Below are 55,639 nucleotides of genomic sequence, written 5' to 3'. Positions count from 1 at the left end.
GTTGCCGTCACCGTGGTCCACCGCGTGCTCGAAGGCCAGGCTCATGCGTGAACCGCCCGGCGTCGGGATCGACAGGCGACCTCCGCTCGTCATCGCGGCCCGGGCCCGTTTTTCATCGATGCGAACGGGATACCAGGTGAATACGCCCTCGCGACGCGGCGGCTCGGAGCCCGTCAGGGCCAGCAAGGGCAGCGCGGCATCGCCTGCGCTCGACGTGGCGCCCCGGCCGTGCACGGCCTTGTCGACGGAGATGCGCGCGCCGTCCGGCGCGTCTGGCCCGGCCACGGAAGGACCGGACCCGGCATCGGCGGCTACCGCCGGCGCCTGGACCCGATCGCGGTCTCGCCACACGGCCGAACCGGCCGCCACGCAGGCCAACGAGGCCGCCAGGGCGACCCAACCACGTTGTTTCATTCGACCGTCCCAAGCCCGTGAGGCGCCGATCGACGCCCGTTCGCGCGATTGGAGCCCTTGTCATGAACGACCGCAACGACGGCCCCGCGAAAAGGCCGACTTCGTCACAAGAAAAAGGCGCCGACGAAGCGGCGCCTTTTTCGCTCTAGACGGCGAAAACCGCCGGTCGCTTACTTTTTCTTCCAGTTACCCTGCGCGGCGAGGCTGTTCTCCTTCGCCCGCTCGACCACCGTCTTCTGCGCGGCGTCGTAGTTGGCGCTCTGGTCCTTCGCCCAGGTTTCGAGGGCCTTGGAGACCAGCGCGCGGCCGTACGAGAAGCTGATAGGCCAGGGGTGCGGGCCGAGCTTGTTGATCTCGTTGAGGTTTTCGGTCGCCTGCTGATCTTCCTGGCCGCCCGAGAGGAACACGATGCCCGCCACGGCGGCCGGCACGGCGTACTGGAAGACGCTGACGGTGGCGTTGGCCACGTCCTCGGCATCCACCTGGTCTTCCTTCGGTGCGTACTTGCCGGGGATGACCATGCTGACCTTCAGGATCAGCGCCTTGAGCTCGACGTTGTTGAGTTCGAGCTGGGCGAACAGGCTCTGCAACACCTCTTTGTGCACGGCGAAGCTGGTGTCGATATCGTGCACGCTGTCCTTGTCGTCCATCAGGATTTCGGGTTCCACCATCGGAACCAGGCCGGCCTCCTGGCAGAGCGCGGCGTAACGGGCCAGGGCGTGCGTGTTGGCCTCGACGGCGGCCGAGGTCGGCGTGTCGTCGGTGATCTTGATGACGGCGCGCCACTTGGCGAACTGCGCACCGAGCTTGGCGTACTCCTGGAGGCGCTCGCGCAGGCCATCGAGGCCTTCGGTGACCACTTCGTTCGGGAAGCCGGCCAGCGGGTGCGTGCCCTTGTCGACCTTGATGCCCGGGATGATGCCGGCCGCCTTCATGGCATCGACCATCGTGCGACCGTCGTCGGTCTTCTGACGGATGGTTTCGTCGAACAGGATGGCGCCGGAGATGTACTCGCCCAGGCCAGGAGCCGTCAGCAGCAGCTGGCGGTACTTGCGGCGGTTTTCCTCGGTGTTCTCCAGGCCGACGGCCTCGATGCGCTTCTTGATGGTCGAGGCCGACTCGTCGACGGCGATGATGCCCTTGCCCGGGGCGACCATCGCCTGCGCGATCTGTTCGAGGTTTTCGATGCTCATGCGAACTCCGTGGAAGTAGTGGTATGCCCCCGACGGGAGCGGGGCGATGACGAAAAAAGCGAAGTATAGGGGAGCTTGGAGCGAAAGCCGTTGTGCGGCGCGATCAAGTGGTCTGGTAATTCGACAAGACGCATTCCTTCAGGATCTCGGCTTTTCGTGCGGGATCTTCCGGCAGGTTGAAGCCGGTCACGTAATAGGTCTGCACCGGAACGGCCGTGCCGTTTTGAGCGCCCTTCACGTAGACGAGCTGGTTGACGATGCTCACGCCGACCTGGCCGAGGTCGCCCGCGGGCACCACTTTTTCGATTTTCGCGTTATGGGTGCGCCCATCGGACCCGATCATGTAGGACACCGCGACACATGTCGGCTGGTTGAGATTGTGGCCGGTATTGGGGATGTCGGGGCTGACCGTTTTGTTGGTCAGGAACCAGTACCCGGTCAGGTTCTCCGGGGCGACGCGGCGGAGGTTCTGTGCCTCGGCGGCACCGGCGACGAGGAAAAGAGTGATGGCAGCGGCGATGGCGCCGGTACGGAGAGGATTGCGGTTCATGACGCCCTCGGTGGTTTTACCTGGACGTGCAGTTTAACGCCGTGGCCGCATGCGGTGCGTGTGAATTCGTGCCTTCGTGCGGTGTCGCACCTGGGTTTCGCCGATACGATCGGCTCCCACCCCCGTCGGTAGCAAGGGGGCTACCGACGGGGGTGGGAGCCGATCGTATCGGCGAACCGGGAGCTTACAGGTCGCGCAGGCTGTCCGCGATGCCGTCGTCGCCGATGACCAGCAGCTTCAGCGTGTTGGTGCCGCCATGGCTGCCGATGTGGTCGCCGTGGGTGAGGATCACGCGGTCGCCCTTGGCCAGCTTGCCCAGCGCGAACAGGTGCTGGAGCGCGGCGCGGGCGGTGTGGGCCGGGTCGAGCTTGCCGGTCTCGAACGCCACCGGCTGCACGTCGCGCAGCATCAGCATGCGGCGGCGGGCCACGTCGGACGGCGACATCGCGTAGATGGGCACGGCGAAGCGGTAGCGCGACAGCCACTGCGCGGTGGCGCCCGACTCGGTGAGCGAGACGATGGCGCGCACGCCCACCTGCGAGGCCAGCAGCATCGCCGCGAGGGCGATGGCCTGGTCGGAGCGGTCGAGTGAATGCGTGCCCGGACGCAGGTCGTCGCGCGGCTCGAACTGGCGCTCGGCACCGAGACAGATGCGGCGCATGGCGGCCACGGCCTTGTCCGGGTGGGCGCCGGCGGCGCTTTCTTCCGAGAGCATCACCGCGTCGGTGCCGTCGATGACGGCGTTGGCCACGTCGAGCACTTCGGCACGGGTCGGGATCGGCGCACGCACCATCGACTGCAGCATCTGCGTGGCGGTGATCACCGAGCGGTTACGCAGCACCGACTCGCGGATGATCTTCTTTTGCAGGCCCGGCAGCTCGGCGTCGCCGATTTCCACGCCCAGGTCGCCGCGGGCCACCATCACCACGTCGGAGGCGTCGATGATCTCGCCCAGCACGGGGATGGCGTCGGCGCGCTCGATCTTCGACACGATGGCGGCGTCGCCGCCGGCCTCGCGCAGCAGGCGGCGGGCCTCGTGGAGGTCCTGGGCCGAGCGCACGAAGGACACGGCGAGGAAGTCGGCGCCCATCTCGGCGGCGAGCTTGATGTCGTTGCGGTCCTTGTCGGACAGCGCGGACACGCTGAGGCCGCCACCCTGGCGGTTCAGGCCCTTGCGGTTGGACAGGCGGCCGCCGATCGCGACGCGGGTGTGGATCTCGCTGCCGACCACGTCCACCACGGCCAGGGCCACGAGGCCATCGTCGAGGAGCAGGATGTCGCCGGCCACGACGTCGCGCGGCAGGTCGTAGTAGCTCACGCCCACGCGGGTCTGGTCGCCGGCCGGGGCATCCGGACGGCAGTCGAGCGTGAAGCTGTCGCCCGGCATGAGGTCGATGGGGCCATCGGTGAACTTCTCGATGCGGATCTTCGGACCCTGCAGGTCGGCCAGGATGCCGACCTCACGGCCCACGGCGTCGGCCGCGGCGCGCACGGCGTTGGCGCGGGCGCGGTGGTCGTCGGGCGTGCCGTGCGAGAGGTTGAGGCGCACGATGTCCACGCCCTCCTCCAGGATTTTCTCGAGCATGCCCGGCACGTCGGTGGCGGGGCCGAGGGTGGCGACGATCTTGGTGCGGCGTACCTGGATTTCGGTCATCGGTGCTTACCTTGAGGGTGCGAATTCATGGGGAGACGTGCGATCAGTCGAGCGTCTTGTTGAGCAGGTCGGCCAGGCGCTTGCCCGCCTCGCGCAGGCGGGTTTCCGCCACGGGCAGGTACTTGGCGACGTAGGCGTCGTCGATCTTGTGTCCATTGGGGTAGAAACCGGGCCTGGCGACGATCGAGCAGGATTCCTCCGCCCATTGGACGTAGGCGTTGCCCTTGGCGCGGGGAAGCTTCACGGGGCCTTCGGCGGCGAGCTTGTCGGCGTAGGCATTCCACTTCAAGTCAGCGGTGTAGAGCATCTGCGAATCCCACACGCGGTGCAGGTTGGTGCCCTTGCCGTCGAACTGGACCTGGTAGTCGTTGCCGCCCTTGTCGTCACGGTTGCCCGCGTGCAGCGGCTGGTGCACGTCGCCGACGAAGTGCACCACGAATTTCAGCGCCTCGGCGCGTTCGGCGTTCGACCGGTGACGATCGCCCAGGATGGCGACGTACTTTTCCAGGCCGCCCACGACGTTGCGTGCCGAGGCGTCGGCCGGGCCGTCATAACGGCAGTTCGTGGCGAAGTTGATGTAGTGCAGCGGCCCGGTGGCCTTGCCCAAGGCCTCGTGCTCCGGGTCGTTGCGCAGGTGGTCGGGCCAGCTGGCGATATCGGCAAGGGAATCGTCCCCGTCGGCCGTGAGAAGGCGCTGCACCTCGGCCTTCGCGGCCGGATCGAGCTGACGCCAGGCCAGGTCGGCGACGATGCGGTGACCGATGTCGCCCCAGGCCTGCACGGAGCCCGCGGCGGCGGTGATGGCGAGGACCAGCAGGGTGGCGATGGCGCGGCGCTTGGGACGAGGTTTCATGGGACGGTAAACGTTTCCGGGCGGGCAAGCGGCCAAGTGTGCCACAGCCCGGCTGAGGCACGAATGACAAATCGCGGCGATGCAGCAAGCCGGGCCCTGCGACGTTCCGTTACCATGGAGGTTTAGGCCCCTGGCCTTATCTTCAGTCGTGTCATTCCCCATCCGGAGGCAGCTCATGACCATCAAGGTCGCCATCAACGGTTACGGTCGCATCGGTCGCAATGTCTTGCGCGCGCTCTACGAAGCCAAGCAGAACGGCAAGGACATCCAGATCGTGGCCGTCAACGACCTCGGCAACGCCGAGACCAACGCCCACCTGACCCAGTACGACACCGCCCACGGCCGGTTCCCCGGCGAGGTGTCGGTGGACGGCGGCGACCTCATCGTCAACGGCGACCGCATCAAGGTGTTCGCCGAGCGCGATCCCGCCAAGCTGCCCTGGGGCGAGCACGGCGTCGACGTGGTGCTGGAGTCCACCGGTTTCTTCACCTCCAAGGCCAAGGCCAGCGCGCACATCGCCGGCGGCGCCAAGAAGGTGATCATCTCGGCCCCGGGCGACAAGGACGTGGACGGCACCTTCGTGATGGGCGTGAACGACGACAAGCTCACCTCCAAGCTCGAAGTCATCTCCAACGCCTCGTGCACCACCAACTGCCTGGCCCCGCTGGCCAAGGTGCTGCACGAGAAGATCGGCATCGTGCACGGCCTGATGACCACCATCCACGCCTACACCAACGACCAGGTGCTGACCGACGTCTACCATTCGGACCTGCGCCGCGCCCGTAGCGCCACGCACAGCCAGATCCCGACCAAGACCGGTGCAGCCGCCGCGGTGGGCCTGGTACTGCCGGAACTCAACGGCAAGCTCGACGGCTTCGCCATGCGCGTGCCCACGATCAACGTCTCGGTGGTCGACCTCACCTTCACCGCCTCGCGCGAAACCACGAAGGAAGAAATCGACGCCGCCATCAACGAAGCCGCCAACGGCAAGCTGAAGGGCATCCTGGCGGTGAACACCAAGCCGCTGGTGTCGATCGACTTCAACCACAACCCGCATTCGTCGATCTACGACTCGACCCAGACCCGCGTCATGGGCGGCACGCTGGTAAAGGTGCTTTCCTGGTACGACAACGAGTGGGGTTTCTCCAACCGCATGCTCGACATGGCGAAGGCGTTGATGGCCGCGAAGTAAGGATCGGACGGGCGTCACCCGCCCGCCTCACTGAAGTGGCATGATCGCGAAGGCCCGCACGCGGTGTGTGGGCCTTCTTCGTTTCAGGATGACTCGAATGACGCGACGCCTGCTCGTCCTCGCCTGCCTGGCCTTCGGTGCCTCGTGGGCCCATGCTTCGGATTGCACCGCCACCAACCCGCCCGCCGGCGCGCTGGTCGGCCAGGGACTTCTCGACCCGGACACCTCCGACGCCGAACGGCGACGCCTCGGCGCCGCACTGCTCTGCTCGGCGCTCGCCGGCAACGGCATCAGCCAGGAAATCGCCGGCTCGCTCTATCGCTGGGGGCCTCGCCACCCTGCTCATGTCTTCCCCGAGGACCATGACAAGGCGCGCGACCTGCTGACCGCCGCCGCCGGCCAGGGACGCCTGAGCGCCATGCTCAAACTGGCCGAACTCGAGCTCGACGACGGCCATGCGCGCGAGGCGATGATCTGGGTCCAGATCGAAGGGCAGTTTTACCGGCGCCAGCAGGGCAAGGCCGATGTCGCCGCCGATACGCCGGTCGCCAGCTACTACGTCATGCTGCTCAAGCGTGCCGCCGATGCGCTCGGCCCGTCGGATGCCGCGGAACTGGAAAAACAGATCGATGCCCGCATCACCATGCTGGACGGGCAGATCGCGGCGCTGCCCAAACGCACGCCGAACTCGCCCCCGCTATCGGGGGGCAAGTTGCCGTCGCAGCAACATGTGCAGGGCGCATCCCCCGAAGACTTCCAGGAGGGCGCGTACAGCCAGTACTTTGCGGAAATCGGGCCCGACGGGCGCGTGTCCCGAAGCTGGCTGATCGATGCCTACCCCAATCCCGGCAGCGGCCTTCGCCTCTCCCGCATGCTGCGGCAGGTGCGCTGGAACGCGCTACCGGCGGGCGAGAACACGATGCGTTACGCCCTGGTCCCACTGACGATGGCCAGCCTTCACCGGGACATCCGCCTCAAATCGTAGCGTCGGGCGATGTTCGTCAGAGCCTGCGGATCACCTGCTCGATCGCCCCGAAGATCGATGCGCCGCTTGCGTCGGTCACCTCGATGCGCACGGTATCGCCGAACGACAGGAACGGCGTCGACGGCTTGCCGTCGCGCAGGGTTTCCACCGTGCGCTGCTCGGCGAGGCAGGAGGCGCCTTTCGCCGTATCCTCGTTGGCGATGGTGCCCGAGCCCACGAGGGTGCCGGCCGTGAGCGGACGCGTCTTCGCCGCGTGGGCCACGAGCTGCGAGAAGTCGAATTGCATGTCGACGCCGCATTCGGCCTCGCCGAACCACCGGCCGTTGATCCAGGTGCGCATCGGCAGATGCAGCTTGTCGTCCCGCCAGGCATCGCCCAGTTCGTCGGGCGTAACGAACACCGGCGACAACGCCGAGCGCGGCTTGGACTGCAGGAAACCGAAGCCCTTCGCCAGCTCGCCGGGAATGAGCCCGCGCAGCGATACGTCGTTGACCAGGCCCACCAGCTGGATGTGACCCGAGGCCTGCGCCGGGCTGGACGCCATCGGCACGTCGTCGGTGATCACCACCACCTCGGCTTCGAGGTCGATGCCGTAGTCTTCGCTCGGCACCACCACGGGGTCGCGCGGACCGAGGAAGCCGGCGCTGGTGGCCTGGTACATCAGCGGGTCGGTGTAGAACGACTCGGGCACTTCCGCGCCGCGCGCGCGACGCACGCGCTCCACGTGCGGCAGGTAGGCGCTGCCGTCGACGAACTCGAAGGCGCGCGGCAACGGGGCGGCCAGCAGGTTCATGTCGAGATCGAAGGCCCCGTGGGCGCGACCGTCGTTGAGGTCTTCCGACAAGGCATTGAGGCGCGGCGCCACGGCGTGCCAATCGTCCAGCGCGGCCTGCATCGTCACGGCGATGCCCGTGGCCTTCACGGCGCGGGCGAGATCGCGGCTGACGACCACCAGGGTGCCGTCGCGACCGCCTTCCTTCAGCGAAGCGAGTTTCATGTGTGTCCTTTGGCGATCAGGCGTGGGGATCGAAGTGTTTCTTCAGATCGCGCCAGCATTCGTAATAGTTGCCTTGCAGGGCGGGTGAGGCCAGCGCCTGGCGGCTGGGCCGGATGACCTTGCGTGTTTCGAACATGAAGGCCATGGTACCCACGATGTGGTCGGCCTTGCTGACGTCGGCGTTCGAGGCCTTTTCGAAACTCGCCGCATCGGGCCCATGCCCGCTCATGCAGTTGTGCAGGCTCGAGCCGCCCGGCACGAAACCGCCGGCCTTGGCGTCGTAGGCGCCGTGGATCAGTCCCATGAACTCGCTCGCCACGTTGCGATGGAAATACGGCGGACGGAACGTATGCTCGGCCACCAGCCAGCGCGGCGGGAAGATCACGAAGTCCATGTTCGCCACGCCTGGCGTGTCGCTGGCCGAGGTGAGCACGGTGAAGATCGACGGGTCCGGATGGTCCACCGCGATGGAGCCGATGGTGTTGTAGCGGCGCAGGTCGTATTTGTAGGGAGCGTAGTTGCCGTGCCAGGCCACCACGTCGAGCGGCGAGTGGCCGATGCGGGCCTGCCAGAGCGAGCCCTGGAACTTGGCGACCAGCGCGAAATCGCCGTCGAGGTCTTCGTAGGCCGCCACGGGCGTGAGGAAATCGCGCGGATGCGCGAGCCCGTTCGCACCGATGGGGCCGAGGTCGGGCAGGTGCATGGGCATGCCGAAGTTCTCCGCGACGTAACCCCGCGCGTGCCCGTCGGGCAATTCGACGAGGAAACGCACGCCGCGCGGGATCACCGCGATCTCCAGCGGCTCGACCTCGACCACGCCCAGTTCCGTGCGGATGCGCAGGCGGCCCTGCTGCGGAACGATCAGCAGCTCGCCGTCGGCATCGTAGAAATAACGGCCTTCCATCGAGCGGTTGGCGAGGTATTGGTGGATACCGACGCCCGCCTGCTCGGCCGGGCCGCCGTTGCCGCCCATCGTGTAGAGACCATCGACGAAATCCGTCCCGGCCTCGGGCATCGGCAACGGATCCCAGCGCAGCTGGTTGGGCGTGGCCGGCGCCTCGTCGAAACGGTTGTGGAACGTGGCATGCGCCAGCTCGTCGAACGGCGAGTGCTGCGCGGCGGGGCGGATGCGATACAGCCAGCTGCGCAGGTTGCGATGGCGCGGCGCGGTGAACGCGCTGCCGGTGAGCTGTTCCGCGTAGAGGCCCTTCGCCACGCGTTGCGGCGAGTTCTGCCCGATGGGCAGCACGCCCTCCACCGCCTCGGTGGCGAACTGGTTGCCGAAACCGGGCTGGTATCCGCGGGTGTCGTCGGTGTGGCTCATCGTGGTGATCCCTTGGGATGAACGCATCGCGGCGCGGCTCCCCAGGGAGACCGCGCCGCGCACATCTTACTGTCGCCGGCCGCCCGGGTCAGAGTACGCCGCGACGCATCTGGTCGCGCTCGATCGACTCGAACAGGGCCTGGAAATTGCCGTTGCCGAAGCCTTCGTTGCCCTTGCGCTGGATGATCTCGAAGAAGATCGGGCCGATGTTGTTCTGCGTGAAGATCTGCAGCAGCAGCTTCTGCTTGGTCTCCGGATCGGCGTCGATCAGGAGCTTGTTCTTCTGCAGGCGCGGCACGTCCTCGCCGTGGTTCGGGATACGCTCGTCGATCACTTCGAAATACGTATCCGGGGTATCGAGGAACGCCACGCCCTTCTCGCGCATCGCTTCCACGGTGTCGTAGATCGTGTCGGTGAACAGGGCGATGTGCTGGATGCCCTCGCCGTTGTACTCACGGATGTATTCGTTGATCTGCGACTTCTCGTCGGACGATTCGTTGAGCGGGATGCGCACGAGGCCATCCGGCGCGGTCATGGCCTTGGAGACCAGGCCGGTCTTCGCGCCCTTGATGTCGAAGTAGCGGATCTCGCGGAAGTTGAACAGGCGCTCGTAGTAATCCGACCACTTCTGCATGTTGCCGAAGTGGAGGTTGTGCGTGAGGTGGTCGATGAAGGTGAGGCCGAAACCCTTCGGGTGGCGGTCCACGCCCGGCAGGAAGTCGTACTCGCCCTCGAAGCAGTCGCCCTTGGCGCCGTAGGTGTCGATGAGGTACAGGCAGGCATCGCCGATGCCCTTGATCGTGGGCACGTTCAGCGCCAGCGTCTCGGTGCGCTCGGCGAGCAGTTCCGCGCCGTTCGACAGCGCGGTTTTCTGCACGTCGGCGGCCGGACGGTTGAAGCGGATGGCGAAGCCGCAGGCGCACGGGCCGTGCTTGGCGACGAAATCGGCGGCGAAGGAATTCGGCTCTTCGTTGACCAGGAAATTGCAGTCGCCCTGGCGATAGAGGGTGATGTTCTTCGTCTTGTGCTTCGCCACGGCGGTGAAGCCCAGGCGGGGGAACAGGTCGTGCAGCAGGTTCGCGTCGGGCGCGGCGAATTCCACGAATTCGAAACCGTCGACCCCCTGGGGGTTTTCGAAGGTCGTGACATTCATACCGATGTTGGGCTGGGCGCTCATGGGCGATACTCCTGGCAGGCGTGGGCGCGGCTTGCGCCATCTACCGCCGATTTATAGTTTCACCTGTAACCAATTGCAAGGACTGGCGCAGCAATGTCCACCGAAACCATCACCTCCCACGCCCCGCTCGATCTCGAACGGTTCCTGCCCTACCGGCTGTCGATCCTGTCCAACACGGTCAGCCAGTCGATCGCGGCGGATTACCAGGACCGATTCGAACTCAGCATGACGGAATGGCGCGTGATGGTGATCCTGGCCCGTTTCCCCGAAATCTCGGCGCGCGAGGTGGTCGACCGCTCGCGGATGGACAAGGTGGCCGTAAGCCGCGCCGTGGCGCGGCTGGTGGAAGCCGGCCGGGTCGACCGGGGTATCCACGGGGAGGACAAGCGGCGCTCGGTGCTGAAGCTGTCCGAGGCGGGCTGGGCCATCCACGACGAGGTGGCACCGCGGGCCCGCGAGCACGAGCAGGAAGTGCTGGCGAAGCTCGATGAGGACGAGAAGGCCTGGCTGAACCGGATTCTCGACAAGCTGATGGCCTGAGGCCAGCGTGCATTCGCCGATACGATCGGCTCCCACCCCTTCGGTAGGGACTTTCTACCGAAGGGGTGGGAGCCGATCGTATCGGCGAATGCCACGGAGCGTTATTTGATCCCGTGCATCAGCTTGTTGATGAGCGGCGCGATCAGGAACAGCACGATCCCCGCCCCCACCAGCAACTCGAAGCTGAAGCTGAAGCCCGACAGCGCCGAGGCCACGGTCATGCCGCTCTCGCCGCTGATGTGCCCGGCGAGCAGCCCCGACAGGTTGTTGCCGATGGCCGTGGAGAGGAACCAGCCGCCCATCGCCAGGCCCACCACGCGCAGCGGCGCCAGCTTGGTCACCATCGACAGGCCGATCGGCGACAGGCACAGCTCGCCGATGGTCTGCGCCACGTAGCAGGCCGCCAGCGGCCAGAACGGAATCAGGCCGCGGCCGTCGACGAGGCTCTTCAGCGCGTACATCAGCACCAGGAAGCCCAGCGCGTTGAAGATCAGGCCCAGGCCGAACTTGCGCGGGATCGACGGTTCCTTGCGGAACTTCGCCAGGAACGCCCAGGCCAGCGCCACCGGCGGCGCGAAGATGAGGATGGCGGCCGAATTCACCGACTGGAACCAGCCAGTGGGGAATTCCCAGCCGAACATCTGGCGATCGACGATGTTCTGGGCGAGGAAGTTGAACGAGCTGCCCGCCTGCTCGAAGAACATCCAGAACAGCACGTTGAAGGCGAACAGCAGCAGCATCGCGATGACGCGGTGGATCTGGATGCGGTCGTGACGCACGGCCTCGACCACCAGCATCGCCGCCACGCCGATGAACAGGATGCCCAGCAGCCAGGCGATGAAGATCGCGCCGGCCTTGGCCATCAGCAGGTAAACGAGCGGAATGGCGACGAGGATGCCCACCAGCACCGCGATGAAGCTCTTGGTGCCGTTACGCTCCGGCGGCGGCACGCCCACGCCCTGGAGCTGTTTGCGGCCGATCAGGAACCAGACGAAGCAGATCGCCATGCCGATGCCGGTGGAAAGGAACACGGCGCGGTAATTCTGCTGCAAGGGCGTATCGGTGAGCACCGAAGCGACCCAGCCGGTGAGCAGCGGGGCGAGGAAGCCGCCCATGTTGATGCCCATGTAGAAGATGGTGAAACCGCGGTCGCGACGGTCGTCGCCCACGGGATAGATCTGGCCCACCAGCGAAGAGATGTTCGGCTTGAACAGGCCGTTGCCGACGATCACCGTGGCCAGGCCGGCGAGAAAGACGTCCTGGTTGGGCACCATCACCATGAACAGGCCCAGGCCCATCACCACCGCGCCGAGCAGGATCGAGCGCTGATAGCCGAGGACACGGTCGGCCACATAGCCGCCGAAGATCGCCGAGGCGTAGACCAGCGCCAGGTAGGCGCCGTAGGTGCGGCTGGCGTAGCCCTGCCCGGACGGATCGCCGGAGAAAAACTCCGCCACGATGTACAGCGTGAGCGCCCAACGCATGCCGTAAAAGGCGAAACGCTCCCAGAACTCGGTCATGAAGAGCATCCACAGGGGGCGCGGATGCCCCAGGGTCTGCGGATAATCGGGCACGGCCCGGGCGTCGGCTGGGGCGGTCGCTGTCATGGATTCCCTCGGGTGCGTGAAAACGGCGTCGAGGTGCGTGTGTAACCGCCCCAGCCGTTTGCGTCAAATCTTACGTACCCAGGATCGTGCGCACTTCGATCAATTCCGGGAAGAAACTCTGCTCCAGCGCCTTGCGCAGGAAGGCCACGCCGGACGATCCGCCCGTGCCGGCACGAAACCCGATGATCCGCTCCACCGTCTTCATGTGGCGGAATCGCCACAGCTGGAAGGATTCCTCGATGTCCACCAGCAACTCGCTCAGGTGGTACTCCGGCCAGTACGAGGCCGTATTTTCGTAGATGCGCCGCAACAACGGCAGCAGCGCGGGCTGCGGCTCCCACGGACGAGCCACGTCGCGCACCAGGATGTCCGCGGGCACGGCATGGCCGCGGCGCGCGAGGAAACGCAGGTATTCGTCGTAGAGCCCCGGGGCTTCGTAAACGGCGCGCAGCCGGGCGTGGCCCGGCGGATCGTGCTCGAACACGCGCAGCATGTCGGCGTGCTTGTTGCCGAGCATGAATTCGACGATGCGGTACTGCAGCGACTGGAATCCCGACGAGGGACCGAGCACGTCGCGGAACTGCAGGTATTCGGCCGGTGTCAACGTCTCCAGCACGCCCCATTGCTCGTAGAGCTGGCGCTGGATCTGCTTCACCCGCGCCAGCACCTTCTGCGTGTTCTGCAGATCGTCGCGGCGAAGGAAGGCCAGCGCGGCGTCGAGCTCGTGGATCATCAGCTTCAGCCACAGCTCGGAGGTCTGGTGCTGGATGATGAACAGCATCTCGTCGTGGTGCGCCGGCTCGCTCAGCGGCACCTGGGCCGTGAGCAGCTGGTCGAGCTTGAGATACCCGCCATAGGTGATCCGGCCGTCGAGGTCGGTGCGGATGCCGGGTTCGAGGTCACGCTGCGGATGGGCCATGGGGCATTTTTGCACAAACGGGGTTGACACCCCCGGAACCCGCGCCAGAGCGCCATTTCCGAGCCCTGGAGAAAAACCTCATGCTGCGCCGTGCCTTGCCGGGTGATAATACCCCTGATATCTAGTCCGGCTCGCAAGACCCCAAAGCCGTGTCGCGCCCCGCTGGATGGGCCCGGCCGCTTCCCCACTCGTGCGTGTCGTTTCTAACCAATCCCCTGGGAGCGAGTCGTGTCCATCGCCGCCAAGTTCGAAATCGAATACCTGCAGTACCTTGACCAGGACGGCAAGGAAACCGGCAAGGAATTGCCCGCCTTCGCCAAGGATCTCGACCACATGGTCGAGCTCTACAAGCTCATGGTGTCCACCCGCGTGTTCGACACCAAGTCGATCGCGCTCCAGCGCACCGGCAAGCTCGGCACCTACGCCTCCTGCCTCGGCCACGAAGCCGCGCACGTGGGCATCGGCAGCGCCATGCGCCGTGAAGATTCCCTGGCCGTGTCCTACCGCGAGTACGGCGCGCAGCTGTACCGCGGCGTGAAGCCGCGCGAGGTCTACACCTACTGGGGTGGCGACGAGCGCGGCAACGACTTCGCCGACGCGCCCGCACACGACTTCGCCTGGTGCGTGCCCATCGGCACGCAGTGCCTGCACGCCGCCGGTTCGGCGCTGGCCTTCAAGATCCGCAACGAGCCGCGCGTGGCCGTGTGCACCATCGGCGACGGCGGTTCGTCCAAGGGCGACTTCTACGGCGCCATCAACGTCGCCGGCGCGCAGAACCTGCCGCTGGTCGCCGTGATCGTGAACAACCAGTGGGCCATCTCGGTGCCGCGCCGCATCCAGACCGGTTCGGGCACGCTCGCCCAGAAGGGCATCGCGGCGGGCCTGTACTGCATCCAGGTCGACGGCAACGACATCATCGCCGTGCGCAAGGCCATGGAAGACGCGCTCGAGCGCGCCCGCTCCGGCCAGGGCGGCTCGGTGATCGAAGCGGTCACCTACCGCCTCGGCGACCACACCACCGCCGACGACGCCCGCCGCTATCGCGGCGAGCAGGAAGTGAAGGACGCCTGGGAACGCGACCCCGTGCCGCGCCTGCGCAAGTGGCTCGAAGCCAAGGGCAAGTGGGACGACGCGAAGGAAGAAGCCTGGAAGGCCGAGTGCGACGACTGGATGGACAACGAAGTCAACGCCTACCTGGAATCGAAGGTGCAGCCGGCCACGGCCATGTTCGATTACCTGTATGCCGAACTGCCGGCCGACCTCGAAAAGCAGCGCGAACTCGTCGCCTCGCTCGATCGCAAGTAAGGATCCCATCCCATGGCACAGATCACTCTTATCGAAGCGGTGACCCAGGCGCTCGCCTACGAAATGCGCAACGACGACAGCGTCGTGGTGCTGGGCGAGGACGTCGGCGTGAACGGCGGCGTCTTCCGCGCCACCCAGGGCCTGCAGGAACAGTTCGGCGAGATGCGCGTCATCGACACGCCGCTGGACGAAGGCACCATCGCCGGCCTCACCGTGGGCCTCGCCGCCCAGGGCATGAAACCGGTGGCCGAAGCCCAGTTCGAGGGCTTCATCTACCCGATGATGGAACACATCGCCTGCCACGCCGCGCGCATGCGCAACCGCACCCGCGGCCGCATCACCGTGCCGGCCGTATGGCGCGCCCCCTGGGGCGGCGGCATCCGCGCGCCGGAGCACCACTCCGAGGCCAACGAGCACCTGTTCACCAACATCCCCGGCCTGCGCGTGGTGATGCCTTCGTCCCCGGCCCGCGCCTATGGCCTGCTGCTGGCCGCCATCCGCGATCCGGATCCGGTCATCTTCTTCGAGCCCAAGCGCATCTACCGCCAGTACAAGGAAGAAGTGCCCGACGACGGCGAGGCCCTGCCGCTCGACGTGTGCTTCGTGCTGCGCGACGGCACCGACGTCACCCTGGTCACCTGGGGCGCCCAGGTGAAGGAATGCCTCGAGGCCGCCGACGAGCTGGCCCAGAAGGGCATCAGCGCCGAGGTGATCGACGTGGCCACGCTCACGCCGCTCGACTTCGACACCATCGCCGAGTCGGTCACCAAGACCGGCCGCTGCGTCATCGTGCACGAAGCGCCGAAGACCGCCGGCTTCGGCGCCGAGATCGCCGCGCGCCTGTCGGAGGAGTGCCTCTACAGCCTGCTCGCGCCGGTCGAACGCGTCACCGGTTTCGATACCCACATCCCGCTGTTCCGCCTGGAAATGAAGTACCTGCCCAGCGTCGAACGCATCGTCGAAGCCGCCGAGCGCACGCTCGCGGCATCCTGAGGATCCAGCATGGCCGACATCAAGACTTTCTACCTGCCCGACCTCGGTGAGGGCCTTCCCGACGCCACGGTCGTGGAATGGCACGTCAAGGAAGGCGACACCATCAAGCTCGACGCCCCGCTGGTGTCGATGGAAACCGCGAAGGCCGTCGTCGACGTGCCCTCGCCGTACTCCGGCACCGTGAAGAAGCTGCACGGCGCCACCGGCGACATCATCGAGACCGGCGCCGCCCTGGCCGACTTCGAAATCGACCCGAACGCGCGCCAGCGCGCCGAGGCCGAGTCCACCGGCCACCACCACGGCCCGAAGAAGGGCGTGGGCAGCCCCGCGCCGGACGACGCATCCAAGGTGGTCGCCTCCGACGACGGCGGCGAGATCGATCCGCCCAAGGCCGACCGCGAAGACGAAGGCACCGTCGTGGGCGCCATGGTCAGCGGCAATGCCGTGCACACCGAGCAGGTTTCCAGCGCCGGTGGCGTGAAGGCCGTGCCGGCCGTGCGCGCCGCCGCCAAGAAGCTCAAGGTCGACCTCACCCGCGTGCAGCCGACCGGCGCCGGTGGCGTCATCACCATGCAGGACGTCAAGAACGCCGCCGCCAACGGCAGCGCGCGGGCGGGCGCGGCCCCGGCCCGCCCGGCGTCCGCGCAGCACCTGGCCCCCACCCTGCCCGAGCCGGGCCCGGCGCCGCAGCGCACGGCCGTCTCGCTGGCGGGCAAGCCCGTCCGCACCGCACCGCCGGGCGCGGAAGCCATGGGCCAGCCGGAGCAGCTCAAGGGCGTGCGTCGCAACATGGCGCGCGTGATGGCCGAGGCCCACGCCAACGTGGTGCCCACCACCATCGTCGACGACGCCGACCTCCACGCCTGGATCGGCAAGCAGGACATCACCGCCCGCCTGATCCGCGCCATCGTGGCCGCGTGCAAGGCCGTGCCGGCGCTCAACGCCTGGTTCGACGGCAAGAACCTCACCCGCACGCTGCATCCGCACGTGGACATCGGCATCGCGGTGGATACCGACGACGGCCTGTTCGTGCCGGCCCTGCGCAACGCCGACGTGCTCGACGGCGCCGGCATCCGCGCCGCGATCAAGCGCCTGCGCAGCTCGGTCGAAGACCGCAGCATCCCGGCCTCGGAGCTCTCCGGCTACACCATCAGCCTGAGCAACTTCGGCATGTTCGCCGGCCGTTACGCCACGCCCGTCGTGGTGCCGCCCACCGTCGCCATCATCGGCGCCGGCAAGCTCAGCCACGACGTGGTCGCCGTGATGGGCGGCATCGAGGTACACCGCCGCATGCCGCTGTCGCTCACCTTCGATCACCGTGCCGCCACCGGTGGCGAGGCCGCGCGCTTCCTGAAGGCGATGATCGACGACCTGGGACTGCCGAACTGAGGCAGCCTCGCTCCCACCCCGTTGGTAGCTACGCCGCTACCGAGGGGTGGGAGCGGATCGTATCCGCGAATCATGCTCGCGGTATCCTTGCGGGCATGCAGAACAACGACACCCTCCGCAGCATCCGCTACATGCTCGACCTCGGCGACGTGCACGTCGTCGACATACTCGCCCTCACCGGCTACGAGGCCACCCGCGACGACGTCGACACCTGGCTCACGAAGGAAGACGAGCCCGGCTTCACGGCGATGCCCGACGTCGCCATGGCGCACTTCCTCGACGGCCTCATCGTGCATCGCCGCGGCCGTGACGAAAGCCAGCCGCCCCGTCCCGTCGATCCGAAGGTGAACAACAACGTGGTGCTGAAGAAGCTCCGCGTCGCCTTCGAACTGAAGGAGGACGACATCCTCGCCATCATGGGCGAAGTCGGTTTCACGGCGTCCCGGGGCGAAATCAACGCCCTCTTCCGCCAACCGAAGCACAGCAATTTCCGCCTGTGCGGCGACCAGTTCCTGCGCAACTTCCTCAAGGGCCTCACGGCGCGTCTGCGCGGGCGGTGATAACGTGAGGCCTCCTTCCCGGGAGGCTTTCGCCATGCATCACAGCCGGCTATGCACCCTGGTGCTCGACTGCCAGGACATCGACCTGGAGACCGCCGCGCAGTTCTGGAGCCGCGCGCTGGGCAAGTCCATCGAGAGCACCGACGAGGACGGCGACGGGAAATACGCCTCGCTCAAGACCCACGATGACGAGCTGCGCATCCTGCTGCAGCGGGTCGATCATCCCAGCCGGGTACACCTGGACATCGAAGCGGACGATGTCGATGCCGAAGCCGACCGGCTCGAGCAGCTCGGGGCGAAGCGCATCGGTTTCGTGAAGCGATGGTGGGTAATGGAAGCACCGACGGGGCATCGGTTTTGCGTGGTGCGCCGGCAGGGCGCCGACTTCGGGCCCCATCTCAATCGCTGGGATTGATCGGCTATCTGGCTATCGCCGCTGAAGCGGCTCCTACCAAGCACGGCGGCTCCAGATCGCCCGGATTGCCGCACCTTGCTTGGTAGGAGCCGATTCATCGGCGATGGCGCTACGAAGCCTTGCGCTTCCAGATGAGCTGACGGACGATCAGCGCGACCACCAACACCGCCACGAACGCCCCGTACCCATAAAGCGCCGGCACCACCTGCTGCCAGATCGCCCCGCTCTTCGGCCCGAACTGATCGGCGGCGGGCAGCTCCACGGCGTCGTAGGCGAGCAACGCCGCCTGCACCGAGGCGATCGCCGAACCCACCAGCACCAACGCATCGAACGCGCGGCGCGCTCCCGTCTTCGGCAACGTCTTCGGATAAGCCCAGTACGCCCAGCCCAGCACCACGAGCCACGGGGCCAATAGCAGCAGGGCGAGGTATCGCACGGACTCAGGCTTCCTGGGCGGCAGCGAGCGCGTCGAGCGCGCTCCTCAAGCGAAGCACGGCGGCGGCGCGCGCCACTTCGTCGGGATAAGGCAGCCCCTTGGCCACGATCTCACCATCGACGCGCAACGCCACGTGGTCGTCGTGCGACTCGATGGCGGCCGAGGCGCCGCCCATCGTCGAGAGCTTCTGCCGCAAGATACCGGCCGCCTTCGGATCGGCGAAGGACGCGGAAAGCAGCAGTTCCTCGCCGTCGGTACCGAACAGACGGAAACGGAAGCTGCCGTCGTCGTCGCGGAAGCTGGCAAAGCGCGGCGGCTTGGCCTTGGCGGCAGGCGCGGACGGGATATCGGCCACCTTCACCAGCGGACGATAGCCGCGCAGGCCGACGGCCTCGCGCAGCGTTTCCAACAAGGGACCCGCCGTGGCGCGCGCCTTCGCGGCACCCGCGTGCAGGATGTCTTCCATATCGTCGGGCCGCGCCATCAACGCATCGTAGCGCTCGCGCATCGGCGCGATCTCGGCTTCCAGGCGCTCGAACAGCACCTGCTTGGCCTCGCCCCAGCCGATGCCGCCGCGGAGGGCATCGGCGAAGGCCGCTGTCTCGGTGGGCGAGGCGAAGGCCTTGAAGATGGTGAACAGCGCGGAGTCGTTCGTATCCTTCGGCTCGCCCGGTGCGCGCGAGTCGGTGACGATCTTCATGATCGTATCGCGCAGCACCTTCGGGCCGCCTTCGAACAGCGGAATGGTGTTGTCGTAGCTCTTGGACATCTTGCGCCCGTCGAGGCCCGGCAGCGTGGCCACCTGTTCCTCGATGTGCGCCTCGGGCATCACGAAGAACTCGCGGCCGTAGGTATGGTTGAAGCGCTGCGCGATGTCGCGCGCCATCTCGATGTGCTGGATCTGGTCGCGCCCCACCGGCACCTTGTTGGCGTTGAAGGCGAGGATATCGGCCGCCATCAGCACCGGGTACATGTACAGGCCCGCGGTGACGCCGGCATCGGGGTCTTCGTGGGTTTCGACGTTGCGATCGACCGCCGCCTTGTAGGCATGGGCGCGGTTGAGCAGGCCCTTGGCGGTGACGCAGGTCAACAGCCACATCAGCTCCGGCACCTCGGGAATGTCGGACTGGCGGTAGAACGTGGCGGTGCCGGGATCCAGGCCGCCGGCCAGCCAGGTCGCCGTGATCTGCAGACGCGAGGCCTCGACACGTGCCGCGTCGTCGCTCTTGATGAGCGCGTGGTAGTCGGCCATGAAGTAGAACGCGTCGACGTTGGGATCCTTGCTGGCCAGGATGGCCGGGCGGATCGCGCCGACGTAGTTGCCGAGATGCGGCGTGCCGGTGGTGGTGATGCCGGTGAGGACGCGGGTGTGCATGGGGGACCTGGGGCTGTACGGACGGTGGTAACCGTTCGAGTGTAGCCCGCGCGGTGGCGCCTTGCGACCCGAACGCCGCGGCAACCTGCCGCGCGTCGCGCGGTTCGCCGATACGATCGGCTCCCACCCCTCCAGTAGCGAGGATGGGAGCCGATCGTATCGGCGAACCCGGTTGCCTCAGCGTATGAGGGTCGACTTCCCGAACAACGACTCCACCAGGTCCACCGCCAGCTTCGCCGTCTGGTTGCGCTTGTCGAAGGCCGGGTTCAGCTCCACGATGTCGAGCGACCCCACGCGACCGGTATCGGCAATCATCTCCATCACCAGCTGGGCCTCGCGGTAGTTCGGGCCGCCCCGCACGGTGGTGCCCACGCCCGGGGCGATCGACGGATCGAGGAAGTCCACGTCGAAGCTCACATGCAGGTGGGTATCCTCGTCCACGCCCGCCAGCGCCTCTTCCATCGCGGCTTTTATGCCGATTTCGTCGATGTAGCGCATGTCGTAGATATCGACGCCCACCTCGTGCACGAGGCGCTTTTCCCCCTCGTCCACCGAGCGGATGCCGATCTGGCGAAACACGTCGGGATTCGTCGCCGGCACGTGACCTCCGATGCGGGTGAGCGCGTCGGGCCCATGGCCGCACAGGCAAGCCACCGGCATGCCGTGGATGTTGCCCGAGGGCGTGATCTCGCTGGTATTGAAATCCGCGTGGGCATCGAGCCAGAGCACGCGGAGCTTCTTGCCGGTGTCACGGCAATGCCGCGCCACCGCCGAGATCGAACCGATCGCCAGGCAATGGTCACCGCCCAGCATCACCGGCAGGCGCCCGTCCTTCAACTCGGCATAGACAGCCTCGTGCACCGAGGTATTCCAGGCCACGACCGCGTCGAGATGGCGATAGCCGTCCTTCGGCGGCTGCCACGGGTTGAGCGGCCCGGCGAGGTTGCCGCGATCGACCACGTGCATGCCGCGGGCGGACAGGCGCTCGGCGAGCTTGGCCACGCGAAGGGCCTCCGGCCCCATGGAACTGCCGCGGTGGCCGGCGCCGATATCGGTGGGGACGCCCACGAGGGCGACCGAGCGGGTGGTAGGACTCATCGGACGGAACTCAAGGTGAGGGATGTTCGGCGACCATCGGACGGCCGTCGGCACGCCACGCATCGGCACTGCCCTGAAGCAGGTTCACACGGGTGTATCCCAGGGATTGGAGGGTGTCGCGGGCCCGGGCGGCGCGCTTGCCCGACTTGCAGTAGACCACCACGTCGGCATCGCGCGGCACACCCAGGGCACCGTGCCGGGCGGCCACCTCGTCGACGGGCACGTTCAGCGCCCCGGCGAGATGACCCTGGGCGTATTCGGCCGGCGTGCGCACGTCGACGATCAGCGGCGCCTCGTGCGACGCCATGCGCGCGGCGAGGGCCTCGCGGGACACGTCCTGCGCCCACGCCATGAGGGGCAGCGAGAGCAGCACGAGCGACAGCAACAGGCGAAACCGGGTCATGGCCGCAAGTTTACACCGAGGCAGGAAACAGCCACGTTGCAGCGCCGCAGGCGCCTATATGAATCCTTGGGCGACGAGGACTAGCCTCCTCCACCATTTGGCGTAGAATTTCAGCCAATTGGAGGATTGCCATGGTAGCCCACTTTTCAGACGACAGCGCCCTCGATATCGCCGAAACGGTCTTCACTCGCATGGCCCGCCTGCTCGACCTGAGGATCCGCTCGGATGCGGACGCCATCCGCGTGGTCGGCAAGGGGGTTTCCGTGCACACGTACAAGCGCGTGGCCGGGAAGCTGCATTTCCCCGCCAATCTGGTCGCACCGGAGAGCACCGTGCGGCGCCGCCTCCTGGAAGGCCGTTTCAGCGAGGCGGAATCCGAGCGGATCCTGCGCATCGCGCGCGTCTTCGCTGAAGCGGTGGAACTGTTCGGCGACGAGGACAAGGCGCTGGCATGGTTCACCACGGCCTCGGATTATCTCGACGAGGGCACGCCGATCACGCCCATGGCGCTGGCCGCCACCGACAACGGCGCGCGCCTCATCGAATCGCGGATCATGCGCACCGCGCACGGCATGTTCTGATGCGGTTGTGGCGTATTTCGGCCTATCCGGGTCTCGGCGGAACGGGTGGTCGCCATGCCGACGGTCGCTGGCACACGCGAGGGCGCCCCATCCTGTACGCGGCGGAACATCCGGCGCTGGCGATGGTGGAAGCCATGGCACACATGCATCTCGGCGTCACGACGATGCCGCTCACGTTGAAACTGATCGCGATCGACGTGGCCGATCACGCGAGCGTCGCCCCGAAACTCGACCTGCCTTCCGGATGGCAGGCCAACGTTCCCACGAGCCAGGCCATCGGCAACGCATGGCTCGCGGCGTCGGCATCGCTCGTGCTGCCGGTGCCCTCGGCCATCCTCGCGCACTCGACGAATTACCTGATCAATCCCGCGCACGTCGACGCGGAAACGGGTCTAAGGGAGGCCTTCGTGGAACCGTTCTGGTTCGACAGGCGATACCTGCGCTGAAGCGCGGCGGGCAGGATGGTGCCGGCACCCGGATTCGAACTGGGGACCTACCGCTTACAAGGCGGTTGCTCTACCAACTGAGCTATGCCGGCGAAGGCGGGGAGTTTATCAGAAGCAGCCCGTGGTTCGGGTCGTGACGCCAGGGGTGCGCACGGCCCTGCGCACGTCGGCGGCGGCATCGTCGGGGACGACGACGTCGAGCCACCACACGGGAACGGTTTCCGTGCGTTCGCTCATGCGCGCCGGGAACCCAGCGGCCACCACCTCGTCGCGTCGCTTGCGCGCATTGGCCGGATCGTGGAACAGGCCGAGGGCCACGGAGTTGGGCAGGTCGCCCTGGGTGCCCACCACGAAGTAATCCTTGATGCCCTTGGCTTCCAGCCGGCGCGCCTGGGCCACCGCCTGCTCGCGGGTGGCCTGCGACGGCAGGTACACGCGCCAGCCGTGCGATTCGCTCGTCTGCTCCTGGCGCTGGCGGCTGCGGGCCATGCGCGGTGCCAGCGTCGTCCGCGCCGCCTTGAGATCGACCAGGCTGGCGAACGGTCCGACGGCGAGGCAACGATAACTCCGCTGCGGAGGCGGCGGCGTGGCGACCGTCGGCGAGGGCTTTGGCGGCTCCGTCGCCGTCGGCACGACGGCGACGGGCGTCGCCGGTGGAGGCGATGCGACGGAACGGGCGGGAGCGGGCTGCACCGGCGACGGCACGCTCGCGGCGCGGGCCGGCGCCTCGGCCAGCAGCTTCAGGGTGGGTACGCCCTTGTCCGCCGGATCGACCGCATGCGCACCGGTATCGCCGAGCAACAACCACGCGGCGACGGCGATATTCAGTGCGATCAGCAGGACGAACAGCAAACGCAGCAGCATGGGGGCCTTGGCTCTTCCGGTTGGGCCTGCTCGCGTTCCCCTGTAAGAACCGGCAGCGAAGGAATTCTAGGGGATATCGCCCGCGTCGGGCTGCGACCGCGCCCACACGGCGAGGCCCCGCAACACCGCGTCGGGCACGATGGCCACCTCGCGTTCGAGCAGCGGCGCGAGCACGCCGGCGTCGCCGCCGCCGAGGGTCACCGTCGGCGAGCCGCCGAGCAAGGACGACGAGCGGGCGACGAAACGATCGACGAGCGCGGCCGATGCCTGCCAGCAACCGGAGGCCAGTCCGTCGGCCGTGTTGTCGGCCAGGTCGCGGACGGCGCCGGGATGGTCGGGGCGCACCTGCGCGGTGGCGCCCAGGATCGACTGCTGCATCAGGACGGGACCGGGCGCGATCCAGCCGCCGAGGTGCCGCCCGTCCGCATCGAGCGCGTCGAGGGTGAGCGCGGTGCCCACGCTGGCCAGCACGCAAGGCGCGCGTCCGGCGGCCCAGGCATCCACCATGGCGAGGAAACGATCCACGCCCAGGCGGTGTGGTTCGGCGTAGGCATTGGTCACGCCGCAGGCATGCGCGGGCGTGCGTATCCAGCGGGGATCGAGCCCGAACGCTTTCCCGGCGGCGACGGCGACGGCCGTTTCGCGTGCCCCATCCACCACCGAAGCCCCGAGGATGCGCGTGGGCGCGGGCCACCCGGACCACAGTTGTGCCAGTTCATGGGCGATGTCGGCATCCCAGCCGAACGCACCGCGATGGGTGAACGCGGCGCCGTCGCAGAGCGCGAACTTCAACCGCGTGTTGCCCAGGTCGAGCAGCAGGATCATGCGACGCCGCTCCGGCGCACCGAAACCTCGGCACTGTCGACGGTGATCGCGGTGCCGTCCGCCCGGCGCACGCGCAAGGCACCACGGCCGTCCACGCCCTCGCCCACCGCCTCGTATTCGCCGCGCGGATCGAGGATGCGCAGCGGCTTGCCGAGCAGGAGATCGTGGCTGGCGTATTCGTCGACGAATGCCGCGAAGCCGTGGCGTTCGAACGCCAGCAGGCCCTCGGTGAGCGCCGCCACGACGGACGCCGCCACGCGGTTGCGGTCGGGCGGCGAGCCGCCCGTGAGTTCGGCGATGTCGGTCACCGGCTGTCCCGCGCGCTCATGCACGCTGTCGGGCAGGCGGATGTTGAGGCCGACGCCGATCACCGCCGCGCACGGACCGGAGTATTCCCCCGACAGTTCCACGAGGATGCCGGCGAGCTTGGCGTTGCCCGCCAGTACGTCGTTGGGCCACTTCAGGCCCGCCGTGCGGATGCCCAGATCGTCCAGCGCACGGATCAGCATGACCCCCACCGCCAGCGACAGACCCGACAGCGACGCGAATCCCGCATCGAAACGCTTCAGCACCGACAGGTAGAGGTTCATGCCCGGCGGCGACAACCACGCGCGGCCGCGACGACCGCGGCCGGCGCTCTGCGTCTCGGCGAGCACGAAGGCCAGATCGTCGAGCACGGGGTTGCGCCGGGCCAGCTCGCTGGACGTGGAATCCAGCTCCCAATGCACCTCGAGCATGCCCAGGGCCGAAGACGCCGCGGCCGGCAACCTCTGGCGGACGCGGGGCGCGTCGAGCAGCTGGATCGGCCACGGCAGGCGGTAACCGCCGCCGACCTTGGCGTCGACAGGCACGCCCTTCAGGCGCAGCGCCTCGATCTGTTTCCACACGGCGGCGCGCGTTACACCCGCATGGCGGGCCAGTGCCGCGCCGGACACGGGCTCACCGTCGGCGAGGGCTTGCAGGAGATCGCGTGCGAGCATGGTGCCGTGAATAGCCGTCAGGCGGCCGCAGCCAAGGGGGAAAGGGACCGGGACATCCGCCCATTCTAGGGCAGCGGCGAGATTTTCGCCCGGCGCCGCGGGGCGACCGCCTACCCCCTCCAGCACTGGCACCTACGTGAAAATTCTGCGAGGATCGGACGTCCCCCGACGTATACCCTGGGGGTACGGGGAAACCGATGAACGCCAGACCCTACATCTTCGGATGTCTGTGCCTCGTCGGTGCCAACGGCACCGCCGCCGCTTCCGACATCGACTTCAGCCGTCTGCTCATCGTGGGCGGCAGTGGGTCTTCGTCGTCGTTCGAAGGCGGTAGCGGGGCGCGCGACGTGCCGTCGGGCGGTCGCGACCCGTCGGGCAGCGATGCCATGTCCGGCATTCATCGGGGCGCGGGTTCGTCGCGCTCGGGCGGCAACTCGGCACCGATGCCGCCGCCCACCGACGTCGGCGACGGCCCGCACGACGGCCCTTCGCCGTCCCGTTCCAGCTCACCCAGTTGGCAGTCGCTGCTGCCGGGGTCCATGCTCTGATCCTTTGCGGCGATCGTTCGTGGGCCTGATTTCGTCTTTTCTTTCGCGCTTTCGCGCACCCGCCCCACCCATCGACGACACGCTGTGGCGCCAGGCGCTCGACCGCGTTCCGCTGGCGAAAGCGCTCGACGAGCCCCGGCGTCACTACCTGCGCCGCCTCGCCGGCGACTTTCTCCACACGAAACGTTTCCAGGCCATGGGTGGCGCCGAACTGGACGATTTCTGGCGGCTGGCCATCGCAATGCAGGCGAGCCTGCCCGCCCTGCCCCGCGGTCCCGGCGCCTTCAAGGGCTGGACCAACGTGCTGGTGTATCCGGGCGAGTTCAACGTGCGGCGCAGCCATTACGACGCGCACAGCGGCGTGGTGACCGACAGCGACGACACGTTGATCGGCGAGGCGTGGGACAGGGGGCCCATGGTGCTGTCGCTGGCCGACGTGGCCCTCGACCTCGAAGCCCCCTGGGACGGCTTCAACGTCGTGGTGCACGAGATGGCCCACAAGCTCGACATGCTCGCCGGTCCGGCCAGCGGGGTACCGCCCCTGCCCAAATCGATGAATCGCCGGGAGTGGATCCAGACCATGCAGGCGGCCTTCGACAAGCTCGTGAAGGCCGTGGAGCGTGGTCGGCATACGATCATCGATCCGTACGCCGCCGAGGCGCCGGAAGAGTTCTTCGCGGTGACCAGCGAGATGCATTTCTCGAAGCCCGCCGCGTTGCGCGAGGCCGAACCCAAGGTGGCGACGCTGCTGGACGATTTCTATGGGCCGTCGCCGACAAGCTGACCTGACTCGCTTCGTAGCGTTCGCCGATGCGATCGGCTCCCACCCCTTCGGTAGGCACCCTGCCGTGGATGGGCAAAGGGATGCGACAGCGCGACGACTGACCTGGTTCGCTTCGTAGCGTTCGCCGATGCGATCGGCTCCCACCCCTTCGGTAGGCGCCCTGCCGTCGATCGGCAAAGGGATGCGACAGCGCGACGACCGAAGGGGTGGGAGCCGATCGTATCGGCGAATCAGGCTGGCGGCAGGCGCACCCGGAATCGCGCGCCGCCCAGCTCTTCGGAGCGATCGACGTGCAACTCGCCCTGGTACGCCTTGACGATGTCCTGCACGATCGACAGTCCGATGCCGTGCCCCTGCACGCGCTCGTCGCCGCGCACGCCGCGCTGGAGGACCTTCTCGATCTTGTCGTCGGCGATGCCGGGGCCGTCGTCTTCCACGACGAGTTCCAGGCCGCTCCTTCCCTTGATCTTGCCGATGCTCCGTGCGGTGAGCAGCACGCGATGCGAAGCCCATTTGAAGGCGTTTTCGACGAGATTGCCCATCAGCTCCAACAGGTCGCCCTGCTCGCCCGGGAACGTCACGCCGTCTTCCAGTTCGAATTCGCAGAGCACGTTCTTGGCGGCGTATACCTTTTCGAGGCTCTGCACGAGATCTTCGGCGTGCCCGGCGATCGGCTCCACGGAGGCGATGGTGCGGCGCCCGGACGTGGCGGCGCGCGACAGCTGGTACGCGACGATCTCGTCCATCTTGCGCACCTGGTCGAGGATGCCGGCACGCAGCGTCTGCGCGTCGTTGGTGGTTTCCATCTGCGAGCGAACCACGGCCAACGGTGTCTTCAGGCTGTGCGCGAGGTCGGCGAGCGTGTCGCGATAGCGCGAACGCTGCTCGCGCTCGCTGTCGATGAAAGCGTTGAGCCGACGAGTGAGCACCGTCAGCTCGATCGGGTAGGGGCCGTCGAGGTGATCGCGCGATCCGCGCTCGATGTGCGCGAGGTCGCTCGACACGCGACGCAGCGGCAGCAGGCTCCAGCGCAGCAGGAACAGCTGCAGCAGCATGAGCATCATGCCGAGCATGGCCAGCCAGAGGAACTGCGTGCGGCGATAGGTGGCCACCAGGCGCTCGAACTGGTCTTCGGTCTGGGCCACCACGAAGGTCAACGGCACGCTGCGACGTTCGGTGCTGTCGAGCGTGACACCGTAGCTGAAGACGTAGAGCTTGCCGCTGCGCGTCTCCACCGGCTCGAAGGACGTCTGCCCCGGCGGCAGCATGCGCACGAAATCGAAGTCGCGGCCCAGCGCGGACGACGACTGCCAGCGAAACCCGTCGCTACCCACGATGATCGCGTATAGCCCCGAGCCGACCCGCGAGAAATCCGCGTTGGGCTGGCTGTCGGGCACCGTGACCTTGCCGCCGCGCGTGATGTCGGTGCCGGTGATGTAGGCGATGACGTAACTGTGCAGGCGATCGTGCATCGCCGACAGTTCCGACGCGTAGTTGGCCTTGTTCTGCGCCAGGCCGGTCAACCCCAGGAACGCGGCCAGGGCGAAGCCGGTGGCGAGCGCCGCGCGGGCGGCCAGCGACAGCGGGCGGCGCTTGGTAGGTGACGCGTTGTCCATGCGTGGAAACGACCTCGTAACGCGACGCGACGTTCCGCGCCGCGTTACCCGGGGATATCAGTCCTCGTCCGCCTCGTTGCGCGGAATGGCGAAGCGGTAGCCACGGCCGCGAACGGTCTCGATGGGCTTGAGGGTGCTTTCCGGATCGAGCTTGCGGCGCAGGCGGCCGATGAAGACCTCCAGCACGTTGGAGTCGCGATCGAAATCCTGCTGGTAGATGTGCTCGGTGAGGTCGGCCTTGGAGACCAGCTCGCCGGCGTGCAGCATCAGGTATTCGAGCACCTTGTACTCGTAGCTGGTCAGGTCGACCTGGCGGCCTTCGACGGTCACCGTCTGCGCCGTGGTGTCGAGCTTGATCGGGCCGCAGGCCAGCACCGGCTTGGACCAGCCGCTGGCGCGACGCACCAGCGCGTTGATGCGCGCCAGCAGCTCTTCCACGTGGAAGGGCTTCACCAGGTAGTCGTCGGCGCCGTGCTTGAGGCCTTCCACCTTGTCCTGCCAGCTGCCGCGGGCGGTGAGGATCAGGATGGGATAGCGCTGGCCGTGCTCGCGCAAGGCCTTCACCAGGTCCATGCCCGACAGCTTGGGCAGGCCCAGGTCGATGATCGCCAGGTCGAACGGCACTTCGCGACCGAGATAGAGGCCTTCTTCGCCATCCTGGGCGGCGTCGACGGCAAAGCCATCGCGCTTGAGGCGAGCGGCGAGGGTCTCGCGCAGCGGCGCCTCGTCCTCAACGAGCAGGATACGCATCAATGTCTCTCCTTGTTGTCCCCGGCATTCATATCCAGGGGCTTGGCGGTTTCCGTGCGGATCGGAACGACCTTCACGTGGCCGTCCAGGGTCAGCACCTTCACCCGGTATTCGGTGATCCGGCCGCGCTCGACCAGCCGCGTATCCGCCGACAGCACCTTCCCCCCGGTCTCCTTCTGCACCTTGCTCACCGCCTGTTCCAGCGTCAGCGAGGGCGCCTGCTCGGCGTGGGCGGCAAGGGGTGCGGCAAGGACGAGCGCGAAAGCTAGCGAACGGAACGTGATTTTCATGTCTGGCGTGGACGCGACGTACATGCGGCGATTCGGCCGATCATGCCCAGCCCCTACCCGCCCGAAGCTGAACGGAATCAGGCGGCCCGGCGAAAAGGTGCCAGGGCGGACTCGATGAGCGACCAGTCGGCCCCCGGCAGGTGCGAGCCCTCGGACAGCTGGCGACGGAAGCCGCGGGCACCGGGCTCTCCCTGGTAGAGCCCGAGGATGTGGCGGGTGATGTGCTTGAGCTGGGTACCGCGGGCCAGTTCGGCCTCGACGTAGATGCGCAGGTGCTCCAGCACCTCGGCCCGGCCGGGCAGCGGCGTGCCGTAGAGCTCGGCCTCGAGATGGGCCAGCAGGTAGGGATCGTGGTACGCCGCGCGGCCGATCATGACGCCGTCGACCCGGGCCAGGTGGTCGCGCACGGCCCCCACGCTGGTGATGCCACCGTTGATGAGGACGGTCAGTTCGGGAAACTCGCGCTTCAGGCGATAGACCCGCTCGTAGTCCAGCGGCGGGATCTCGCGGTTTTCCTTCGGACTGAGCCCTTGCAGCCAGGCCTTGCGGGCGTGCACCACCAGGATGCGCACCCCGGCGGCGAGCATGGTCTCGGTGAAACGCTGGAGGTCGGCGTATTCGTCCTGGTCGTCCACGCCGATGCGGCATTTGACCGTCACCGGCACGTCCACGGCATCGGCCATGGCCCGCACGCAGTCGCCCACGAGCGCCGGCTCACGCATGAGGCAGGCGCCGAATTTGCCCGACTGCACACGATCGGAGGGGCAGCCGACGTTGAGGTTGATCTCGTCATAGCCCGCGCGGGCGCCCATCGCGGCCGCCTGGGCCAGCTCCGCCGGATCGCTGCCGCCCAGTTGCAGGGCCACCGGATGCTCCTGGTGGCTGTGCTCGAGCAGGCGCACCTGGCCGCCCCGCACCAGCGCGGCGCTGGTGACCATCTCGGTATACAGCCGGGCATGGGGCGACAGCAGCCGGTGGAAGTACCGGCAGTGGCGGTCCGTCCAGTCGAGCATGGGGGCAACGGTGAGGCGAAACGCCGAGGGATCGATGGGTTGCATGGCGTCATTTTAACCGCCCTACCCCGCGATGCCACCGTTCGTCGTCCGGGCCGTCGCGTGCCGGTTCGGTGCTGCGGTGTCTCCGATCCGTCATGAAGCCTGTGATAGCCACATCGCCAAACCGTCATCGCCGGTCGATAGCTTGCCCTCGACGCGCGGACACGCGCTGACGATTCAAGCCGAAGCTTCATCGCTTCACGTCGGACGCCTTGGCGCGCCCACATTCCACGGAGAATCATCACGTGACGACTCGATCCAAGACGCGTGCGCTTCGTTGCGCCCTTCCGCTGCTGATGGCCGGCACGGCGTTTCCGGTGGCCGCCAGCCCTGGCGACAACGCTTATGTGAGCAACCAGACCGACAATTCGGTGTCGGTCATCGACATGGCGACGAACACCGTGACCGCCACGGTACCGGTGGGAACGACGCCGACGGGCGTCGCCGTGAGCCCGAACGGCAAGAAGGTTTACGTGGCCAACACCAACGACGGTTCGGTCTCCGTGATCGATGCGGCCACCCGTGCCGTGATCGCCACCCTTGCCGTCGGCAACCAACCCCAGGGCATCGCGGTGAGCCCGAACGGCGCCGAAGTGTACGTCGGCAACCTCGGCGACAACACGGTGTCCGTCATCCAGACCGCGACCAACGTGGTGAGCGACACGTTGCCTGTCGGCTCCGCGCCGATCAGCCTCGCCACCAGCGCCTCCCTCAACCGCCTGTACGTCGGCAACCTCGGGGACGACACCGTCTCCGTGATCGATACGCGCTCCCACAAGCCGATCGGCAGCGTCCACGTCGGCACGACGCCGTGGAACCTCGCGACCGGCCCCCTGGGCCTCGTCGTCTACGTGGCGAACATCGGCTCCAATGACGTATCGGTCATCAACGCCATCACGAACAAGACCAGGAGCGTGTCGACCGGCGACGCTCCCACGGCCGTCGCCACCAGCATCATCGGCGTGCCCTTTTATGTCGCCAATCAGGCGGACAACACCGTGTCCGTCATCAACCCCGAGGGCAAGACCACGAACACCGTCTCCGTCGGCAACAGCCCCGGTTCGATCGCGGTGGATCGGCATTCGAGCCGGATCTATGTCGCCAACACCGGCTCGAACACGATCTCGGTCATCGATCCCTGGACGAACAAGGTCGCCGCCTCGATTGCCGTCGGCGGCAGTCCGACCAGCGTGGCGACCCAGCCGGAATAACGGGCCACATCGCCAGGCGCCCCATCCAGGGAAGGCCACTCGTCAAAGGGTGGTCTTCCCTGCCGTGCGCGGGGCGCCCCCTAGCGCGCCTTCTTTTTCGGGGCGGCGTTCCAAGCCACCGCTTCGCGAACGAGCGCCTTGAAGGCCTTCGGATCGATCTCGTCGTTTTCGCCGATATCGATCGCACGCCTCGCGTTGCCGTCGAGGCTCGCGTTGAACAGGCGCGAGGGGTCCGCGAGCGAGGCGCCCTTGGCGAAGGTGAGTTTCACCTTCGCCTTGTAGGTTTCGCCGGTGCAGAGGATGCCGCCGAGCGACCATACCGGCGTGCCCCGCCATTTCCACTCCTCGACCACCTGGGGAGCGGCTTCGTGAATGAGCTTGCGCACCTTCGCCAGGACATCGCCTCGCCAGTCGCCGAGCTGCGCGATGCGTGCGTCGATCAGCGCCGGAGCGTCGTCGTTATTCGTGGATGCAGAGGTAACCATGTCGTCACTCCCCGTGATTCGCGCGCGTCTTGCCGATGTTCTGCCCGATCCGCCACAACACGCCGGACGGATCGTGGATCGTGAAGTCGCGGATGGCCCAGGGCCGGTCTTGCGGCGGGGCAGCACGCACGCCATAGCGCGCGGCCAGGTCGCTGGACGACACGTGGTGCCACCACGCGTCCACGTCCTTCACGAGCAGGTGCATCATGAAGTTATCGGCCAGCGTCTCGTCGTAGAAATCCTGCAGCAGGAAGCTGCAATCGCCGGCATGGAGGTACGCGACGCCATGGGACGACGAGGCGAGCGTGAAGCCGAGGTCCTGGTAGAAACGCTTCGACAATTCGAAGTCCTTCGCGGGCACGAAGGCCTTGATCTCGACCGTGTCCATCATCATTCCCGTCCCCCTTGCCGTGAATCGTCCGGAGTGTAGTCGCCTCCCCGCCGGGAGCCAAGGGGACACGAAAGCGGAAATATGAGAGGGCGCAAGGCCTTGCATCGACGTGGCATCGCGTCGCCTGCACGGCCGCGCCATAGCCACTAGAATGCCGCCCCCGCCCGCTTCATCCCTCGCCCGTCCCATGCATATCGTCGTCAACGAAGAACTGAAGGCCTACATCGATCCGCTCACGCCCGACGAGTACCAGGCGCTGGAACGCAGCCTGCTTGCCGAAGGCTGCCGCGACGCGCTGGTGCTGTGGGGCGATACGCTCGTGGACGGCCACAACCGCTACGGCATCTGCCGCAAGCACGATATCCCGTTCAACACGGTGCAGAACGAGCGGTTCCAGTCGATCGACGACGTGCACCTGTGGATGATCGAGCAGCACCTCGGACGGCGCAGCGTGTCGGACTTCCAGCGCGGCGTGCTGGCCCTGCGAAAGCGCGAGATCCTGGCGTCCCGTCGCGCATCGGCCGAACCGGCGCAGGACGACGACGTGCCTTTCGACACCACCGGCGCGGAGCCCGCGAAGCCGAAGCCGCCGCGTCCGAATCCGGCCGACAGCCGCAAGGAAATCGCGCGCGAAGCGCGGATCAGCAGCAACCAGGTCGGCATGATCGAGAAGATCCGCAAGGAGGCCGCCCCCGAAGTGGTCGCGGCGGTGAAGTCCGGCCATCTGTCGATCAGCGCGGCCGCCGCCGTGGCCAGCCTGCCCGAGGAAGAACAGCGCGCGGCCGCCTCGGCCGGCGACGACGAACTCAAGCAGGCCGCCAAGCGCGTACGCGAGTCGAAGCGCAAGCCCCGGGAGAAACCCACGGACGAAGTGAAGGCCCTGCGCGAGCAGATCGCCGATCTGGAGGCCGAGAACCGCAACCTGCGCCGGGAGATCGATGCGTTGAAAGCCCGCCTGGGCGAAGCGCCGTCGGAAGAGGAAGCCGAAACCGGCGTAGAGTGAGGAACTAACCGACGGCGGACGCGATCCAAGGCCGGTACACCGGACGCGTCCTCGCGCGTTCCAGGACGCATCCCCCGGAGCCCGACATGAAGCCCACCCTCGCCCTCGCCGCCCTGCTCCTCGTTTCCGCCGAGGCCATGGCCCAGGACGCGTCCCGCCCGCTGAACCTGAAGTTGCCGCCGGATTACGTGCCGGCCTCCTCGGCCACGACCGCCGCTCCCGCGCACGCGGGCACCACGGCCGGCGCGACCCGGGGCAGCGGCGAGAGCGTCGCCGTGACGCCGTCGCGTCCGAAGGATCCGCCCGGCACCTACTACGGCGACACCAGCGGCCGCATGGCCGACACCGCGATCGCCGACGACGAGCCACGCTGCGACGACGCCACCTACAACAAACCCCAGGTGCACGGCAGCGTGAGCACGGGTGTCATGAGCGGAAGCCATGGCCGCAGCGGCGACTTCCAGTCCGGCGTGGTCAACCTGAGCCAGGCGTTCGGCAGCTGCGACCATCCCACCGGCGGCGTCAGCATCTCCGTCGGCGGCGGCACCGGTCACTTCAATCCGGGTCACCGCTGACCGAACGGAACACCGCCACGCGATCGGGGCTCGTCGCCCCATCGGCGCGTAACCACGCCTGCCGCGCGAACGTGGCCGAACAGGGACCCAGCGTCGCGATGCGCAAGGGGCGTGCCCGCGCCGCACGCTCGAGCGAAACCAGCACGTCGGCCAGCACGCCGCCGATGAAGGGCGTGAACAGGTAAACCACGTCCACATCGTCCAGCGAAGCATCCCGCGCATCCGCGCAGAGAAACGACACGCCGCGCAAGCCCAGCGCGTCCGCGGCGCGCATGGCGCTTTCCACGTAGGCCGGCTCCCGCTCCACGCCCCGGGTCCGCGCGCCGGTGAGGATGTTCACCAGCATCGGCACGTGCCCCAGGCCCGAACCGAGATCCAGCACGACGTCGTCGCGACCGATGCCCGCGCGCCGCACGCATTCCACGATATGCCGCGCGGGCGTCGGCTGGTAGAACACCATGCCCGGCGGCGGAACGGGATCGTCGGCCACCGGCTCGTCGATGGCGAGCACGCCGGCCAGCAGGGCGTCCAGGGCGTCGTAGTGCTGACCGCCCGATACCGCCGAACGCAACCAGGGAGCCAGGGCCTGGGCGCCACGTCCCGCGCGGATGGCCTCGCGCAAGCGTTGGAACAGACGCGCGTCGCTGGCCTCCATGGCCGCGAGGAAGGGCGCCGCACGCGCGACCTCGGCGGAAGCCACGTCGCCGGGAAGCAGGAGGTCGAGTCGATCGGCGAGGTCCGCGCGCTCGAGGAAGGCGTCCGGCCGCCGCCAGCCGTCGTGGGCGGCAAGGCGGTCGAGCAGCGAAGCGAGGTCGCTGGCGGTCACCGGCGGCGCTTCCGCGAAAAACGACGGCGCAACCCGTGCCCGCGTTGCGGAAAGACGCGTTCCAGCGCGACGCGAACCGAGACCACGGTGCCGCCGTCGAGCCGTGATGCGATGGTCGGTTCGGCACCGATGGCGGCGGCGCGTTCACGGATGCCACGCAGACCCCAATGACCTTCGCGGCCGTCGCGCATCACCACCTCGTCGATGCCGCGGCCATCGTCGCATACGTGCAACGCGAGATCGCGCCCCTCGATGTCGAGCACCAGGTCGATGCGACTCGCGTCGGCATGCACGACCGCGTTATGCAACGCCTCGCGGGCGATGCCGTAAAGCTCGTCGCGTACCTGGCGATCCATGCCGGTCATGTCGATGCGAACGTCCACGCCGATCGGCACCGTGTGTTCGTCCGCATAGGCGAGCGCGAGTGTCTGGAGCGCGTCGGCGAGGCCGTGCGAATCGACCGCATGCGCGCGCAACCCGCGTACGCGATCCCGCGCTTCGACCAGGGCCTCGTCGGCCCGGTCGAGCGCCTGCTCCATCGAGACGCGCAACGGTTCGCCGGCCGGCACGCGGTTGGCGATCGCCTGGAAGCGCATCGTGAGGCCCTGGATGCTCTGCAGCAGCGTGTCGTGCAGCTCACGCGCGATGCGCTCGCGTTCCGTGTGGCGCTCCTGCAGCCGTGCGCGCAACGCCTCCTCGATCCGCCGCACGCGAACCAGGTAGGCGACGTAGAGTGCCGCCATCGCCACCACCAGGCACAGCACCAGGAACCACCAGGTCTGGTAGAAGGCCGGAGCGATGTCGAGCGCCAGCTCGACGCCCTGTTCGTTCCACACCCCATCCTCGTTGGCCGCGGTCACGCGAAAAACGTAATGCCCGGGCGGAGGATCGGTGTACACGGCCTCCCGCTCGTTGCCGGCGTCGCGCCAGCGCGTGTCGATGCCGTCGAGCTGGTAGCGGAAACGCACGCGCTCGGGCATGCCCAGGCTGGTGGCGGTGTAGTCGATGCGCAGGCGTTCCGTGCGCGCGGGCAGCCGCAGCGGCGGCATGGCCGGCCAGGTGCCCATGTCGGTCGATATCGAGGTGATGTGCACCTGCGGCGGCGTCGCGTTGCGCGGCACGTTGAGCGGATCGATGGAAACAATGCCGGCCGTGGTCGCGAACCATAGGCGGCCGTCGTCGGCGACGACGGCCGACGGCACGGGACGGAACGGCGGCGGCGTGCCCGGCAGGCCGTCGAGGAAGTCGAACAGTTCCACCGGCGGGCGGAACGTGGGGTCCCGCGCGACGTGGCCCAGGTCGTCGCTCGCGATGCGGGCCACGCCTTGCGCGGCGTTGATCCACAGGTCGCCGCGCGCATCCCGCACCATGCCCGACACCCCGCGCAAGGGCTCGCCCAGCGTATGCACGGTATGCACGTCGGTGCCGTCGGTCGAAGCGATGCCCAGCTCGCCACCGATCCAGTCGACGTTACGGCCTTCGCAGAAGGCCACCACGTTGCCGATGGCCACGCCGTTGCCGGGTCCCAGCAGCGTGTCGCGCCCGGCATGGCGAATCACCAGGTGGTTGCGGGCGAACCCCATCCACAGGCGGCCGCGCCCGTCGCGATGCAGGAACAGCGGCGCCTGCTCGCCATCCGTCGGCGGCAGCGGATCGAACGTCCACCGGCCCGACGCGTAGTGGTAGAGGCCGGGCCGGTTGATCGAAACCCAGGCACCCCCTGCGCCGTCGCCTTCGATGGCCTGCACGCCGGTGTATTGCGACGAGGGCAACGCCGACACCAGGTTCGGCACGTCGTCCTTCATGCGCCAGATGCCCGACGGGCCGGCCAACCAGAGGCCTTCGCCATCGCGCGATACCGCGGTGATCGTTTCGGCGAACGGCGTGGCCCGCATCGCGTGCGCCTCCGTGCGCATCAGCGGCCGGTTCTTGCTGCCCACCCACACGCCATGTCCCGGCGCCGGCACGATCGCGAAGTCGGTGCCACCCGATACGGTCGGGGCCGGCGTCAACCGGCTCACGCGGAATCGATCCAGTCCCCCGGTGCCACCCACCCAGATGTCGCCTTCGCGGTCCTGGATCACCGCATCGGCGTAATCGGAAGAAAGACCGTCGCGTTCGACGAATCGCTCGGCCACGGTCCCGGTGGCATCGATCACCTGGCGCGGCCAGTCGCGCACGTGCGTGATACGTCGGATGCCGTCGCCCAGTGTAGGCATCCACAAGGCGCCGTCGCGGTCGAACAGCAGGCCTGCCGACGCCAGCCTCACGGTGGGGCCCATGTCGTCCGGATCGCGTTCGCCGGCCCATGCCGGACGCACGCCGCCGTCGTCTTCCGCGACCCAGATGCTGCCGTCCGGCGCCTCGGCGATGCGATTGACCCGACCGATAGCGCGCGTGGCGATGGTGAAATGTTCGCCGCCGTTGGGAAGCCAGGCCAGCGCCTGCTCGGTGGCGACCCACAAGCGCCCTTCGCGATCCACCATGAGGCTCCTGGCCCGACGGCCGGGCAGGCCCATCGCCGGACTGACGACGTGCCAGCGCTCGCCGGACAGCATCACCAGGCCATTGAAGGTGGCGCCCCAGATGCGCCCGTCGGGCGTACCGCCCAGGGCATACACCGTGGAGGTGGGCAGGCCCGAGCCCGCCGCGTAGTGGCGGGCAACGCCGTCGGCAGCGACGAAGCTGACCACGCCATACCGAAAGCCCACCCACAGTCCACCCGTCGGCGGCGCGTACAGCGACGCCACGGCGGAGGCGGGAAAATCGCCGCCTTCGCGAGGGCGGAACCGTTCGAAGCGCACGCCGTCGAAACGGAACAGACCCACGGGCGTGCCCAGCCAGAGGTACCCGTCGGCCGTCTGCGCCAAAGCCGTCACCTGCCCCGGCGCGCCGTCGCGCACGGTCCACGCCCTATGCATGAACTGGCCGATGTCGCGCTCACGGCTGTCGACGGCCCATGCGCAGGCCATCCCGGCCCACAGCGCGAGCCCGACGAATCCCGATCTGGCGATGGCGAGCAACACGCGCACGAAGTCAGGTTCCGTCCGGAAAGGCGGCAACGATAGCGCGCGCCTCGATCCGCGTCGCGGCTAAAGCACGCTCACCGGGCGATGCGCATGGCGCGCAGGAAGGCGAGCGTGTCGTTCTCCACATGCCGGGCCGCCGCGGACCGTTCCGGCGACGCCAGCACGTGCGCGGCGTGATCGTAGGCCTGCAAGGATTTGCGGTCGGCCGGCGTGCCGAGCCAGCCGAACGCATCGCGCATCGCCCGCACCGAGGTCAGCGTGTCGCGATCGCCCTCCCCGCCGTCCCACACCCCCATGAATACCGGGCAGGTGATCTCGCGCAGGATGTCCTGGCGCATGCGCTCGGCAAGCAGCCGGGCGACGGCGCGGATACCGTCGCTGTGGATCATCTGCGACCAGTAGCGGCGCTGGAAATCGGTGCGCTCGCCATCGGCGGGAATGGCACCGCTCAGTGAAAGCGCCGCCTCCAACTGGGCCGGGTCGTGCACGCGGATGCCCGGCGACCAAGTCACCACGCCGGCCACCGACGCGCCGCGGCGCGCGGCGAGGTCGAGCGCGAGCGTGGCACCCATCGATGTGCCCACCAGCAGCACCCGCTCGCCCAGGTCCAGGCCGACGTCCAGCGCCTCGTCGGCGTCGGCCATCCAGCGCTCGGGCGTGGCGCCGGCCATGGCCTCGGGATCGTCGCTGCCGTGCCCGTGCAGGCGCGCCAGGTACAGGTGCGCATCGCAGGCCCGGGCGATCTCGCGATGCGCCGGGGCGCCTTCGGCCTGGCTCGCGGTAAATCCATGCAGGTACACCACCGAAAGCGGGCGGCGTGCCCTGGCGGCGTCGGCGAAGACGATGCGGGCTTCGTTGTCGGGCTTCAATCCAGGTGTCGCGCGTTCGCGGGCATCGATGCCGCGGGCCAGGTCGTCCAGTGTGCTCAAGCGTTGGCGCCTTCGGTGGAAACCGACACCATACGCTGGCGCGCGGCAAATGCACGCACCGACCTGGCCAACGCATCCAGTTCGGCATGGGCGGCCCGCAGGTCGCCACCGGCGTCCACCAGCACCGTCAGGTCGTCGCATACCCTCGCACCTCCCGGCAGGCCGAGATTGCCGAGCACGTTGCGCAGCGCATGGATGGCCTCCGAGGCGCCGGCGATGTCCCGCGACAGCATGGCCAGGCGCAACGCCTCGACATGGGTTTCGGTCGCCTTCGCGCAAAGCGCGACGAAATCGGCGAACTCTTCCGCGCTGGTGAGCGCGCGCATGTCGTCCAGCGGCGACGCACCGCTATCGGCCGTCGCCGAGAACTCGGGCACGGATTGCCATGCCCTCGCGGCACTTTCCAGTACGCGCTCGCCGGCCACCGATTCGATGACGTCGAGCAGGCGCTGCGCGGCGATGGGCTTGGTGAGGTACGCGCGCGCCCCCGCCTTGAACGCGATGCGAACGGCATCGTGGCTCGAATCGGCGCTGAGCATCACGATGGGCGGTACCGCGCCGGCGCGGCGCGCGGAATCGATGCGACCGAGCACGTCCCAGCCCGAGCTGCCCGGCATGTGCAGGTCCATGAAGATCACGTCGAAGGTATCGGTGGCCAGCCGCGCCAGCGCCTCATCGCCGCTGGCGCAGAACGTGGCGACGTGTCCCGCGCGTTCGAGGATGCGCCCGACGATCTCGCGGTTGGCCGCATTGTCGTCCACCACCAGGCAGCGCTGGCGTGCGACGCGGCCGCGATGTTCGTCGAGCAGTTCGACCAGCGGCATGCCGGCGATGCTGCGCACGCCGACCGGCGCCCGCGCCAGCGGGAATCGCCAGGTGAACACCGTACCGCCGAGCGGATTGTCGGCCACCTCCAGGCGTCCGCCCATCTGCTCGGACACGTTGCGCACGATGTACAGGCCCAGCCCCACGCCTTCCTGCCGCCGGCTCTCGCCCGCGCTCAACTGGTGGAAGGGGTCGAAAATGCGCGCCTTGTCCGCATCGGCGATGCCGATGCCGGTGTCGACGACGGTGCACACGATGGTCGGGTCCCGGCCGGCGGCCCCGTCCACGAGTTCGACGCGCACGTCCACCGATCCCCCGGGCGGGGTGAACTTCACGGCATTGGAGGCGAGGTTGGAAAGCACCTGCTCGATGCGCCCGGGATCGCCGTTGAAGACGCCCTCCACCGACGCGTCGCGCGACACGGTGAACCCGATCTGCTTGTCCGCGGCGAGGGGTCGGCACACCGCGCCCACCGTGACGAGCACTTCGTCGAAAGTGAACGGCTGGTGCCGCAGGCTGAAGCGGCCGCCGGCGAACGAGGCCACGTCCAGCACGGCGTTCACGCGGTGCAGAAGCGCATTGGCGTTGGATTCGAGCAGCGAGACCAGGCGACGCTGGTCTTCGTTCATCACGCCGGTGTCGATGAGCGACGCCGAATGGATCACGGTGCCCAGCGGCGTGCGCATCTCGTGGCTCATCATCGAGATGAAGCGATGCTGCGCCTCGCGCGAGGCGATCGCCTCGGTCGACACTTCGCGCAGCGCGTCCATTAGCCGATAAAGCGTCATCGGCAACACTATCACGAGCGCCAGCGCATAAAGCGCATAGGCGGGGCGCGATATCCAGTAACCGTCGGGCGCGCTGATCGCGAGTACGGCGACCGATGCCATCACGCTCGCCGCGAACGCGCGCCGGCTATAGCGCACGCCCACCGCCACCGAGAGGAAGGGCAGTACGGCCGTCAACGTGATCACCAGCATGAAGGCCGCCTTGAGCAGCACCGCCACGATCACGTAGTTGGCGGCGGTACCCAGGGCATCGACGAGGGGGCGACGGCGCAGCCCACGGGCGGCACGCACGCAAAGCATCCACAGCGTGGCGGCGATGAACAGCCCCGTGGCCAGGGGGAACGCACGGTTCGCTTCCACGGCCATGGGGGTCGGGCCGTGCAGCCAGGCCGCGGTCCAGACCAGGATGAAGCCGAGGATGACCACCCGCATGAGCGAGACGCGATATTCGCGAAAACTGGCGACGATACGGTCGATACGGGGATTGCGCAGCCGCTCCGCGGCTTCGCTGAGCATCACCGGTTCGGTGCGGTTGCCGCGACCGCGTTCGATCTTCATGCCCGCCTGATCCGCCCCCTTCCAATAGTCGCCTAGTCTAGTTTCTTGACCTGCGCTGACAAGCCCGGATTTCGTAAAGGCTCTCGAACAGGGGGCTAAGGCACGGTTTTCGTTAAGGAATGGTCGCCTCGGATCGAAAGATGGGGCGCGCAAGGACACACGGGCCTCGCCGGGCTTTGGCATGGGATTTGCCTCGATCCAAACCTGAATAAGGAAGTCGCCCCGCTATGCCGCCCCGTCACGCCGAATACACATTTCCATCGTGGCGATACGCCCGGCTGATGCAGTCGAACATCCATGCAAACCGCCACTTAGGTCGTTTTATGCTGCGGCGCGGCAAAGGTGTTTCGTATGGACGTCCATACGAAACTTTCGAAGGGTTATGGACTTCTTTGCCCCGCTACTGTAAATCTTGCGAAAGGTTCATTTGGATCGAGACAAATGAACGCGACGGAGCGCGGACGCAGGGTCGGGGAGCTTTCGTCGGGGAGAGACGTCGTTCAACCACCCGTTGTTCCGTGCTCGCGTTTTTACCGGGCACCATTATTTTCGGGGAAGGCACTTGAACAACCAGTTTCTCTCGCGGAGGCAGGCACTCGCCCTCGCCATCTGCACCTGTCTGGCCGGCGCGGGCGTCGTCCACGCACAGTCCACCACCGGCGGCCTCAACGGCAGCGTGCCGGCCGGCGGCAACGAAAGCATCGTGATCGAGAGCGGCACCGGCTTCCGCCGTGAGGTGCCGGTCGACGACCGCGGCCGTTACTCGGCATCGCAGCTTCCGCTGGGCACCTACACGGTGACCCTGATGCGCGATGGCGCCGTGGTCGATACCCGCAAGGACGTCACGCTGCGCGTCGGCGCCAGCACCGACGTGTCGTTCGCGGCCCCCGCCGCCACCGCCGGCGACGCGACGAGCCTTTCCGGCGTGACCGTCACCGGCACCGCGCTGCCCAACATCGACGTCACCACCGTCGACTCGCGTACCGTGGTCACCGCCGAGCAGCTCGCCAAGCTGCCGCTGGGCCGTAGCGCCGAGGCCATCGCGCGGCTCGCGCCGGGCGTGGTGAACAACGGCGCCAACTTCCAGAGCGACACCGGCCGCTCGGTGGCCAGCTTCGGCGGCGCCGCGGCGAACGAGAACGCCTATTACATCAACGGCTTCAACACCACCGACCCTCTCAATGCGCTCGGCGGCCTGCAATTGCCCTACGGCGCGATCGATCAGCAGGAGGTCTACACCGGCGGTTACAGCGCGCAGTACGGCCGCTCCGACGGCGGCGTGATCAGCCAGGTCGGCAAGCGCGGCACCAACGAATGGCATTTCGGCGCGCAGGTGCTGTGGGAGCCGGCCTTCGCACGTGCCAAGCAGGACAACCTCTACTACACCAACACGCCGGCATCCGCCCCGGCAGGCGACCTCTACCAGCTCAAGAACCAGAACCGCCAGTGGACCACCACGGTGAGCGCCTACGCGGGCGGCCCCCTGATCAAGGACAAGCTGTTCTTCTTCGTGGCCGGCGAGTTCGAGAAGCAGAACCGCCGCACCCTCAACGACGTGGGCAGCAACACGCCCGAACAGAAGAACGATTACCGCTCGCCGCGCTGGTACGGCAAGCTCGACTGGAACATCAACGACAGCAACATCCTCGAAGTGACCGGCGCGTCCGACAAGCGCGAGAGCTCCGGCACGCGCTACAACTACGACTTCAACAATCGCCAGGTGCTCAACACGATCGGCCCGGACAACGACAAGAAGACCGGCGGCGATCTCTACATCGGCAAGTACACCAGCTACATCACCGATAACCTGACCCTCAGCGTCCTGTACGGCAAGATGGATTCGAAGAACTACGACCAGCCGGGCAACTATGACCCGAACCTGGTGCGTGTCGACGGCTCGACGAACCAGAATCCGGCGTTGAACGGCGGCAGCCCCATCCGCAACAACCAGGTGGGCGACATCAGCTCGCCCGGCCGGGGCAACAAGTCGACCAACTTCCGCTTCGACGTCGCCTACGTGTTGGGCGATCACACGCTGTCGGCCGGTATCGACAACGTCAGGTCGCGCGTCGAGGATTTCGGTTCGACGCATCCAGGTCCCGGCTACACCTGGGCCTACGGCCATACCACGACTCCCGACGTGCCCCTCTCCGACGATACCGGCCGCAATTTCGTCCCGGCACCGGCACTGTTCCCCAATGGACAGGACGGGTATTACGTCAAGCGCGACATCGCCACCAATCTGGCGAACGTTCGCTCCGAGCAGCGGGCCCAGTACGTCGAAGACAAGTGGCAGGTCAACGACCGCTGGCTGCTGTCGATCGGCCTGCGCAACGACCAGTTCACCGACTACAACCCCCAGGGCCAGGCTTTCATCACGCAGACCAAGCCGCAGTGGGCGCCGCGCATCGGTGCCTCGTGGGACGTCTACGGGGACGGTTCGTTCAAGGTGTTCGCCAACGCCGGCCGTTATTACCTCGGCCTGCCGCTGAGCCCGGCGACCGGCGCCGCCGCCGGTTACCTCGCCACCCAGCAGTACTACACCTACTCGGGCATCGATCCGGCCACCGGCGCACCCACCGGCCTCACCCAGATGAGCGACGTGGTTTCCGGCAACAACTCGTACGGCATTCCCCCCGACCCGCGCACGGTCGCCGGCAAGGGCCTGAAGGCCGAACACCAGGACGAATTCATTCTCGGCTTCGACAAGGCCTTCGGCCAGAGCTGGGTCTACGGCGCCAAGTTCACGCGTCGTCTTCTGCGCACCGTGATCGACGACTTCTGCGACGTCGGCCTGGTCACCGACAAGGCCCTCGCCGAAGGCCATACGATCAGCAGCAGCAACAGCTGCTACCTGATCAACGGCGGGTCCGCCAACACGTTCACGCTCATCGACAACAACAACCAGCCGTACGACGTGACGCTCACGCGCGACGAGATGGGCTTCCCGAAGGCCAAGCGCAACTACTACTCGCTGGAAACCTTCATCGAGCACACCTTCGACGGCACGTGGTACGGCAAGCTGGACTACGTCTTCTCGCGCTCGTACGGCAACACCGAAGGCCAGGCCCGTACCGACACGCGCCAGTCCGGCGCCGCCGGCAGCGTGGATTGGGACAACCGCTACGTGATGGACTATTCCAACGGCATCCTGGGCAACGACCACACCCACGTCATCAAGGCGTACGGCTACTGGCAGTTCGCCCCGGAATGGCAGCTCTCGGGCAACCTGCAGGCCGCCACGGGCGCACCGGAAATCTGCCTCGGCTACTACGGCGCCTCGCACAGCAACCCCGAGTCTTACGGCAGCACCTACCACTTCTGCAACGGCGAGCCGGCGCGCCCGGGCTCGCAGGGCCGGTTGCCGTGGACGTTCCAGCTCGACCTGGGTGTCACCTATCGCCCGGGCTGGGCCGACCAGAAGCTGGCGTTCTCCGCCAACGTGTTCAACGTGCTCAACGAGAAGCGTGCCACGTATCGCTACCCGTCGAGCGAGGACACCCCGCGCACGCCGAACCCCATCTTCGGCGTGCCCCTGTACACGCAAGACCCGCGCTACGCCCGCCTGGCAGTCACCTACGACTTCTGATCGGCTTCAACGCATAAAACCCATCCCTGTGTGACTTGCGCCCCCTTCGCCCCCCGGCTGCCTCCCCGGCCGGGGGCCCTGTCGAAGACGGGCGCTCTTTTTTTGCCCGTACCCTGCCACCGAAGGGGTGGGAGCGGACCGTGTCCGCGAACCCTCAAGGCTGCTATAGCGAATGAGGCTATGCGGCGATCGTGCGAGCTTTTTTGCCGCTCGCACGATCACCGCATAGCCTCATTCGTTCGCTGGCACGCCTAAGGGTTCGCGGACACGGTCCGCTCCCACCCCTTCGGTAGGCGCGCTCAGGCGCCGGCTTCGCCCGACGCGGCCACCACCATCTCGATGTAGCCGAGGATGTCCTTCACCTCGAGGTCGAACACGCCCGCGTCGCCGTTGTCGTAGGCCTGGCGCCACACGGCATAACCGTCGCGCCAGCTCTCGTCGGCATCGGCGGTACCGGCCGCGCCCAGCACGCTCTTGTCGAGCGTCGAACGCGACACGGCCGCATGGTGCATCGCCGGCTGAATGCCCCCGGGCACGCGGTGGTTGCGCAGCTTCACGCCGAGCAGGGACACGTGGAACACCTCGCCATCCTCCGGCTCGACGTCGATCTTGCGGATCATCAGGCGGGAGTCTTCCTCGCCGGGCCGGGTGCGGTAAGTCCAGGACTGGCCCGGAGCGTAGTCGGGTCGGGTCATGCCATCGAGTCGTGTGAAGGGCGGACCCTCGATCTTAGACCAGGGCGAGACGCCTGTCCGGCGACGCGTCGCGCAATGCCGTATCCTTGGCGTCCTGCGCCGGCACTCACCCCATGAGTGCGGCGAACGCGAGGCGCGCGGCGAAACCGGCCGCTTCCCCAGCCGAATCAGAGACTTCCGCCCCGCGCGAGGTCGTGGCCCTTTCGTTTTCGAGGTTCGATACACCATGGTGGCATTGGCGACCGAGCACGTCATCGACGTGCACCACTGGAACGATACGCTTTTCAGTTTCCGCACCACGCGCGACCCGGGTTTCCGGTTCGAGAGCGGGCATTTCGTGATGATCGGCCTGGAAGTGGACGGCCGCCCACTGATGCGCGCCTACTCGATCGCTAGCGCGCATTACGAAGAACACCTGGAGTTCTTCAGCATCAAGGTGCAGGACGGCCCGCTCACCTCGCGCCTGCAGCACCTCAAGCCCGGCGATCCGGTGATAGTGAGCCGCAAGCCCACCGGCACGCTGGTGCTCAACGACCTCAAGCCCGGCAAGCGCCTCTACCTGCTCGGCACGGGCACGGGCCTGGCGCCCTTCATGTCGATCATCCGCGACCCGGACACCTACGAGCGCTTCGACACCATCGTGCTCGCCCACGGCGTGCGCCACGTGAACGACCTGGCCTACTCGCAGTACATCGAGAACGACCTGCCCAACCACGAATACCTGGGTGAGCTGGTACGCGAAAAACTCGTCTACTACCCCACGGTGACTCGCGAGCCCTTCCGCAACCGCGGCCGCATCACCGACGCCATCGCCGACGGCGAGATGGCGCGCACGCTTGGCCTGCCGCAACTCAACCCCGCGGAAGATCGCGTGATGCTGTGCGGCAGCCCCTCGATGCTCGAGGACATCTGCGTGCTGCTCGACGGCGAAGGTTTCCAGGCCTCGCCGCGCACACGCGAGCCGGGCGATTACGTGATCGAGCGGGCGTTCGTCGAGAAATAGGTTTACGCGACACCGCTCCGTTGGCTTTTCGCCGATGCGATCGGCTCCCACCCTTTGGTAGCAGCCTTCCTACCGAAGGGGTGGGAGCCGATCGCATCGGCGAATTCGTCAACGCCTCACGCGCCCCTGCCCTTCGTTGTCCCAATAGCCGAAGACCTTTCGCGCGATGAGCTTGTAAAGGCGCTTGCCCGTCGCACGCCATAGGCGCGAATGGGGCGCCGGCTGCGCGAGGATGGCGCGTTGCCGTGCGGACAATGCATCTGCCACGTACGTGCGCTTGTGCTTGAGCAGGTGGCGAAGGTCTTCGCGCGCGAGCAAGCGGAACAATGCGCCGCGCTTGCCGCGTGTCCACGCGATCTGGAAATCCACCAGTCCCGGCGTGCCGTCCTCGCGCACGAGCCAGTTCGGTTCCTTGGCCAGGTCGTTGTGCACGATGCCGCGCCGATGCAGCACGGCGAGCAGGCGCAGCGCCCGGCGGTAATAGGCCGCGTCGCGCGGCTGCCCCTGCTGCATGGGCAGCCCGGCCATGTAGCTGCGCTCGAGGACGCGGCCGTCCCATGCGAGCAGGCGAGGCACGCCGTCGATGCCGTCGAGCTTGCCCAGGGCACGCGCCTCGCGTGCCGCGGCACGTCTGGCGAAACCACGGGCCCACCAACGGGCCGAGCCGATGTCGCGCCGGATCAACAGCACGCCGCCGCGTTCCACGCGTTCGATACGGCCCAGTTCGTCGGCCTTGAGCAGGGTGACGGTTTCCGTCGACGCGTCTTGCACGGTGTTCCTTCGATTCGTTGACATGCCCTGAAGAGGGATGACGCTAGGCTAAGATGCGAGCCTCGCAGGGAGATAAATCCGACATGTTGATGCGACACATCCTGCAGCTGGCTTTCGCCACCGCCGGACTGGCCGCCTGCCAGGAGAGCGCCGACCAGGGCGGCCACTCGCCGTCGCACGCCCGGGCGAACGCCGACAAGGATACCCAATCGGACGCGCAAGGCCTCTACACCATGGAGCTGTCGTTGCCCGAGCTGCCCGAGCGTGCCGCGCCGTTGCGCTCCACGATCGACCGCTACGTGGAGCGCCAGAAACGCGCCTTCCTCGACAGCCTCGACGCGCCGGGCGCCCGCCAGCGCGCGCGGGAACTGCCCTGGGACCTCCATCTCGACATCGCCGTGGCCTCGCGTACCGACCGCTTCATCAACGTGCAGGTCGACGGCTCGGCCTTCACCGGCGGCGCGCATCCGGCGCCCATCCTCGATAGCTTCACGTACGACCTGCAGGAACACCGCGTGGTCGGCCTGCGCGATCTGTTCGCCGATCCGCAGGCGGCCGAAAGCGCATTCGCCTCCGAGGCGCGCCGGCAACTCATCGGTTCGCTCGACGACGAGGACGAACCCCTGGCCTCCGACACCCGGCAGATCGACGAGGGCACCGAACCGGGCAAGGACCACTACCGCGTGTTCAGCCTGCTCACCGGCCCCGACGACAAGGTGCACGGCCTCACCTTCGTCTTTCCGCCTTACCAGGTGGCGGCGTATTCGGCGGGTCCGCAGGCCATCGACGTGCCCAGCGACGCCTTCGAGGCTTTCCTCAAACCCGAGTACCGCGAGGCGTTCCGCTGATGGACATCGCCCTGTACGTACTCGCCGCCCTGTTGGTGGTCGGAGGCGTCGCTGGCGCCATCCTGCCGGTGCTCCCCGGCATCCCGATGATCTTCGGCGGCATCTGGCTGGCGGCGGCGGTGGACGAGTACCGGCACCTCGGCTGGGGCTGGCTGGTGGCGATCGGCATCGTGGGCGCCGTCGGTGTCGCGCTGGACTTCATCTCCGCCTCGCTGGGCGCGAAGAAGATCGGCGCCAGCCCACGCGCGCTGTGGGGCGCCGGGGCGGGCACGGTCGTGGGAATGTTTTTCGGCATCCCCGGCCTGTTGCTCGGCCCGTTCGCGGGCGCCGTGATCGGTGAGTTGTGTTCCGGCAAGAGCATCCTGCGTTCGGCCCACGTCGGCGTCAGCACCTGGTTCGGCATGCTCGTGGGCATCGTGGCCAAGGGGGTGATCTCGTTCCTGATGATCGGCATGGCCGCCGTGGCACTCATGTTCAGCTGATCTGCCGAATGGGCCATTTGCCCCGATGGCCTTTGCGGCTAGTCTCGTGCCCAATTCACCGGGGAGACACCCATGTTTCGACGACTGACCCTCGCGGCCGCCGTGACCTTCGCGGTCGGTGCCGTGCACGCCGATGCCACGCCACCGGCCTGGATCGCGCGCAGCAACGCCGATTCCCAGCTCCTGCTCGACATCACCGCCCGCTACAGCCCCGAATCGGCCACCGACATCGGCGTGAAGGGCTTCGACGAGAAAACCGCCGACCTGAGTGCCGGCGCCGACGACCGCCAGCGCGCCGACCTGGTCGCGGCACGCAAGAAGTACGACCAGCGCCTGGCCGTCGAGAAGGATCCCAACGTCCGCCAGGACCTGCAGATCCTCATCAAGCAGATCGATTCCAGCATCAAGGGCATCGACCTCAACAAGAAGTACATGCTGCCCTGGTACGACGCCGGCCAGATCATCTTCAGCGGCGAGTTCTCGCTGCTCAACGCCGAAAGCACGCCGGCGCAGAACAAGGCCGCCCTCGGCCGACTGAAGTGCTACGTGGGCATGGCCCCGGGCTGCAAGGCCCTGGTCGACGAAGCCCGCGCCCGCACCACCGAGAAGCTCGGCGACAAGGCGCTGCTGGGCCCGGTCAAGGCCGACGTCGAACAGAAGCTGGGCAACACGCAGCGTTACGTCGACGGCATCCGCAAGCTGTTCGCCGAGAAGAAGGTCGCCGGCAGCGACGAGGCGATGAACACGCTCGACAAACAGCTGAAGGATTACAACGCCTGGGTGAAGAGCACGGTGCTGCCGCGCGCGCGCACCGACTTCCGCCTGCCCGAGCCGATGTACGCCTACAACCTCGAACAGGTGGGCCTGGACATCGCGCCGCGCGACCTCATCGCCCGCGCGCAGCTGGAATTCATGGAAACCACCTATGCGCTGCAGTCCCTCGCGCCGGTGGTGGCCAAGGCCGAAGGGTTGCCCGACGGCGATTACCGCGACGTGCTCAAGGCGCTGAAGAAGAAGCAGTTGCCCAAGGACCAGGTCGAACCGACGTACCACAGGGTGATTGGCGAGATCGAAGACATCATCCGCAAGCAACGCATCGTCGAGCTGCCCAAGCGCCAGCTCGCCATGCGCCTGGCGTCCGAAGCGGAAAACGCGCGCACGCCCGCACCGCACATGGACCCGCCGCCGTTCATCGACAACACCGGGCAGCGCGGCACCTTCGTGCTCACCACGGGCAATCCGCCGGCCGATGGCGACAACACGCAGATGTACGACGACTTCACCTTCGAAGCCGCCGCCTGGACGCTCACCGCGCACGAGGGCCGTCCGGGCCACGAGCTGCAGTTCGCCGCGATGGTGGAACAGGGCGTGTCGCTGACGCGCAGCCTGTTCGCCTTCAACAGCGTCAACGTGGAAGGCTGGGCGCTGTATGCCGAAGCCGAGATGGTGCCGTACGAGCCGCCGGCCGGCCAGTTCGTGGCCTTGCAGTTCCGCCTGCTGCGCGCGGCGCGCGCCTTCCTCGACCCCATGCTCAACCTGGGCATGATCGACCGCGACCGCGCCCACGACATCCTCGTGCACGACGTGGGCCTCTCCGAACCGATGGCGCGACAGGAGCTGGATCGCTACACGCTCAACTCCCCCGGCCAGGCCACCGCCTACTTCTACGGCTACCTGCGCATCCTGCAATTGCGCGCGGAGACGCAGACCCGGCTCGGCGAGCGTTTCGATCGCAAGGCGTTCAACGACTTCCTCATCGCCCAGGGCCTGCTGCCGCCCGACCTGCTGGCCGAGGCGGTGCGTACCCGCTTCGTGCCGTCGCAGGAAAAGAAGAAGTAAGACCGTTGCCCGCCGGAGGGGCATTGACCTCGTCCCTCCGGCGGTGTTCCATGCGGGCATGACCCTCGAACTGCTCCTGCACGTCCCCCGCCTGCCCTTGCAGGGCGCGGGCCTGCGCGCGGCGCTGGCCATGGCCACGCGGATGGGCGCCCGGCTCGACGCCATGCACGTGGTCGACCTTCCCGCCGCCGCCTTCACCGTGCCCGAAGCCGTGCCCCTGCAGCTGGATGCGGTGCGCCAGCGCACGACCGATGCCCGCGCCGTGGCCGACGAGTGGACCGCACTTCTCGCCTCGCACGGCCTGCATGGCAAATGGCGCGTCGCCAACGGCGACACCGTCACCCTGCTCTCGCATGCCTCGGCGGGTTACGACCTCGTGGTGATGGAGCGGTCGTCCACCATGCGCGGCGATGCGCCCATCGGGTTCGGCGTGGTATCGCGCACCGTGTTCGCGTCCAGCCGTGGCGTGCTGGTGGTGCCCGACAACGCGCCGGTCGGTACGCTGGGCGAGCACGTGCTGGTGGCATGGAGCGGCAGCCGCGAGTCGGCACTGGCGGTGCGTTCGTCGTTGCACCTGCTGCGCCGCGCCGCCCGCGTCACCGTCATCGACGGCAGCCGCGACGAAGACATCGACACCTGCGCGCTACCCGATACCGACATCTGCCATTGGCTCGACAGCCACGGCGTCACCGCCACGGTGCGCCGCCTCGACGACGGCGCGAAAGCCGCGCCCGGCCCCGCCTTGCTCGACATCGCGCACGCGGAAAAAGCCGACCTCATCGTGATGGGCGCCTGGGGCCGCTCGCGCCTTTCCGAGATGGTGCTCGGCGGCACCACGCGCTACCTCTTCATGCAATCCGACGTGCCGATGCTCGTCGCGCACTGATCGCTCGCCCAACCCCTGTTCCGATATTGCAAGTTTCCGCGGCGTGAGATAAATCTGAAATCGAACACGATCCCCGCCGTTCCCCACGGCCGTGTTCGGCAAACCAGGCATCACCTTCCCCCCACGTTGCAGGAGGTGGCTCATGTCGTTCGCTCGTCCGTCGTCCCAGGCCGGGATTCACCCGGATACCGTCCGCATCGTCGCCATGAGCGCGGCGATCGCCCTCAACGCCGCCGCGCTCATCGCCGTCATGCGGCCGATGGTGGCGCAGATCGTCACCACGCCGCTGACCAACGCGTCCCTGCGGATCATCGATCACCCCGTCGAGCCCAAGCCGATCCCCCCGCCGCCGATCGACCTGAAGCCGCTACCGGTCGTGCGCCACACGCCGACGACGGTCGCTCCCAAACCGCAGCCCGTGACGCAGCCGACCGTGGTCCCCACCGACGAAGGCAGCGCGCCGATGGTGCCGTCCACGCCGGTGGATACCGCACCCGTCGCGCCGGCGGTCGAAAGCGCCCCCGTGGAGGCGAAGCTGGCCTACGTGTCGGCGCCCGCTCCCGCCTATCCGCGCGCGGCCTTGCAGCGACACATGGAAGGCACGGTCACGCTACGCGTGCTCGTGGACGAGACCGGCAAACCCGTACAGGTGGAGATCGAACAGAGCAGCGGCCACGCCATCCTCGATGCCGCGGCACGCGACCAGGTGCTGGCCGCGTGGCGATTCCAGCCGGCGCAGGCGAACGGCCGTGCCGTGCGCGCCTGGGCACGCATCCCCGTGGCGTTCGACCTGCGCAAGCTCTGACCTTCGTGGCACCGGCCCGCGCCGGTGCCACCGACTAGCGAGACGCCGGCACCACCACCACTTCGGGCTTGCGATGGCTGCGGGCGATGGCCCAGACGATCAACGCGAGCAGGGCCACCGGCAGGAGAACCGGCATGAGCGCCAGCGCGACCACCGGGGCCACCAGCAGCATGGCGACACCGCCGACCAGGGCGCCGACGAGGGTGCCGATCAGGCTGAACACGCCACCGACGATCCCGAAGACCAGCTTCAGTACCGCGCCAAGCACGGCGAACACCAGCCAGAAACCGGCGGCGAGGACGACGAGCGAGGTGAACACGATCATGGCTTTGCTCTCCATTGGACGGACCGCCGACCGGGCGGTTCGTGGCTTTGGATGCACGGCGCGGGTGAAGGGTTTAGCGCCTTCGCGACATTTCGGGGTTACAAGGCTTTAACGAGCCACATGGTCCACTCCCCGCCAGTCGATTCACGGGGCGGGGCCCCTCCCTCCATGGGCAAGCGTTCTTCCATCATCAGCAGCCTGCGCGACGTCGTCTTCGACCTGTCGCAGGCCGAACTGCCGGATCTGGCCTCGATGGGCCGCGAGATCGGCCGCCTGCTGCATTCGCGCCACGACGAGGTGATCGCCTCGCTGGGCGGCTTGCGCGAGCGCCGTCGCGGTTTCGAGCGCTGGATGCTCGCCGAACGGACCAAACCGCCGGTCAGCGTACTCGTCATGGCCTGGCCGCCCGGCTACACCACGCCCGTGCACGACCACGGCGGGTTGTGGGGACTGGAAGCGACCATCGCGGGCGCGCTGGAAGTGGAGTCGTTCGACAAGGGCGACGACGAACATTCCCTGCGCAGCAGCGGCCGCACCTGGCTGGGGCCGGGTGACGCCACGTGGTTCGACTCCACCGAGGTGCACGCGCACCGTTGCCGCAATTTATCGCGGCACGACACCGCGCTCACCCTTCACGTCTACGGTGGCGATCTGGCACAGTATCTCGCCTACGAGCAGCCCGGTCCGTCCGAGCACTGGATCGCACGACCGAGGCAGTCGATCATCGCGGGACGCCTGACGGCCTGACGGTCTAACGGCCCTCCACCCCCACATACGGGCGAAGGACCAACGCATGTTTCAGAAAGTCGCCATCATCGGCGGTGGCGCGGCAGCGGCGACGCTGGTGAGCGAGTTACTGGAGCGACGCACGCCGCGTCCGCTCCACCTGGATTGGTACGCGGGTCGCGCCGAACCGGGTCGTGGCGTGGCCTACGGCACGCCATCGGATCGCCACCTGCTCAACGTGCGCGCCGCATCGATGGGTATGTTCGTCAGCAAGCCGGGCGGATTCCTCGAATACGCCCAGGCGCTCGACGCGAACGTCAAGGGATCCGATTTCCTGCCGCGTCGCCTCTACGGCGATTTCCTGCGCTCGCGCGTCGAGCAGGCGCTGAAGAACGCACACACCTATGGGCACGACGTCAACGTACGGCCTTTCGACGCCGATTCGCTGATGCCGTCGAGCGAAGGCATCACCATCGGCTATGGCGACGAGGAAGCCCACGCCGACGCCGCGGTGCTCGCCATCGGCTCGCTGCCACCACGCCCTTTGCCGGGCGTGGAGGATGCCGCGATCGCCAGCGGTCGCTACGTCACCGATCCATGGCCCTACCTCGCGTCCGCCCCGGCGGACGACCGTCCCCTGCGCGTGCTGGTGATCGGCCTGGGCCTCACCGCCGTCGACGTGCTCCTCGAACTCTCGGCACGCTGGCCGAACGCGCGTTTTTCCGCGCTGTCCCGCCACGGCAAGTTGCCCGAGCCGCACCTGGCCGCCGTGTCGGCGCCCTCCGGCGACGGCGACGAACTGGTGGAATCCCTCCGGGATGATCCGAACGTGCGCGTGTGGCTGCACAAGCTGCGCGATGCCGTGGCGCACGCCGAAGATTGGCGCACCATCATCGACGGCATGCGCCCGCACACGCAATCGCTGTGGCGTGACCTGCCCGACGCCGAACGGTCCCGTTTCCTGCGTCACGCACGCTGGGCATGGGAACGCGCGCGCCATCGCATGCCGCCGCAGGTCACCGCCTCGGTGGTCGAACTGGAAAAAGCCGAACGCCTCCAGCGCCGCCGCGGCCGCATGCGCTCGGTGAAGCTGTCGATGGACGGCCATCTCGATGTCGTGCGCGCGCTGCCTGGCGGCAACGAAGTCACCGAGCCTTACGACATCGTGATCCAGACGGTGGGCCTCAACACCGACACGCTGCGCACCGAGCATCGCCTCGTCAGCCAGCTCGTCGTCGACAAGCTGGTCACGCCCGATCCGCTGGGCCTGGGCTTCGCCGCGCTGCCCGACGGCCACCTGCTCGACGCGACGGGCACGCCACGCGACAACCTGTTCGCCATCGGCAGCCTGTTGCGCGGGGCGTTGTGGGAATCCACGGCGATTCCCGAAATCCGCAAGCAGGCGCAGGCGGTGGCGAACATGCTGGTGGCGGACAAAGCGGCGAAATAGGGTTTCGTCCCTATCCCGACCGGGGCGCTGGGTTCCTGCGCGCGCAGGAGCCCAGCGCAGCGAATGGGGTGTTCGCGGCGACGTGCCTACGCGCTCTTCAGAACCCCTCGAGCACCACCTTCCCGATCGTGCTCCCGCTTTCCAGCTTCCGGTGCGCGCGCCACAGGTTGGCCGCGTTCACGGTGCCGACGTTCTCCCGCATCGTGGTGCGCACCACGCCCGCGTCCACCAGGTTGGCCACCTCGTCGAGGATGCGTCCCTGTTCGCCCATGTCCTCGGTGCGGAACAGCGACCGCGTGTACATCAACTCCCAATGCAACGACAGGCTCTTGCGCTTGAGCAGGCGGATATCGATCGAATCGTCGGGATCGTCGATCAGGCCGAGCTTGCCGTGCGGCTTGAGCAGCTCCACCAACGCCGGATAGTGCAACTCCGTGCGTGTGAGGGAAAGCACGTAGTCGACGCCTTCCGGTGCCACGGCACGCACCTCCGCCTCCAGCGGACGCGAATGGTCCACCACGTGGTGTGCACCCATCGCTTCGACCCACTCGCGGGTTTCTGGCCGTGACGCGGTGCCGATCACGGTCAGGCCCGTGAGCTTGCGCGCCAGCTGCACGGCGATCGAACCGACACCGCCGGCCGCTCCCACGACCAGCAACGTGGCCGGCCGGCCCGGCGTGCCGAACGGAATGCCCATGCGCTCGAACATCAGCTCCCACGCCGTCACCGCCGTGAGCGGCAGCGCCGCCGCCTCGGCCATGCCCAGCGTGGACGGCTTGCGGCCGACGATGCGCTCGTCCACCGCCTGATGCTCGGCGTTGCTGCCCGGACGCTCCAGTTCGCCCGCGTACCACACGGCGTCGCCCGGCTTGAAGCGGCTGACCTCGGCACCGACGGCCACGACCGTACCGGCCGCATCCCAACCGAGCACGCCCTGGCCCTCGCTGCCCGCCTTGCGCTGACGGATCTTGGTATCCACCGGATTGACCGAGACGGCTTCCACCTTCACCAGCAGGTCGCGGGGACCGGGTGACGGCTCGGGCAGATCGGCATCGGCAAGGCTTCGTGCATCGTCGGCGGGCAACGACTGGACATGGACGACGGCTTTCATGGCTGGGTTGTCTCCGGAAGATCAGGCGCGTTCGACAAGGGGAAGAAGGGTGGAGCGACGTTCGAGCATCACGCTCGCGACGGTCGCCAGCAGGCCGGCCACGGTCACCGCGGCGCCCGCCAGGCTCACGGCCGGCAGGCCCAGGCCCGCGGCGATCACCACGCCACCCAGCCACGCACCCCCGGCATTACCCAGGTTGAACGCGGCGATGTTCAGCGTGGAAGCGAGGTTCGGCGCATCGCCCGCCACGTGTACCACGCGCGACTGCAACGGCGCGACCGTGGCGAACGAGGCAATGCCCCAGACGAACACGGTGACGATGGCCGCCAGGGTGGAATGCATGGTCCAGGCGAACACCACCAGCAACGCGG

At 67.5% G+C, this 55,639-nt stretch carries 56 protein-coding genes and 1 tRNA gene (2 of these 57 only partly in view); 24 read left to right on the top strand and 33 right to left on the bottom strand.

Translation table 11 applies throughout. The features are described 5' to 3' along the window. The 5 genes from JNG39_RS19800 to JNG39_RS19780 all read right to left on the bottom strand — a co-directional run. Window positions 1-414: the 5' portion of a reprolysin-like metallopeptidase gene (locus tag JNG39_RS19800; RefSeq protein WP_368313682.1), read on the bottom strand. The gene continues 1,011 nt to the left of window position 1, outside the view; 414 of the gene's 1,425 nt are visible here — the first part of the coding sequence; its start codon is at window positions 412-414; its stop codon lies off the left edge, out of view. A 170-nt stretch (window positions 415-584) separates the two neighbouring features. Continuing rightward, window positions 585-1,607: a class I fructose-bisphosphate aldolase gene (locus JNG39_RS19795; protein WP_247373231.1), complete on the bottom strand. Its 1,023-nt coding sequence runs from the start codon at window positions 1,605-1,607 to the stop codon at window positions 585-587. 103 nt (window positions 1,608-1,710) lie between these two features. Continuing rightward, window positions 1,711-2,157: an energy transducer TonB gene (locus JNG39_RS19790; RefSeq protein WP_368313681.1), complete on the bottom strand. Its 447-nt coding sequence runs from the start codon at window positions 2,155-2,157 to the stop codon at window positions 1,711-1,713. Between the two features lie 184 nt (window positions 2,158-2,341). Continuing rightward, window positions 2,342-3,811, bottom strand: a complete 1,470-nt coding sequence (gene pyk, locus JNG39_RS19785) for a pyruvate kinase (protein ID WP_368313680.1) — start codon at window positions 3,809-3,811, stop codon at window positions 2,342-2,344. A 43-nt stretch (window positions 3,812-3,854) separates the two neighbouring features. Beyond that, window positions 3,855-4,664, bottom strand: a complete 810-nt coding sequence (locus JNG39_RS19780) for a S1/P1 nuclease (protein ID WP_368313679.1) — start codon at window positions 4,662-4,664, stop codon at window positions 3,855-3,857. A 175-nt stretch (window positions 4,665-4,839) separates the two neighbouring features. Between JNG39_RS19780 and gap the strand changes: the two genes are divergently transcribed. Beyond that, window positions 4,840-5,856: a type I glyceraldehyde-3-phosphate dehydrogenase gene (gap, locus tag JNG39_RS19775; protein ID WP_144914878.1), complete on the top strand. Its 1,017-nt coding sequence runs from the start codon at window positions 4,840-4,842 to the stop codon at window positions 5,854-5,856. Window positions 5,857-5,953: 97 nt separating this feature from the next. Then, the gene (locus JNG39_RS19770; RefSeq protein ID WP_368313678.1) at window positions 5,954-6,841 is read left to right on the top strand and encodes a hypothetical protein; all 888 of its coding nucleotides are present in this window, start codon (window positions 5,954-5,956) and stop codon (window positions 6,839-6,841) included. Window positions 6,842-6,857: 16 nt separating this feature from the next. Here the strand turns inward: JNG39_RS19770 and JNG39_RS19765 are convergent, their stop codons facing one another. The 3 genes from JNG39_RS19765 to hppD form a co-directional block, all read right to left on the bottom strand. After that, the gene (locus JNG39_RS19765; RefSeq protein ID WP_368313677.1) at window positions 6,858-7,838 is read right to left on the bottom strand and encodes a fumarylacetoacetate hydrolase family protein; all 981 of its coding nucleotides are present in this window, start codon (window positions 7,836-7,838) and stop codon (window positions 6,858-6,860) included. A gap of 16 nt (window positions 7,839-7,854) precedes the next feature. After that, window positions 7,855-9,162, bottom strand: coding sequence for a homogentisate 1,2-dioxygenase (hmgA, locus tag JNG39_RS19760; protein WP_368313676.1), 1,308 nt, complete (start codon window positions 9,160-9,162; stop codon window positions 7,855-7,857). Between the two features lie 88 nt (window positions 9,163-9,250). Next, complete coding sequence (hppD, locus tag JNG39_RS19755) at window positions 9,251-10,339, bottom strand: 4-hydroxyphenylpyruvate dioxygenase (protein WP_368313675.1); 1,089 nt, start codon at window positions 10,337-10,339, stop codon at window positions 9,251-9,253. A 93-nt stretch (window positions 10,340-10,432) separates the two neighbouring features. Between hppD and JNG39_RS19750 the strand changes: the two genes are divergently transcribed. Beyond that, complete coding sequence (locus tag JNG39_RS19750; RefSeq protein ID WP_368313674.1) at window positions 10,433-10,879, top strand: MarR family winged helix-turn-helix transcriptional regulator; 447 nt, start codon at window positions 10,433-10,435, stop codon at window positions 10,877-10,879. 101 nt (window positions 10,880-10,980) lie between these two features. Here the strand turns inward: JNG39_RS19750 and JNG39_RS19745 are convergent, their stop codons facing one another. Beyond that, the gene (locus JNG39_RS19745; protein ID WP_368313673.1) at window positions 10,981-12,486 is read right to left on the bottom strand and encodes a peptide MFS transporter; all 1,506 of its coding nucleotides are present in this window, start codon (window positions 12,484-12,486) and stop codon (window positions 10,981-10,983) included. Window positions 12,487-12,556: 70 nt separating this feature from the next. After that, the gene (locus JNG39_RS19740; protein ID WP_247373217.1) at window positions 12,557-13,405 is read right to left on the bottom strand and encodes a tryptophan 2,3-dioxygenase; all 849 of its coding nucleotides are present in this window, start codon (window positions 13,403-13,405) and stop codon (window positions 12,557-12,559) included. 228 nt (window positions 13,406-13,633) lie between these two features. Between JNG39_RS19740 and pdhA the strand changes: the two genes are divergently transcribed. The 5 genes from pdhA (at window position 13,634) to JNG39_RS19715 (ending at window position 18,067) form a co-directional block, all read left to right on the top strand. Continuing rightward, entirely contained in the window at window positions 13,634-14,710 is a 1,077-nt protein-coding gene (gene pdhA, locus JNG39_RS19735; RefSeq protein WP_368313672.1) for a pyruvate dehydrogenase (acetyl-transferring) E1 component subunit alpha, read from the top strand. Between the two features lie 12 nt (window positions 14,711-14,722). Next, entirely contained in the window at window positions 14,723-15,703 is a 981-nt protein-coding gene (locus tag JNG39_RS19730) for an alpha-ketoacid dehydrogenase subunit beta (protein ID WP_144914899.1), read from the top strand. 9 nt (window positions 15,704-15,712) lie between these two features. After that, window positions 15,713-17,092 carry a dihydrolipoamide acetyltransferase family protein gene (locus JNG39_RS19725; RefSeq protein ID WP_368313671.1) on the top strand — a complete coding sequence of 460 codons (1,380 nt, stop codon included), beginning with the start codon at window positions 15,713-15,715 and terminating at the stop codon, window positions 17,090-17,092. Between the two features lie 95 nt (window positions 17,093-17,187). Further along, a complete protein-coding gene (locus JNG39_RS19720; RefSeq protein WP_368313670.1) occupies window positions 17,188-17,652 on the top strand; it encodes a DUF1456 family protein in 465 nt (154 codons plus the stop codon). Window positions 17,653-17,686: 34 nt separating this feature from the next. After that, complete coding sequence (locus JNG39_RS19715; RefSeq protein ID WP_368313669.1) at window positions 17,687-18,067, top strand: VOC family protein; 381 nt, start codon at window positions 17,687-17,689, stop codon at window positions 18,065-18,067. 109 nt (window positions 18,068-18,176) lie between these two features. On the opposite strand, the gene JNG39_RS19710 is transcribed toward JNG39_RS19715, so the two are convergent. From JNG39_RS19710 to JNG39_RS19695, 4 genes are all read right to left on the bottom strand, one after another. Then, entirely contained in the window at window positions 18,177-18,503 is a 327-nt protein-coding gene (locus JNG39_RS19710; protein ID WP_368313668.1) for a hypothetical protein, read from the bottom strand. Between the two features lie 4 nt (window positions 18,504-18,507). Continuing rightward, window positions 18,508-19,878: a tryptophan--tRNA ligase gene (locus JNG39_RS19705; RefSeq protein WP_368313667.1), complete on the bottom strand. Its 1,371-nt coding sequence runs from the start codon at window positions 19,876-19,878 to the stop codon at window positions 18,508-18,510. Between the two features lie 177 nt (window positions 19,879-20,055). Continuing rightward, window positions 20,056-20,976, bottom strand: a complete 921-nt coding sequence (gene rocF / locus JNG39_RS19700; RefSeq protein ID WP_247373209.1) for an arginase — start codon at window positions 20,974-20,976, stop codon at window positions 20,056-20,058. A gap of 10 nt (window positions 20,977-20,986) precedes the next feature. Continuing rightward, entirely contained in the window at window positions 20,987-21,379 is a 393-nt protein-coding gene (locus tag JNG39_RS19695) for a rhodanese-like domain-containing protein (RefSeq protein WP_368313666.1), read from the bottom strand. 131 nt (window positions 21,380-21,510) lie between these two features. Between JNG39_RS19695 and JNG39_RS19690 the strand changes: the two genes are divergently transcribed. Both JNG39_RS19690 and JNG39_RS19685 read left to right on the top strand, forming a co-directional pair. After that, window positions 21,511-21,960, top strand: coding sequence for an antitoxin Xre/MbcA/ParS toxin-binding domain-containing protein (locus JNG39_RS19690; protein WP_368313665.1), 450 nt, complete (start codon window positions 21,511-21,513; stop codon window positions 21,958-21,960). Beyond that, complete coding sequence (locus JNG39_RS19685; protein WP_368313664.1) at window positions 21,960-22,406, top strand: RES family NAD+ phosphorylase; 447 nt, start codon at window positions 21,960-21,962, stop codon at window positions 22,404-22,406. The genes JNG39_RS19690 and JNG39_RS19685 overlap by 1 nt, the downstream gene beginning before the upstream one ends. A 16-nt stretch (window positions 22,407-22,422) precedes the next feature. Here the strand turns inward: JNG39_RS19685 and JNG39_RS19680 are convergent. The 4 genes from JNG39_RS19680 to JNG39_RS19665 all read right to left on the bottom strand — a co-directional run bounded on the left by JNG39_RS19680 (window position 22,423) and on the right by JNG39_RS19665 (window position 25,075). Beyond that, window positions 22,423-22,498: transfer RNA gene (locus tag JNG39_RS19680), tRNA-Thr, on the bottom strand. A 16-nt stretch (window positions 22,499-22,514) separates the two neighbouring features. Then, a complete protein-coding gene (locus JNG39_RS19675; protein WP_368313663.1) occupies window positions 22,515-23,270 on the bottom strand; it encodes an SPOR domain-containing protein in 756 nt (251 codons plus the stop codon). 66 nt (window positions 23,271-23,336) lie between these two features. Then, a complete protein-coding gene (locus JNG39_RS19670; protein WP_368313662.1) occupies window positions 23,337-24,095 on the bottom strand; it encodes a type III pantothenate kinase in 759 nt (252 codons plus the stop codon). Beyond that, the gene (locus JNG39_RS19665; protein ID WP_368313661.1) at window positions 24,092-25,075 is read right to left on the bottom strand and encodes a biotin--[acetyl-CoA-carboxylase] ligase; all 984 of its coding nucleotides are present in this window, start codon (window positions 25,073-25,075) and stop codon (window positions 24,092-24,094) included. Before JNG39_RS19665 ends, JNG39_RS19670 begins: the two co-directional genes overlap by 4 nt. Before the next feature lie 197 nt (window positions 25,076-25,272). On the opposite strand from JNG39_RS19665, the gene JNG39_RS19660 reads away from it, so the two are divergent. Both JNG39_RS19660 and JNG39_RS19655 read left to right on the top strand, forming a co-directional pair. Then, window positions 25,273-25,623: a hypothetical protein gene (locus JNG39_RS19660; RefSeq protein ID WP_368313660.1), complete on the top strand. Its 351-nt coding sequence runs from the start codon at window positions 25,273-25,275 to the stop codon at window positions 25,621-25,623. 19 nt (window positions 25,624-25,642) lie between these two features. Next, entirely contained in the window at window positions 25,643-26,407 is a 765-nt protein-coding gene (locus JNG39_RS19655) for a zinc-dependent peptidase (RefSeq protein WP_368313659.1), read from the top strand. Between the two features lie 230 nt (window positions 26,408-26,637). Here the strand turns inward: JNG39_RS19655 and JNG39_RS19650 are convergent, their stop codons facing one another. The 4 genes from JNG39_RS19650 to dusA are packed head-to-tail and all read right to left on the bottom strand — an operon-like array spanning window position 26,638 to window position 30,121. Continuing rightward, on the bottom strand, window positions 26,638-28,023 hold the full coding sequence (locus JNG39_RS19650; RefSeq protein WP_368313658.1) for an ATP-binding protein: 1,386 nt from the start codon (window positions 28,021-28,023) through the stop codon (window positions 26,638-26,640). 57 nt (window positions 28,024-28,080) lie between these two features. Next, window positions 28,081-28,773 carry a response regulator transcription factor gene (locus JNG39_RS19645; protein WP_144914935.1) on the bottom strand — a complete coding sequence of 231 codons (693 nt, stop codon included), beginning with the start codon at window positions 28,771-28,773 and terminating at the stop codon, window positions 28,081-28,083. Next, complete coding sequence (locus JNG39_RS19640; protein WP_368313657.1) at window positions 28,773-29,087, bottom strand: PepSY domain-containing protein; 315 nt, start codon at window positions 29,085-29,087, stop codon at window positions 28,773-28,775. The genes JNG39_RS19645 and JNG39_RS19640 overlap by 1 nt, the downstream gene beginning before the upstream one ends. A gap of 53 nt (window positions 29,088-29,140) precedes the next feature. Beyond that, window positions 29,141-30,121 (bottom strand): tRNA dihydrouridine(20/20a) synthase DusA, encoded by a 981-nt coding sequence (gene dusA, locus JNG39_RS19635; RefSeq protein ID WP_368313656.1) that lies wholly within the window; start codon window positions 30,119-30,121, stop codon window positions 29,141-29,143. Window positions 30,122-30,363: 242 nt separating this feature from the next. On the opposite strand from dusA, the gene JNG39_RS19630 reads away from it, so the two are divergent. Beyond that, window positions 30,364-31,329 carry a hypothetical protein gene (locus JNG39_RS19630; RefSeq protein ID WP_368313655.1) on the top strand — a complete coding sequence of 322 codons (966 nt, stop codon included), beginning with the start codon at window positions 30,364-30,366 and terminating at the stop codon, window positions 31,327-31,329. 80 nt (window positions 31,330-31,409) lie between these two features. On the opposite strand, the gene JNG39_RS19625 is transcribed toward JNG39_RS19630, so the two are convergent. Further along, window positions 31,410-31,814, bottom strand: a complete 405-nt coding sequence (locus JNG39_RS19625; RefSeq protein WP_368313654.1) for a DUF1801 domain-containing protein — start codon at window positions 31,812-31,814, stop codon at window positions 31,410-31,412. 4 nt (window positions 31,815-31,818) lie between these two features. Then, on the bottom strand, window positions 31,819-32,208 hold the full coding sequence (locus tag JNG39_RS19620) for a VOC family protein (protein WP_368313653.1): 390 nt from the start codon (window positions 32,206-32,208) through the stop codon (window positions 31,819-31,821). Window positions 32,209-32,392: 184 nt separating this feature from the next. On the opposite strand from JNG39_RS19620, the gene JNG39_RS19615 reads away from it, so the two are divergent. Together JNG39_RS19615 and JNG39_RS19610 are read left to right on the top strand one after the other, a co-directional pair. Next, window positions 32,393-33,208 (top strand): plasmid replication/partition related protein, encoded by an 816-nt coding sequence (locus JNG39_RS19615; RefSeq protein ID WP_368313652.1) that lies wholly within the window; start codon window positions 32,393-32,395, stop codon window positions 33,206-33,208. An 86-nt stretch (window positions 33,209-33,294) separates the two neighbouring features. Further along, the gene (locus JNG39_RS19610; RefSeq protein WP_368313651.1) at window positions 33,295-33,783 is read left to right on the top strand and encodes a hypothetical protein; all 489 of its coding nucleotides are present in this window, start codon (window positions 33,295-33,297) and stop codon (window positions 33,781-33,783) included. Here JNG39_RS19610 and JNG39_RS19605 read toward each other — a convergent pair. The 4 genes from JNG39_RS19605 to JNG39_RS19590 form a co-directional block, all read right to left on the bottom strand. After that, a complete protein-coding gene (locus tag JNG39_RS19605; protein WP_368313650.1) occupies window positions 33,764-34,609 on the bottom strand; it encodes a hypothetical protein in 846 nt (281 codons plus the stop codon). The two genes, JNG39_RS19610 and JNG39_RS19605, sit on opposite strands and share 20 nt — an antisense overlap. Next, complete coding sequence (locus tag JNG39_RS19600) at window positions 34,606-37,641, bottom strand: two-component regulator propeller domain-containing protein (protein WP_368313649.1); 3,036 nt, start codon at window positions 37,639-37,641, stop codon at window positions 34,606-34,608. The genes JNG39_RS19605 and JNG39_RS19600 overlap by 4 nt, the downstream gene beginning before the upstream one ends. 71 nt (window positions 37,642-37,712) lie before the next feature. Continuing rightward, window positions 37,713-38,567 (bottom strand): alpha/beta hydrolase, encoded by an 855-nt coding sequence (locus JNG39_RS19595; protein WP_368313648.1) that lies wholly within the window; start codon window positions 38,565-38,567, stop codon window positions 37,713-37,715. Beyond that, the gene (locus JNG39_RS19590; RefSeq protein WP_368313647.1) at window positions 38,564-40,738 is read right to left on the bottom strand and encodes a hybrid sensor histidine kinase/response regulator; all 2,175 of its coding nucleotides are present in this window, start codon (window positions 40,736-40,738) and stop codon (window positions 38,564-38,566) included. Before JNG39_RS19590 ends, JNG39_RS19595 begins: the two co-directional genes overlap by 4 nt. A 562-nt stretch (window positions 40,739-41,300) precedes the next feature. Between JNG39_RS19590 and JNG39_RS19585 the strand changes: the two genes are divergently transcribed. Next, window positions 41,301-44,327, top strand: a complete 3,027-nt coding sequence (locus JNG39_RS19585; RefSeq protein WP_368313646.1) for a TonB-dependent receptor plug domain-containing protein — start codon at window positions 41,301-41,303, stop codon at window positions 44,325-44,327. Window positions 44,328-44,626: 299 nt separating this feature from the next. Here the strand turns inward: JNG39_RS19585 and JNG39_RS19580 are convergent, their stop codons facing one another. After that, a complete protein-coding gene (locus JNG39_RS19580; RefSeq protein WP_368313645.1) occupies window positions 44,627-45,022 on the bottom strand; it encodes a hypothetical protein in 396 nt (131 codons plus the stop codon). Window positions 45,023-45,248: 226 nt separating this feature from the next. Here JNG39_RS19580 and JNG39_RS19575 point away from each other — a divergent pair, with 226 nt between their 5' ends. Continuing rightward, a complete protein-coding gene (locus JNG39_RS19575; RefSeq protein WP_368313644.1) occupies window positions 45,249-46,025 on the top strand; it encodes a ferredoxin--NADP reductase in 777 nt (258 codons plus the stop codon). A 108-nt stretch (window positions 46,026-46,133) separates the two neighbouring features. On the opposite strand, the gene JNG39_RS19570 is transcribed toward JNG39_RS19575, so the two are convergent. Next, window positions 46,134-46,796, bottom strand: a complete 663-nt coding sequence (locus JNG39_RS19570; protein ID WP_368313643.1) for a serine/threonine protein kinase — start codon at window positions 46,794-46,796, stop codon at window positions 46,134-46,136. 83 nt (window positions 46,797-46,879) lie between these two features. Between JNG39_RS19570 and JNG39_RS19565 the strand changes: the two genes are divergently transcribed. The 5 genes from JNG39_RS19565 (at window position 46,880) to JNG39_RS19545 (ending at window position 51,656) form a co-directional block, all read left to right on the top strand. After that, window positions 46,880-47,644, top strand: coding sequence for a DUF3298 domain-containing protein (locus JNG39_RS19565; protein WP_368313642.1), 765 nt, complete (start codon window positions 46,880-46,882; stop codon window positions 47,642-47,644). Continuing rightward, on the top strand, window positions 47,644-48,126 hold the full coding sequence (locus tag JNG39_RS19560; protein ID WP_368313641.1) for a DUF456 domain-containing protein: 483 nt from the start codon (window positions 47,644-47,646) through the stop codon (window positions 48,124-48,126). The genes JNG39_RS19565 and JNG39_RS19560 overlap by 1 nt, the downstream gene beginning before the upstream one ends. A gap of 72 nt (window positions 48,127-48,198) precedes the next feature. Continuing rightward, a complete protein-coding gene (locus JNG39_RS19555) occupies window positions 48,199-49,965 on the top strand; it encodes a DUF885 domain-containing protein (RefSeq protein WP_368313640.1) in 1,767 nt (588 codons plus the stop codon). Window positions 49,966-50,023: 58 nt separating this feature from the next. Beyond that, window positions 50,024-50,851 carry a universal stress protein gene (locus JNG39_RS19550; protein WP_368313639.1) on the top strand — a complete coding sequence of 276 codons (828 nt, stop codon included), beginning with the start codon at window positions 50,024-50,026 and terminating at the stop codon, window positions 50,849-50,851. Between the two features lie 142 nt (window positions 50,852-50,993). After that, a complete protein-coding gene (locus JNG39_RS19545; protein ID WP_368313638.1) occupies window positions 50,994-51,656 on the top strand; it encodes an energy transducer TonB in 663 nt (220 codons plus the stop codon). Window positions 51,657-51,690: 34 nt separating this feature from the next. Here the strand turns inward: JNG39_RS19545 and JNG39_RS19540 are convergent, their stop codons facing one another. Beyond that, the gene (locus JNG39_RS19540) at window positions 51,691-51,981 is read right to left on the bottom strand and encodes a hypothetical protein (RefSeq protein ID WP_368313637.1); all 291 of its coding nucleotides are present in this window, start codon (window positions 51,979-51,981) and stop codon (window positions 51,691-51,693) included. 168 nt (window positions 51,982-52,149) lie between these two features. Here JNG39_RS19540 and JNG39_RS19535 point away from each other — a divergent pair, with 168 nt between their 5' ends. Both JNG39_RS19535 and JNG39_RS19530 read left to right on the top strand, forming a co-directional pair. Then, complete coding sequence (locus tag JNG39_RS19535) at window positions 52,150-52,728, top strand: cysteine dioxygenase family protein (protein WP_368313636.1); 579 nt, start codon at window positions 52,150-52,152, stop codon at window positions 52,726-52,728. A gap of 46 nt (window positions 52,729-52,774) precedes the next feature. After that, window positions 52,775-54,157, top strand: a complete 1,383-nt coding sequence (locus tag JNG39_RS19530; RefSeq protein ID WP_368313635.1) for an FAD/NAD(P)-binding protein — start codon at window positions 52,775-52,777, stop codon at window positions 54,155-54,157. A gap of 97 nt (window positions 54,158-54,254) precedes the next feature. Here the strand turns inward: JNG39_RS19530 and JNG39_RS19525 are convergent, their stop codons facing one another. Both JNG39_RS19525 and JNG39_RS19520 read right to left on the bottom strand, forming a co-directional pair. Continuing rightward, entirely contained in the window at window positions 54,255-55,268 is a 1,014-nt protein-coding gene (locus JNG39_RS19525; protein WP_368313634.1) for a zinc-binding alcohol dehydrogenase family protein, read from the bottom strand. Window positions 55,269-55,289: 21 nt separating this feature from the next. Further along, window positions 55,290-55,639 carry the 3' end of an MFS transporter gene (locus JNG39_RS19520; RefSeq protein WP_368313633.1) on the bottom strand. The gene runs 838 nt beyond the window's last position, so the window shows 350 of its 1,188 coding nt (coding positions 839-1,188); its start codon lies off the right edge, out of view — the gene reads right to left on this strand; the stop codon is at window positions 55,290-55,292.

It is taken from the genome of Luteibacter sp. CQ10, assembly GCF_040900725.1.
Taxonomy (GTDB): Bacteria; Pseudomonadota; Gammaproteobacteria; order Xanthomonadales; family Rhodanobacteraceae; genus Luteibacter.
Note: the sequence above shows the minus strand (reverse complement) of the source record. Positions and strands in the feature narration are given on the sequence as shown.

Excerpts from the sequence above, each read along its gene's own strand:
- JNG39_RS19685 (WP_368313664.1), top strand. The coding sequence starts at position 21,960 with ATGCGGTTGTGGCGTATTTCGGCCTATCCGGGTCTCGGCGGAACGGGT.
- JNG39_RS19745 (WP_368313673.1), bottom strand. The coding sequence starts at position 12,486 with ATGACAGCGACCGCCCCAGCCGACGCCCGGGCCGTGCCCGATTATCCG.
- gap (WP_144914878.1), top strand. The coding sequence starts at position 4,840 with ATGACCATCAAGGTCGCCATCAACGGTTACGGTCGCATCGGTCGCAAT.
- JNG39_RS19555 (WP_368313640.1), top strand. The coding sequence starts at position 48,199 with ATGTTTCGACGACTGACCCTCGCGGCCGCCGTGACCTTCGCGGTCGGT.
- hppD (WP_368313675.1), bottom strand. The coding sequence starts at position 10,339 with ATGAGCGCCCAGCCCAACATCGGTATGAATGTCACGACCTTCGAAAAC.
- JNG39_RS19715 (WP_368313669.1), top strand. The coding sequence starts at position 17,687 with ATGCATCACAGCCGGCTATGCACCCTGGTGCTCGACTGCCAGGACATC.
- JNG39_RS19690 (WP_368313665.1), top strand. The coding sequence starts at position 21,511 with ATGGTAGCCCACTTTTCAGACGACAGCGCCCTCGATATCGCCGAAACG.
- JNG39_RS19565 (WP_368313642.1), top strand. The coding sequence starts at position 46,880 with ATGTTGATGCGACACATCCTGCAGCTGGCTTTCGCCACCGCCGGACTG.
- JNG39_RS19675 (WP_368313663.1), bottom strand. The coding sequence starts at position 23,270 with ATGCTGCTGCGTTTGCTGTTCGTCCTGCTGATCGCACTGAATATCGCC.
- JNG39_RS19610 (WP_368313651.1), top strand. The coding sequence starts at position 33,295 with ATGAAGCCCACCCTCGCCCTCGCCGCCCTGCTCCTCGTTTCCGCCGAG.
- JNG39_RS19720 (WP_368313670.1), top strand. The coding sequence starts at position 17,188 with ATGCAGAACAACGACACCCTCCGCAGCATCCGCTACATGCTCGACCTC.
- JNG39_RS19765 (WP_368313677.1), bottom strand. The coding sequence starts at position 7,838 with ATGAAACTCGCTTCGCTGAAGGAAGGCGGTCGCGACGGCACCCTGGTG.
- JNG39_RS19645 (WP_144914935.1), bottom strand. The coding sequence starts at position 28,773 with ATGCGTATCCTGCTCGTTGAGGACGAGGCGCCGCTGCGCGAGACCCTC.
- JNG39_RS19725 (WP_368313671.1), top strand. The coding sequence starts at position 15,713 with ATGGCCGACATCAAGACTTTCTACCTGCCCGACCTCGGTGAGGGCCTT.
- JNG39_RS19665 (WP_368313661.1), bottom strand. The coding sequence starts at position 25,075 with ATGCTCGCACGCGATCTCCTGCAAGCCCTCGCCGACGGTGAGCCCGTG.
- JNG39_RS19550 (WP_368313639.1), top strand. The coding sequence starts at position 50,024 with ATGACCCTCGAACTGCTCCTGCACGTCCCCCGCCTGCCCTTGCAGGGC.
- JNG39_RS19620 (WP_368313653.1), bottom strand. The coding sequence starts at position 32,208 with ATGATGATGGACACGGTCGAGATCAAGGCCTTCGTGCCCGCGAAGGAC.
- JNG39_RS19535 (WP_368313636.1), top strand. The coding sequence starts at position 52,150 with ATGGGCAAGCGTTCTTCCATCATCAGCAGCCTGCGCGACGTCGTCTTC.
- dusA (WP_368313656.1), bottom strand. The coding sequence starts at position 30,121 with ATGCAACCCATCGATCCCTCGGCGTTTCGCCTCACCGTTGCCCCCATG.
- JNG39_RS19730 (WP_144914899.1), top strand. The coding sequence starts at position 14,723 with ATGGCACAGATCACTCTTATCGAAGCGGTGACCCAGGCGCTCGCCTAC.
- JNG39_RS19580 (WP_368313645.1), bottom strand. The coding sequence starts at position 45,022 with ATGACCCGACCCGACTACGCTCCGGGCCAGTCCTGGACTTACCGCACC.
- JNG39_RS19695 (WP_368313666.1), bottom strand. The coding sequence starts at position 21,379 with ATGACCCGGTTTCGCCTGTTGCTGTCGCTCGTGCTGCTCTCGCTGCCC.
- JNG39_RS19660 (WP_368313660.1), top strand. The coding sequence starts at position 25,273 with ATGAACGCCAGACCCTACATCTTCGGATGTCTGTGCCTCGTCGGTGCC.
- hmgA (WP_368313676.1), bottom strand. The coding sequence starts at position 9,162 with ATGAGCCACACCGACGACACCCGCGGATACCAGCCCGGTTTCGGCAAC.
- JNG39_RS19560 (WP_368313641.1), top strand. The coding sequence starts at position 47,644 with ATGGACATCGCCCTGTACGTACTCGCCGCCCTGTTGGTGGTCGGAGGC.
- JNG39_RS19575 (WP_368313644.1), top strand. The coding sequence starts at position 45,249 with ATGGTGGCATTGGCGACCGAGCACGTCATCGACGTGCACCACTGGAAC.
- JNG39_RS19740 (WP_247373217.1), bottom strand. The coding sequence starts at position 13,405 with ATGGCCCATCCGCAGCGTGACCTCGAACCCGGCATCCGCACCGACCTC.
- JNG39_RS19545 (WP_368313638.1), top strand. The coding sequence starts at position 50,994 with ATGTCGTTCGCTCGTCCGTCGTCCCAGGCCGGGATTCACCCGGATACC.
- rocF (WP_247373209.1), bottom strand. The coding sequence starts at position 20,976 with ATGAGTCCTACCACCCGCTCGGTCGCCCTCGTGGGCGTCCCCACCGAT.
- JNG39_RS19790 (WP_368313681.1), bottom strand. The coding sequence starts at position 2,157 with ATGAACCGCAATCCTCTCCGTACCGGCGCCATCGCCGCTGCCATCACT.
- JNG39_RS19640 (WP_368313657.1), bottom strand. The coding sequence starts at position 29,087 with ATGTACGTCGCGTCCACGCCAGACATGAAAATCACGTTCCGTTCGCTA.
- JNG39_RS19750 (WP_368313674.1), top strand. The coding sequence starts at position 10,433 with ATGTCCACCGAAACCATCACCTCCCACGCCCCGCTCGATCTCGAACGG.
- JNG39_RS19540 (WP_368313637.1), bottom strand. The coding sequence starts at position 51,981 with ATGATCGTGTTCACCTCGCTCGTCGTCCTCGCCGCCGGTTTCTGGCTG.
- JNG39_RS19615 (WP_368313652.1), top strand. The coding sequence starts at position 32,393 with ATGCATATCGTCGTCAACGAAGAACTGAAGGCCTACATCGATCCGCTC.
- JNG39_RS19780 (WP_368313679.1), bottom strand. The coding sequence starts at position 4,664 with ATGAAACCTCGTCCCAAGCGCCGCGCCATCGCCACCCTGCTGGTCCTC.
- JNG39_RS19770 (WP_368313678.1), top strand. The coding sequence starts at position 5,954 with ATGACGCGACGCCTGCTCGTCCTCGCCTGCCTGGCCTTCGGTGCCTCG.
- JNG39_RS19530 (WP_368313635.1), top strand. The coding sequence starts at position 52,775 with ATGTTTCAGAAAGTCGCCATCATCGGCGGTGGCGCGGCAGCGGCGACG.
- JNG39_RS19705 (WP_368313667.1), bottom strand. The coding sequence starts at position 19,878 with ATGCACACCCGCGTCCTCACCGGCATCACCACCACCGGCACGCCGCAT.
- JNG39_RS19650 (WP_368313658.1), bottom strand. The coding sequence starts at position 28,023 with ATGGACAACGCGTCACCTACCAAGCGCCGCCCGCTGTCGCTGGCCGCC.
- pyk (WP_368313680.1), bottom strand. The coding sequence starts at position 3,811 with ATGACCGAAATCCAGGTACGCCGCACCAAGATCGTCGCCACCCTCGGC.
- JNG39_RS19525 (WP_368313634.1), bottom strand. The coding sequence starts at position 55,268 with ATGAAAGCCGTCGTCCATGTCCAGTCGTTGCCCGCCGACGATGCACGA.
- JNG39_RS19590 (WP_368313647.1), bottom strand. The coding sequence starts at position 40,738 with ATGAAGATCGAACGCGGTCGCGGCAACCGCACCGAACCGGTGATGCTC.
- JNG39_RS19625 (WP_368313654.1), bottom strand. The coding sequence starts at position 31,814 with ATGGTTACCTCTGCATCCACGAATAACGACGACGCTCCGGCGCTGATC.
- JNG39_RS19670 (WP_368313662.1), bottom strand. The coding sequence starts at position 24,095 with ATGATCCTGCTGCTCGACCTGGGCAACACGCGGTTGAAGTTCGCGCTC.
- JNG39_RS19795 (WP_247373231.1), bottom strand. The coding sequence starts at position 1,607 with ATGAGCATCGAAAACCTCGAACAGATCGCGCAGGCGATGGTCGCCCCG.